Origin of the sequence: uncultured Flavobacterium sp. (assembly GCF_963974175.1) — a bacterium.
GTDB lineage: Bacteria > Bacteroidota > Bacteroidia > Flavobacteriales > Flavobacteriaceae > Flavobacterium.
Genome location: NZ_CAXBBR010000017.1, coordinates 1 through 57671, shown reverse-complemented (window position 1 = coordinate 57671; position 57671 = coordinate 1). Strand labels below are relative to the sequence as shown.

Below are 57671 nucleotides of genomic sequence, written 5' to 3'. Positions count from 1 at the left end.
GAGCACTTAAGAATATAAACATAGGATTGTTTCATGTTACGAATATAATAATATTCCGCCAGTTCGAGTTGAGCAGTGATTTGCGACAGAAAATCATTGCGAAGTATCGTGAACAGTTATGGAATTAAATCTTCTCGATACAGTTTTACGTCATTAATACTCGCGTTTTAACAACGTAAAATCACTAAAAGCGACGGCAGTTGCTATAAATCATCAACAATTTTACTCAATTTCAAATACCCAATATGCAAAACGTCTTCTTGCAGAGTTTTCTCTGATTTACTGATTTTTAAAGTATATCTTTCTTTGAACTGGCTATCGAGTATATCGGTTACTCTATAAAGTTCGTCTACGTCGATTCCGTATTTGTCGTCGATATGGGAGGCGCCGGCTCCCTTGAAACCGCAATGTTTGAAGAAAGTGCTCTTTTTAGCTTTTTTGGATGCCAATCCCATACTTTGGGCAACGGTTAGGATTTTATAATGGTACTCTTCAAACTCATTTTCCTTATAACCGCCCAAGTTGATGAAAAACAAATGGTCTAAATTGGTGTTTTCAACCGCTTCTTTGGCTATAATCTCGATTGCAAAATTATCGACGACGGAAACTTCGCGCCAGGCATCAATATGTATTCTTCCTTTCGCTTCAGGCCAAAAAGCCTTCATCTGTGGAATCAATTCCTTTAAGGAATTACCAATTCCAAAAAAAATATCGTGTTGTTCTGTAATTCGGCCAGCTGGTGTACAGCCTAGCATGATCATGTATAATTTGAGTTTTTTATCCATACTTCAAAGCTACATAATTTTCACAAAATAAACTTTGGCACAGTTCGTGGATATACGCAATCAAAGAAACCAATAAAATTAAAAACATGAAAAAGATAATTACACTTTTAGCCATTGCAGGGTTGTTGACTTTGCAAAGTTGCACAACATCAGGTAGTTTTGAAATTGCACCTATTGCGACAACAGAAGTTTTTGAAGTAACGACTTCGTTCAATTCGACAAATAATTTCAGTCGATTAGTAACCTTTAATCCACCAATTTATTCTTCAGATGTTGTTCTGACGTATCGATTATCGGGTTCTAATTATCAAGGAGACGTGTGGGAATTATTACCAGAAACCTACTATTTTAATAATGGAGCATTGGATTTTGGTTATAAATTTGATTATACTAATCGCGATGTAAGAATATATATGATTGGTAACGATTTACAATCCGTGTCTACGAGCTTTAGGCTTAATCAGGTAATTCGAATTGTTATTGTGCCTGCGAGCTACGCCAAATCAATAAATAAAAATAGTTATTCTGATGTGATTACTGCTTTAAACGTAAAGGATAGCCAAATTCAGAAAATTGATCTTTAATAAACAAATAGTGAAAGAGGGAGCCGAGAGGTTTCCTTTTTTTACATCAAAATGAAAGGGTAAAGGTGTTTTTTCTCTCGTTAGAAAATATATCTTTTATTTAAATACCTGATTAGCTGAGAAATAATGATAAAAATTGTGACTTTGGTATAATTAATGCATAATAAACAGTAGTGAAATAACCATTTAAAAGAAATAAATATGAAAAAGATAAGTACAATTTTGGCAATTATTGGAATGATTGTCCTTTCAAGTTGTTCAGGGCCAGAAGGGCCTCCAGGATATGACGGACTTGATGGACAAGATGGGTTAGTGGGCGAAGTTTTCGAACTTAAAAATGTTAACTTCAGCTATAACGCAACAGATGGTTATACTATTTATAGAGCATTGAATCCAAAGATTTTTGCTTCTGATGTGGTACTGATTTACAGAATGAGGGGAACTATAAATGCAAGCACTCCAATTTGGCAACTTATTCCCAGAACTCTTTTTCTACCGCAAGGTGAGCTAGATTATGATTTTGATTTTAGCAGGGAAGATTTTACGATTTATGCAGGAGGTAATTATGACTTAAGTACAACACCATCATACTTAAATAATCAAACCTTTCGTATTGTAATTGTTCCTGGTAGTTTTTCTACTTCAATTAATAAAAATAATTATGCAGATGTAATTACTGCTCTAAATATAAATGAAAGCCAAATTCAGAATATTAATTTTTAATATTTTGGGTATTGCACAAAAAAAGGAAATCCCCCGATTTCCTTTTTTTTATGCTTTAATTTTAAATGTTTGCCTTCGAACGCAATGAGTCATAGATAAGCTAAGCGGTATTGTTTAGTTTTCTTCTGGGGGCTTCTGCTTACTCATTCGTAAGGAAACTACAATTCCCGCTAAAAGCGAAAAGGCAATAAAAACCAAGGAAGCCCACTCTGGAATTTCAATAAATTCATGGAGTAACATTTTAAGACCTACGAAACTTAATATCGCAATAAGGCTAAATTCTAAATAACTAAATTTTTCAAGCATATTAGCTAGAAAGAAATACATGGATCGCAATCCTAATATGGCAAATATGTTAGAGCTAAAAACTAAAAATGGATCGCTTGTGATTGCTAGAATTGCAGGAACACTGTCAATAGCAAATACCACATCCATAACTTCAATGACTACTAAAGCCACAAATAAAGGAGTAGCGGCGGTGATATGTCGTCTTTTTACAAAAAAATGTTCTTTATCGATATGATTTGAAATAGGAACTATCCTTTTTAGACTTTTATATACAAATGATTTTTTAGGTTCAAATTTTTCTTCTCCGTTTGAGAATAGCATTTTCATTGCCGTAAAAATAAGGAAGAAGCCAAAAAGATAAGTAGCCCAAAAGAATTTATGTATTAATAAAACACCAAAAAAGATCATTAAACCCCTAAAAACGATGGCGCCTAATATACCCCAGAATAAAACTCTGTGTTGGTATTTTTGCGGAATCTTAAAAGATGAAAAAATGATGGCAATGACAAATATATTATCGACACTAAGCGATAATTCGATTAAATATCCGGTAATGAATTTTATCGATGCGGCAAGAGGTTTAAGTCCGTCCGGGTTAGCAATATACTCGTTAGCATATATCCAATAGATAACTCCTGAGAAGAGAAAAGAAAGTGTCACCCAGATTATGGTCCACTTAGTAGCTTCTTTTGTGCTAATAATGTGGGGTGTTTTATTAAATACACCTAGATCTAATGCAAGAATGATAATAACGATAACAAAGAAAGAAATCCAGACAATCATAAATCGAGTTATTTATTGATTGACAAAGATACTTTTTGATTTCTAACTTCGAAAGTTATTCATATAAAGTTGAATTTTAAGACAAAAGGAGTCTTGTAGTTTAATTGAAATGTCAATTTGGAAATATATGGGCTGAAAATTAATAGGTTGTCATTATATGAGGATATTTTTACGAAAACCGCAATTTAATTGGATTTACCCTAAATAAACAGAGGTAAAATTTCATAAAAACATTATTTGAGTTATATTTGCACCTCAATAATAGGGGTTTAATTTTTTAAATATAATTTTTATGTCAACAATACGTTTCCAAGCTTTGAGAGAAGCATCAACAAGAAAGCCAATTAAATTTGAAGAATCTGGTAGAAAATCAATTCTTTTCGGTTCAAATGTTTTTAATGATAAAGCAATGAAGCAATATTTAACTTCAGACGCTTTTAAAGGAGTTCAAGGTGCTGTACAGCATGGAACTAAAATAGACAGAAAATTAGCTGACTATATTGCAATGGGTATGAAAGAATGGGCCTTGGCTAAAGGAGTTACTCATTACACGCACTGGTTTCAACCATTGACTGGAGCTACTGCTGAAAAACATGATGCTTTCTTTGAAACTTCTTATGATGGTAGTGATCCAGTAGAAAAATTTGGAGGAGCACAATTAGTGCAACAAGAACCAGATGCATCTAGTTTTCCTAATGGAGGAATTAGAAATACTTTTGAAGCAAGAGGATATACAGCTTGGGATCCTACATCTCCAGCATTCATTTTTGGTACTACATTATGTATTCCAACGGTTTTTATCTCATACACAGGAGAAGCTTTAGATTATAAAACACCTTTGTTGCGTGCTTTGCAAGTTATGGATGAAGCAGCTACAGATGTTTGTAAATATTTTGATAAAAATGTAAAGAAAGTTACTGCAACCCTAGGATGGGAGCAAGAATATTTCTTGATAGATAGAGCATTAGCACTTTCTCGCCCAGACCTTATGATGACTGGAAGAACTTTGTTAGGACATACCTCTGCAAAAGGACAACAATTAGACGATCATTATTTTGGTTCAATTCCTACTCGTGCGCTTACTTATATGAGAGATCTTGAGCAAGAATGTATGTTACTTGGAATACCAGTAAAAACACGTCACAATGAAGTAGCTCCAAATCAATTTGAGTTGGCACCTATTTTCGAAGAAACAAACCTTGCTGTAGATCACAACTGTTTGTTGATGGATGTAATGGAAAAAGTGGCTGAACGTCATGATTTGAAAGTATTATTTCATGAAAAACCATTTAAAGGAGTAAACGGTTCAGGAAAACATAATAACTGGTCATTAGCAACAGACACAGGTGTAAACTTGTTGAGTCCAAGTAAAACGCCAATGAGCAATTTACAGTTTTTGACTTTCTTTATCAATACTATAAAAGCAGTACACGACAATGAATCTTTGTTAAGAGGAGCTATTGCAACTGCAGGAAACGATCATAGATTAGGTGCAAATGAGGCGCCACCGGCAATTATCTCTGTATTTATTGGAGAACAATTGACTAAGGTGTTAGCTGAATTAGAAGGAGTAACAGCTGGTAAATTATCACCAGAAGAAAAAACAGATTTAAAATTAAATGTTGTAGGTAAAATTCCAGACGTTCTTTTGGATAATACAGACAGAAATAGAACTTCACCATTTGCTTTTACAGGAAATAAATTTGAGTTTAGAGCAGTAGGTTCTAATTCTAACTGTTCTAATTCAATGACTACATTGAATGCGATTGTTGCAAAACAATTGAAAGATTTCAAGAAAGAAGTTGACGCTTTGATTGAGACAAAAGACATGAAGAAAGACGATGCTATTTTCAATGTTTTGAGAGAATACATTAAACATTCTAAAAAGATCCTTTTTGAAGGAGATGGATATAGTGAAGCATGGGAAATAGAAGCTGAAAAAAGAGGATTGAGTAACTTCAAAACGACTCCTTTAGCATTGAAAGCAAGAGCGTCTAAACAAGCATTAGATTTGTTTTCTGATCTAGGAATCATGAATCACGTAGAGGTTGAAGCGCGTTACGAAATTGAATTGGAAGAGTATACTAAGAAAATTCAAATTGAAGGTAGAGTATTAGGTGATATTGCAACAAACCACGTAATTCCAACCGCGATTCGTTACCAGAACACTTTAATTGAAAATGTAAGCGGGTTGAAAAACATCTTTGGAGCTGATTTTGAAAATGTTGCCAAAGAGCAAATTATTTTAATCAAAGACATTTCTAAGCATATCGAAGGAATCAATTCTAAAGTAGTAGAGATGACTAACGAAAGAAAGAAAGCGAATGTATTGACTGATGGTCAAGAAATGGCAGAAGCTTACTGTGATAAAGTAAAACCTTATTTTGAGGTGATACGTGAGCATTGTGATAAATTAGAGCTTTTAGTTGATAATGAACTATGGACTTTAACTAAATACAGAGAATTGTTGTTTACGAAATAGTAATCAAGTAATCTTATATATTAGAAATGCCTATCCAGTTTTGGATAGGCATTTTTTATTGTTCTGATTTTAATATTTGGATAGACAATTTTTTACTTCATAATTGAAAATTTAAGAGCCATTTTTAGAATAAAGATTGTGTTATTTTAAAATGTATTAAGGTAATTATTGGATGGTTTTATAGCCAATAAATAAGAAAAATAACTTCATGTTATCAAAATAGATAGTATTTTAAATTCTAATTCATGAATGTTTCCTTAACCATGGTTGTCACTACCGTGACCTAAATAATTAATTATTAATGTCTTACTATTTAATGAATCTAAGAATTTAGATTTTAAGTAGAAAATTCTTTAGACTTAGTTTTTTTTTTCGATTTTTCATTCAATTTATTTTTTATTTGCGATTTATTTGAAGGAAATTTCCGAGGTGGTAATTCAAAAAAGATGTGTTTTACCGAGAAATTGTTTCTCTTTATCGAAAAAAGAAGAAATGTTAATAGTTATGTTGTAGATAGTTAGCGTTTTAGACTTTTATCTATAACTTTGATTTAAGATAATTGATAAGACATATTCTATATAAATACTTGTTTTTTTAAAGTTTATATATCCAAAAATTCTTACACTGTAGAGTAGTTCTAAATACCTCGTTTTACTCTAAATACCACCTTTTTTTTATCTTATATCCTGCCCTGGATCATATGTTATAATTGCCTACATCTGAATATGTATTAATAACCAATTAAATATATTTATTATGAAAAAAGTGATTTTAAGCATCTCCGCGATGCTATTCGGAACAGCAATGTGCTTGGCACAATCAACAGCGCCTCATGGAGCTTCAGCTTCAACATATGTAGCGCATTACAGTTCTGTTATGTCAACAGGTAACGGTAATGACGCTACTATTTCACAAGTAGGTACACAGCACCAGTCAAATGTCATTCAAGACGGAAAAAATGGTTTAGTTCTTGGGGATGGATGGAAAAACGAAGCATGGGTTACTCAAACTGGTTTAAATCAAGTAGCAGTAATAGGATCGCATGGTGATAAAAACGATGCTAGAATCGTACAAAAGAATCAATTTAACATCGCTACAATTGATCAAGGAGTGGGGTATGCAGAAAAAAATAGTGCTACTGCTAGACAAGACGGAGTTAAAAATGAGTCTATGCAAACTCAACGTTTTGATAAAAACACTGCACTTGTTGTACAAGACGGGAATAGAAATGAGGCTGTACAGGATCAAAGAACTATGACTAACATGGCGAAAGGAAGTAACGCTGTTATTCGTCAAGATGGTAAAAGAAATCGCGCTGAACAAACTCAAAAAGGAGAAAAGAATGATGCGAGAACTGTCCAAACAGGTGATTTTAACGACTCAGAAACGACTCAGACCGGTAATGGGAATGATGATATAACTAATCAGACAGGTGATTACAATATGTCATGGACTATACAAACTGGTGATAAGAATGAGGCTATTACTCGTCAAAATGGTGACTTTAATATGTCTGATATTACTCAAACTGGTAATAAAAACTTCGCGAGAGTTAGACAATTCAATGATTATCAAATCAGTACTGTAACTCAAATGGGGAACAATAATGGTGCTAACGTTTATCAATTCTAATAACTTATAAAAAAGAGGTAGTTTAAAAAGAACTACCTCTTTTTTTTTAATAAAAAACATCATGAAAACTAAAATATATATTCTTTTTATTATGTTTTCATTTTCAGAGATTGCTTTCTGTCAAAATGATAATGAGGAAAAGGAAAGTAAAGCTTTTAATTCATTAACTGATTTTTCTAAAGATTTGCGATATCATTTAATAAGCCAAATTGATTATGCGAATAAAAAGAGTAGTTCAGAAAGGAATTTTCAACAAAACAGTAGTTTAAATATCAATCAAATTGGGAACTTTAATACAGTTGCAGTGAATATAAAAGCACAATCAGTAGATCTTGATATTTTACAATATGGAGATGAAAATACATTTCAATTAGACAACCAAGTTGATACCTTCAAACATAAGGTAGTTCAGGTAGGACAAAAAAATACTATTATAGATGTTTCTCGTCATACTAACAGCGGTATTGATGTAAATATGGAGTTTGTTCAAAAAGGGAATAATCAAAATATTCGCAACTATGGAACTAATTCTATGTCAAAAGATATGAAAGTTATTCAAAAAGGCAACGGAGCTTCAGTCTTTATTATTAATCATAAATAAGCGACTAATGAAAATCAGTAATCAATTTAAAGTGTTTTTTGTTTTTTTATTATTTACTGTAGGATGTTATTCGCAAACAACAAATACAAAAGTTAAGGCTAGAATTGTATATGAAGAAAATGATAGAATCATTAAAATTACTGGTACAGCCGAAAATTTAACAGACATACTGCAAAGCATGTCTTATAGCTTGTCAGTCATAAAAAAAAACAGTTCTAATGATAATACATCTAATAATGTGCAAGAAGGCTTTTTTAACTTAGGTCCTAATGAAAATAAAAATTTATCTACTACTCAAATTAACCTTGGTAATGAAGATGAAGTGATTGTTCTGCTACTTTTTTATGATGAAAGCAAAAAACTCATAGGGAAGGACAGAGTCGTATTTGGTGAAGAAAAAAAAAAGTAGAAACAATACCAGTTGATGGTTTTGAATTAAGAGGAATAGTTTCAGATGAGACGAAAACTAAAATGGGAAGAGACTTCTATGATTTATATTATTATTTATATAATGAGTATAAAATTAACTCCAATAAACTTGTGGTGATTAATGAAGAATTCAGCTTTTCAAGAAACACAAAAATATCGATTAACATAAATAATGAAGTTGTTAATGAGTTTTTATCTCGGCCAGATGAAGAATATATAGAGGCAATGGCTCAGCAATCGATTTACCAAACCTATCTATATTTAAAGAATTTGGAAAAGGAAAGTAAATATTTTACACAGTATTAATTTAATATATGATTTATGAAACTTTTATTTTCTCTTGCTATACTTTTATTTTCACTATCAGTCTTTGCACAAGAATTAGTGTATAAGCCACGTAATCCTGCTTTTGGAGGAGATACTTTTAATTATCAATGGATGATTGGTTCTGCAGAGTCTCAAAATAAATTTAAAGATCAAGAACTGCAAAGAGATGAGCTGACTGAATTACAACAATTCACAGCGGATTTGAACTCGCAATTACTGAGTTCAGTTTCAAGATCCTTATTTACACAACAGTTTGGAACAGAGGGAATATCTGTTGGGAGTTATGTTTTTGGGAGTTTGTCTGTTGAGGTATATCCTTCTTCAGGAGGTTTAACAGTTGATATTCTAGATACAAAAACAGGTGAACAAACACAAGTAATTATCCCAAATTAATACTATGCAATTTAAATCCTACTTAGTTTTTCCAATTATTTTTTTATTCTTAAGTTGCGGTGCTTTTTATAACCAACCCACTGGTGTAGAGAAAGCAGTGATAGGAGAAAGTACTCCAGCCACATCCCTATTAAAAGAGCTTCCGAAAGCAAAAGAACCTATTGTCGTGGGAATCTATAAATTTAGAGACCAAACGGGGCAATATAAAGCCTCCGAAAACGGAAGTACATTTAGCACTGCGGTAACCCAAGGAGCGACTTCAATATTAATTAAAGCGCTTGAAGATTCAAAATGGTTTGTGCCTATTGAGCGTGAAAATATTGGAAATTTACTTCAAGAAAGAAATCTTATTCGTTCCACTAGACAAGAATACACTGCAAACGTTGATCCTAAGGCACCACAAATTACGCCTTTATTATATGCAGGAGTTTTACTTGAAGGCGGAATAATCTCTTATGATTCTAATATTATTACAGGTGGTTTTGGAGCTCGATATTTTGGTACAGGGGCATCTGTAAAATACAGACAGGATCGAGTTACTATATACTTACGTATGGTTTCTACTGCAAATGGAAAAATACTGAAATCAGTTTATATTTCAAAAACAATTCTTTCTCAAGCCATTGATCAAAGTCTTTTTAAATATGTGAATTTCAAAAGGCTATTAGAGGTAGAGACGGGATACACTACAAATGAACCCATACAAATGGCAGTTACAGAAGCAATCGAGAAAGCGGTAGCTTCGCTAGTTATGGAAGGAATCAAAGATGGGATATGGGAGTCAGCGGCGGCTAAAGAAGAAATAGATTCCGTAATGTTAAAATATAAAAACGAGAATGAAGAAGCTGACGTAACAGCGATATACGGTAGAAAATTAACAGACAGAAGGTCAAAATTCGGGATTGAATTTTCTGGCGGTCTGACTTTAATGGATGGAGACCGTGTAGATCCGCTACTGCGCCCAATGGTACGTGGAGCTTTGAAATATTTTTTAACACCAAGTATTAACCTAAGCGCTTCGACAAATGTTATAAAGCTTGCAAATAAAGGCTATTCTGACAAAGGCTATGCAACATTTGATCTTAATGCAGAATACATTTTATTGCCAAAAGATAAATTGACTCCCTATATTTTTGCCGGAGGAGGCTATGGTTTTAATAAAGAGTTTGAAAATATTCATGCAAAAGTTCAGTATGGAGCTGGTCTTGAATATATGGCTTCAGACAATTTTGGGATAAAAATGTATGGAGAACACAACTTGAATTTTAGTGATAATATTGATTACTTAGAAAGAGGCGTTCGAGACGATTACTATTATCGATTTGGCTTAGGACTGACATATTATTTTGGAAATAAAAAAATAAAAACGCAAAAATAAATGATGATAGTATTGTTCGTAAATAATTGTCTATCACTTAAATTTTAATATTAAAATAATGAAAAATATATATCTAATACTAAGTTTGTCCCTACTATTTCTTTTCAGCTCTTGTAGCGAGGAAAAAATTTCAGGAGAAGACTTTGGAACTGTTGAAGGAAGAGTAGTAAGTGCGATCACTTTTAAACCTTTGGAGAATGTAAAGGTTTTTTCAAACCCAAGTTCAAGTATTGTTTTTACAGATAGTGACGGTCGGTTTTCTATTCCAAAAATTAAAGTTGGTCAATATTCATTTGAAGCGCAAAAAGACGGTTATCTTGCTAAATTTGAATCGGGAACGATAAATATAAATAGCAGCACTAGCCTGGTTTTCGAACTAAAATTATCAACTTCAAATAATAAACCGCCAACCGCAGCTGTATTAGTTTCTCCAGCTGATAATGCGGTAAACCAAAGCTTAGAATTAAATATAAGTTGGACTGCCACCGATCCAGAAACGGATGTGTTGACCTACGAAGTTACTTTGAGGAATGATGCTACTAGTGATGTTATCGTTTATTCAAATTTGACGGAACCTAATTACATTCTGAAAAATCTGAAATACAACACCAAATATTATTGGCAAGTATCCGTTTCAGATGGAATAAACTCAAAAGTTTTAAGTGCGGTCAATACATTTACCACATCAACTTTCCCGAATGCTCGATTTTTATTTGTCAAAAAAATAAATGACAATAATGTGATTTATGCTGGGAATGATGCAGGAGAACAATTGCAAATTACGACTTCGGCTACAAATAGTTGGAGACCAAGAAAGAATACACAATCCACAAAAATTGCTTTTATTAGATCAAGTGGATCGCAAAACCATATATACACCATGAATCCGGATGGTTCAGGAGTTTTTAAAGTAACAAATGCAGTTCCTGTTGCTGGTTTTAATCCAGATTTCATTAATTTTTCTTGGAATGCTTCAGGCAGTGAGATTATCTATCCCTATTTTGATAAATTATATAAGATAAATAAAGACGGAAGTGGTTTGACTAAAATCTATCAAACTACTGATGGAAGATTTATATCTGAGTGTGACTGGAGTAATGATGGTTCAAAAATCGCTTTGAAAATTAATAATGCAAATGGCTATAATGCGGAGATATTAGTAATTAATACGTCGGGAACAGTAATTAATCAAGTTTTATCAGGAATTGATGGTGCGTTAGGTGGTTTGAATTTTTCAGTAACGGGACAAAAACTAATCTTTACCAGAGATATATCAGGATATGAAAATACTAATTACAGACAACTTGATACAAGAATTTATCAGTATGCATTTAGCTCTTCTGCAATTACAGAAATAGGATATGATAAACCTTCAGGTAGTGTAGATTTGGACGTCAGATATTCTCCAAGCGAATCTGAATTGATTTTTGTCAACACATCAAATGACGGTTTATCTGTAAAAAATATTGTAAAACTGGTTCCTTCTACAAATAGCACAAGTTCTGTAAGATCAATACTGTTTTCAAATGCCAGTATGCCAGATTGGGAATAGTAGTAAACACTATATATAAAAAATGCCTATCCGTTTTGGATAGGCATTTTTTATATATTTAAAAGGCAAGTGATTGAACTCACTTTTAACTATAGTAGAAAACGGGGTGTTGTGAATTTCATTCGCTTTGATTTTAAAGCGACTACTCGGCAGTTATTGGATCTATAACTGCGGCAACTTTACTGATTGCGTTTACAGGAAAACCACCTAGTTTAGCGTGTTCTCGTACCATTTCTTCGTTTGGCGCATTGTATATGCAGTAAATTTTGTCATTAGTGACATAACTATTAACCCACTGTATTTGTGGTCCCAGTTTATCTAAAACTCCCATAGAAGTTTGTGAAATGGCTTTTAACTGTTCAGCATTCATTTTTCCGGCTTCGGGGATTTCTCTTTCAATTACGTACTTAGGCATGATGTTTAGTTTTGTTTTCCTACTCATTTACATTTTTGGAAAAACTCGTTTTTTATAGTGGTATCTGAATTCCACTTTATAACTTTATTTAGAGACAATAGTTCAAATAGGATGTAGTGAAATAAGTCGATAATACTATTAATCTCAAATAAAAAAGAGGTGGTTCAAGTCTTGATGTGGAAAGGTTATAAGATTTTAAAACGCCTTTTTTAAATGTATAAAAAACTGATATGTAGTCTGTTAGTATAAATTTAATGAATTAATTTTACATTCTGCAGATAAAGATAATATTTAACGAAACACTTAACGACCCAATAGGCATTACCCAAAAAAATATTTATCTTTGCCGCACAACCCAGTTGCCTAAAAACAACATACACAACTACACTACATGAGTTCAGATACTTCAAAAAGATATGCGCAACGCGGTGTTTCTGCATCCAAAGAAGATGTGCATAACGCCATAAAAAATATTGACAAAGGTTTGTATCCACAGGCATTTTGTAAAATTGTTCCGGATTACCTTACCCAAGACGAGGACTATTGTTTGATTATGCATGCAGATGGAGCAGGAACTAAATCTTCTTTGGCATATATGTACTGGAAAGAAACAGGAGATATATCAGTATGGAAAGGGATTGCTCAAGATGCATTAATAATGAATATTGATGATTTATTGTGTGTGGGAGCAACTGATAATATTCTGCTTTCTTCTACTATTGGTAGGAACAAAAATTTGATTACGGGAGAAGTGCTTTCGGCTATTATCAATGGAACAGAAGAACTGATTAAGGAGTTGGCTTCTTTTGGGGTAACCATACATTCTACAGGTGGAGAAACTGCTGATGTGGGTGATATCGTTCGTACCATTATCGTAGATTCTACCGTTACAGCTAGAATGAAACGTTCTAAAGTCATTGACAATGCTAATATCAAAGCAGGGGATGTGATTGTAGGTTTGGCCTCTTTTGGTCAGGCTACTTATGAAAAAAGCTACAATGGCGGAATGGGGAGTAATGGATTAACTTCTGCGCGTCATGATGTATTCGGGAAATATTTGGCTACTAAGTACCCAGAAAGTTTTGATGCGGCGGTACCCGAAGACTTAATTTACTCAGGACAAGTCAAATTAACTGACGCGGTGGAGAATTCTCCTATCGATGCAGGTCAATTAGTACTTTCACCAACGAGAACTTATGCACCTATTATCAAGAAGATTTTAGATAAATACGACGCTGCTGCCATTCATGGTATGGTACATTGTAGTGGAGGAGCACAGACAAAAATTTTGCATTTCGTAGAAAACCTTCACATCATAAAAGATAATTTATTCCCGGTTCCTCCTTTATTTAAGTTGATACAGGAACAGTCTAAAACAGATTGGAAGGAAATGTACCAAGTATTTAACTGTGGTCACCGTATGGAAATATATGTTCCTGAAGCAGTTGCCCAGGATATTATCGCTATTTCAAAATCATTCAATGTCGATGCACAAATCGTAGGAAGGGTAGAAGCAGCCGATACTAAAAAATTGACAATCACCAGCGAATACGGGACTTTCGAATATTAATATAATTAGAAGCTAATCCCGCTGTTCACTATATCTGTTGTGGCAAACACTGCCACAACAGGATGCCGTTTCCATCGGGGCTAAAAACACAATGATATGTACGAATTAATTTTTTGGAAATATTTAGAGGAGGTTTACTTAAATCATCAAGAAGTGTATGAAGCACTTGATGACGAAACTACAATTGAAGGCCTAGAAGAACTTCCTGTTCAAGTAATTTTGAATAGAATAGCTTCTGTATTTTCAAAATGGGAAAAAGTAGATGAAAACAGCTGGAAAAACAATAGTGGACCAGGAGCTTTTCAAGTATTGACAACACCACAAAGCATACAGATTGATTGCTATGGTACCGAAGGGAAAACAATGGATCAATTAGTGAACATTATGGAAGAATATAAATGTCCATTATATGACCCTCAAGTTCCTATGCGCTATGATGAAATGTATGCGCCGGAATAGTTCTACTTTATAAATAGAAATCAAAATATACAATAGAAGTAAAAAAGTACTATAATAATTGATAATTAGCCAATGAATTTTGATTCTTTTCCTAACTTAATTCTAGAAGACGAAACGGTTTTACTTCGACCACTTCTAGAAACTGATTTCGATAATTTATTAGATTTTTCAATTAACGAGCCTGATACTTGGAAATATTCTTTAGTACGTGCAAACGGAAAAGAGAATTTAGAAAAGTACATTCAAATAGCATTAGCTGCCAAAGAAAGAAAAATAGAGTTTCCGTTTATTGTTTTCGATAAAAAATCAGGCAAGTACGCTGGTAGTACTCGTTTCTATGATATCAATTTTGCTCATAAAACGCTGCAGCTCGGTTATACTTGGTACGGTCAAGCTTTTCGAGGAACAGGATTAAACAAACACTGTAAGCTTTTATTGTTACAATTTGCGTTTGAAATACTTGAGGTAGAACGTGTTGAGTTTAGAGCTGATAACGATAATAAAAGAAGTATTGCCGCGATGAAAAGTATCGGTTGTAAGGAAGAAGGCGTATTGCGAAATCATATGCCAACTTATAATAGTGATGTACGACGTGATACTATTGTTTTAAGCATTCTTAGAGACGAGTGGTTTGAGAATGTTAAGCACCGCCTAGTTGAGAATGTAAAGAAATTGAACTAATCTCCAAGCTTAGATTCTTTTTCTTTGCCGTCTTCTTCTTTAGTACCGTCTTCTTTTTTATCCTCTGTTTTTCTAAAGCCTATTAGTTGTCGGTATTTGGTTTCCGTTTTTTTTAATTCTTCCTCTAGGTGCTTGTATTTACTGATGTCTTTTATTGTAACTACAGCAGCAACTACGTTATTATCCTGATCTATTAGAGGCCTACCGCTAATAAGAACTCGTTTTTTTTCACGTTTGGCAGAGTCCCAAAGCACAATATCAATATCATTAGTAACTTCTCCGTTTAACGCGCGTTCCATAGGCAAATTTTGAGAAGGGAAAATGGTCTTTTCGTCAGGGAAATATAGCTCAAAATGATCTGAGATATTGGGAGATATAAGATCATCTTCTTCAATTCCAAACATTTCATTAGCATTGTAATTTGCCATGATTACTTTTTTATCTGAATTCGCAACGATGATGCCTTCACTTATATTCTCTAGAATTAGGCGTAATTTCTGTTCGTTTTCGTAGAGTTCGTCAATTGCCTGCTGTTGCTCTTTTTCTAATTGTACAAGTGCAGTAATATCTCTTGCAACGGCATACATTAATCCCGTTTTTGAATCAGCGATGGCAGACCAAACAAGCCATTTAATGGAGCCGTCTTTACAAATCCACCTGTTTTTAAACTCAAGTATTAGTGAGGAGCCATTTTTAATCTTCTCAATTTCCTTTTGGGTACTTTCTTTATCATCTGGATGAACAAAATGGAGAAAGGGATGTTTTAATAATTCGGCTTCTGAGTATCCTAATGTTTTAACCATTGTAGGATTTATTTTTTCAAATTTTTCCTTAGAAGCGATCGCCATTATGTCTAATGAAATATTGAAAAAATTATCAGCTGCATTCAGTGACTTTTCATTTTCAACTGATTGGGTTACATCAGTGGCAACGGCATATAATAAGCCTGTTTTTATATCGGGGAAGGTAGACCACTGAATCCATTTCATAGATCCATCTTTACCAATATATCTGTTTTTAAACTGTGTCGTAGTAGCTCCAGTTTCCAGTTTTACAACTTCTCCCTGCGTATTAGTTTTGTCTTCATCATAGACAAAGTTGAGAAAGGGTTGGCTTAATAATTCTTCTTCAGAGTACCCTAATATTTTGACTGTAGCCGGATTTACTTTAATGAAGTGTGTTGATGACGCAATAATCATCATTTCTGCCGACATAGTGAAGAATTTATCAGATGCAACTAATGATTCTTCCATTTCCTTTCTTTCAGTAATATCAGTAGATATCCCGCCGATGGCATAGATTCTTCCTGTTGAATCATACAATGGAAATTTTACGGCGATGTACGTATGTTTACCGTCCTTTTGCTGTATCGTTTCTTCAGTTTTTAATTCACGTAATTTTTTTACAACCTCAATGTCAGAATTTCTGTAGACATCAGCAACACTTTCTGGTAAAAAGTCAAAATCTGTTTTCCCTATTATTTCGTCGTTCGATATTTTAAATAAATCCCCAAATTGTTTGTTGATCAATATATATTCCCCGTTGATTTTTTTTATAAAAATGGGATTGGACGTATTGTCAATAATAGACTGAAGCAATTGTTTGTTGTCGAATAGTAATTTTTGAGATATTTTTTTTGCTTTTAATTGGGAATGAATAATAAAATAGACAACAATTAATAAAATTATAGATAGCCCAAATAAAGCAACTTCTATCCAATCTAATTTCGAATCCATTGTTTTGTCTCTTTGCTTATCAAGACGCGAAATGAAAATCCATCCCGAAGCAACGACAACCAGTACATTTATGACAAATCCTATAAATACTTTTTTTTCAAATGATATTTTCATGGACTAACATTTTAATTTGATTTGGAAAAAGTGCGACAATTAGCAAGGCACTTGCTTATTAGTATGAAAGTTAGTGAATTATATCCAATTCAGTATTGTGAACTTATTTTTTTTAGAGTGAAATACCATACAAAAAAAGGAGACGGGAAATAAGTAGTGGATGTTTAGTGTTGAAAATTAGTTAATAATTTTTATCAAGCTTTCGTTGATTTTCATCACCAAAAGGAGCAAGTCATTAGACAAATATAATTTCGTAAAATAAGAGATGCATTAGTCTTTATTTATTTTCAAATTTCATCAAGCTTAGACTCAGTAAAATTACAACCAAAGTAACACCTACATCTGCAGCAATCGCGAAAACTAAATTGCTGTATCCCAGAAAGGCTAATGCGATAAAAAGCACTTTTACAGCAATGGCTCCTATGGTATTGGTTTTTATCCTTAACAGTGTCTTTTTACTGAGACGAATTAGAAAGGGGATAAGGGAAAGTTTATCGTTCATTAAGGCAATATTGGCAGTTTCAATTGCGGTATCGCTTCCGGCGGCTCCCATTGCAATTCCCACAGTACTCAATGCCAGAGCTGGCGCATCGTTTATCCCGTCACCTACCATGGCGACGTTACCATACTCTTTTAAAAGTGCGCTCATTTTTTCCGATTTATTTTCTGGTAGTAATCCTCCAAATACTTTTTTAATGCCAACGGTATTAGCCACATAATGAGCTGCTTTTTCACTATCTCCTGTTAGCATTATTAGCTCGATATTAAGCGCTTGCAATTCTTTTATGGCGGCAATACTATCTGGTTTTATGGCGTCGGTCAAGCCAATGATACCAGCTACGCCTTTCCCAAAACTAACTACTACACTTGTTTTACCCTGAGAAGCTAATTGTTCGACAATTTTTTCAGCCTCTTCGGTTACTTCGTGATATTCTCGAATGAATTCAAGTTTACCCACATAAACAGTTTCGTTCTCACAAACCAGACATTTTGCAATGGCTCCTTTTCCCATGATGCTTTTAAAACCTTCGGCTTTATGCGGTTCAAAACCCTCAGCTTTGCTTGCCGTAACAATGGCTTGCGCCAATGGATGTTCAGAGAAAAGTTCTGTTCCGGCAGTACACGCTAACAGCTCTTCACGACTAGTTCCGTTTAACGGAAAAATATCTGAAACGATAGGAGTTCCATAAGTGATAGTTCTGGTTTTGTCTAAGGCAATCGCTTTGACTTGAGCCATGGCCTCGATGTATTTCCCTCCCTTTACCAGAGCTCCTTTTGCGGAAGCATTCCCTATCGCTGCATAGATGGCAACCGGAGTAGAGATTACAAGCGCACACGGGCACGCAATCACTAAGAGCGTAATGGCTTGTTTCAACCAAAGGTCAAAATCCAGGTCTAGTATAAAAACGGGTATTGCAAACACCAAAACTGCCATGGCAATAATAGTTGGTGTATAGAATTTAGAAAAACGTTGAATGAATTTTTGTGTGTCACTTCTGGATGCCGCTGCTTCAAATGTCAGCCGAATTATTTTTGCAAAGGTGGTATCTATAGAAAGGGTCGTCGTTTCCATTTCGACAAAACCATTTTTATTGAGCGTTCCCGCAAATAAAATATCGCCAGGACGTTTGTCTTTTGGAATAGGTTCTCCGGTAATGGCCGCTTCATCAACCGTCGTTTCTCCTGATACTATTCTTCCGTCTAATGGAATCATTTCGCCAGGTTTCACTTGAATAATGGAGCCTACAGCAACTTTATTTACTGGTATGGATTTGTTTTCTGATTTTACAAAAGCGGTTTTTGGGGCTAGATTAACTAATTGGTCTAATGCCGATTTTGAATTTTCAAGACCGATATCCTCCAGACGCTCACCCAAAACATAGAGAACAATAACAACTGCCGCTTCAGGGTATTCTCCCAAGTAAAAGGCCGCAACAACTGCGATGGTCATCAGTAAATTGATACTGCTGAATTTAAGTTTGAAGATTGCTTTTATTCCATTTATCAAAACCTCGTGACCAATTCCTATGATAAATGCGGCGAAAATAAAAGGTCCGTAGGGCATAGGAATGTGAATGCCAATAATCGATAAAATTTCTAAAATGATAACAATCGTAACGGAGGAAAGTAGAAAAAGAAATTTTTTATCGTCTATTGGCAATCTCATAAGCTTAATTTTATTCTGTTTATTTTAATTGTTATTCTCTGTTTTGTTTAAAAGAACAGGGACTCCAAAACCAATTTGCTCTAACTTCTGCAATTGTGTCTCCGCATCGCCCACAATTAAATAAATCATCTTGTTAGAGTTTAGATACTTATCAGATAGAGCTTTTATATCGTCGATAGCAATATTTTTAACTGTATTTTCCCTTTGTTTGGCGTAGTCAACAGGGAAGTTATAATTACTTATTTCATAAAGCATGTTCAATTTAGAAGCCATTGTTTCAAATTCTCTAGCGTTGCTTTTAATCAAATATCCTTTTGTTACATTGAGGTCGTTTTCATTGAAATTTATACCATATTGTTCTACAATTTCTTTTATTAAACGCACTGACTCATAAGTTACATTTGATCGTACCCCGCTATAAATCGTAAAAGGACCTTTGTTGTTGGAACCGATAAATGAAGAACCTATTCCATAGGTATATCCTTTGCCTTCACGTAATTCTTGTGTAAGCTGCGATGCAAAACTACCTCCTCCTAAACGATAATTCATGATGTCAGCAGGGTAGAAATCTGCATCTGTGGCAGCTAGTGCTGGATACCCAATTCTTATTACCGATTGTTTTGCGCCGGGAACATCGTAGAAATAAATTTTAGAATTTGCAGGTGCATCTGCAATTTTTGTTGTTGGGATTGTCACTTCTTTAGGCTTCCAGTTTTTATTTAAAGTAGCTAGTGAGCTGTTCACTTGCGCTTTTGAAATAGCACCTACAATTTGGAAATTAGTAACAGAAGGTGAAATGTTTTGGCTGTAATAAGTTTTTAAATCATCAATACTAATGCTATTGATTGAATTTTCGGTACCAATTCGATTATTCATTAAAATAGATTCTTTTCCATAAACTAATTTCTTGAATTCATTTCTCGCAATACTGTTTGGATCCGCTTTTTGCTGTATCACTTGACTCAATGTACTTTGTTTTATCAAATCAAATTCTTTGGTATCCCAACGCGGTTCTAATACAATTTCCTGAACTAATTTCATTGTTTCATTGTAATTCTTTGCCAGTGTATTTCCTGTAATTAAAATGGATTCATCGGTTGCAAATGCGTTAATTGTGGCTCCTAGGCTTTCAATAGCATTTTCTAATTGCTCCGGTGTTCTATTTTTAGTTCCTTTTGTCAGTAACTGAGCTAGCATATTTGAAACACCTATTTTAGTAGGGTTTTCTAGTAACATCCCTCCTTTTATTTGCATTTGAAACTGTACCAGTGGCACTTCATGGTTTTCAATTCCCAAAAGAGTTAATTTAGAGGGCGATTTTTCTTTCCATACTAATGGCAATATTACTTCCGGGCTTGCACCATAGATAGGCTCTATACTGCGGTCAAAGCTTGAATGTGTTTTTTCATAAGTTGCAGCAATACTTGCATCGAATGACTCTTCTTTACCTTCAATTATTTTTTCTTCAACAACCTTCGCTAAGGTTGATCCTTCTAATGCCAAATTAGCTTCGCCTTTTGGTACAAAACTAGTTGCAATGAAATGTTTGTCTTTTATATATTTTTTATAAACTCGCATTACATCTTCTTTCGTTACAGCAAGGATGTTTTTTACATCTTGATTAATGAAATCAGGAGTTCCTGCAAAGATTTCATATTGGGCTAACTGAAATCCTTTTCCTAAAACACTCGATAGTCCGTTGTAAAAAGCAGTTTCCTGCCCCGCTTTAATTCGGTCTAAATCCTGTTGCGAAATACCTTGGCTTTCAAAGTTTTTAAAGGCTTCATTTATACCAGTCATCACGGCATTCAATTCTGTTTTATCAAAAGCAACAACATTGAGGATGTATTGTCCGGCTATTTCAGAGTTGTATTGCGATAATTCAACTTCATCGGTTAGTTTTTTATCTTCTACTAGTGTTTTGTATAAGGGCGCTTTCTTACCTTTAGAAAGATAACTAGCCAAAACCTCTAGCGCATAACTATCAGGATGGTATTCATATACAGACGGCCAGGTTAGTGTAAGCTGTGGCAAACGCGCAAAATTATCCTCAAAATAGAATTTTTTAGTTTCAGTGAGGGTTACAGGCTGTTTTTCCATTTTAGGAATAGCCTCACCACGTTTTATTTCGCCAAAATATTTTTGTACCCATGCTTTGGCTTGTTTGACATCGAAATCACCAGCAATGGTTAGCGTTACATTATTAGGAATATACCAGCGGTTGTAGAAATCTTTTACGTCTTGAAGAGATGCGTTTTGTAAATCTTCTAAAGAACCAATTACTTCCCAATGGTACGGGTGGTTTTCAGGATATAAATTTTTATTGATTACGGCAAAATTATTTCCATAAGGTCTGTTGTCGTAACTCTGTCTTTTCTCATTTTTAACGACTTGCTTCTCTTTGGCAAGGACTGGGTCTGTAACCGTATTGATAAAATAGCCTAGTTTATCGGCTTCAGCCCATATCATTTTTCCTAAGGCATCTTTTGGAACGGTTTGAAAATAATTTGTACGGTCTCTGCTGGTAGAACCATTAGCTCCTGAGCCTCCAATGCGGGCACTCATTTTATCCAAACCACCTTTTCCTAGATTCTCTGACTCTAAAAATAATAGATGTTCAAATAAATGGGCAAAACCAGTACGACCGATTTTCTCTCGTGCTGATCCCACATGGCTAGTTAAGGCAACAGCAACAACGGGGTCAGATCGATCAATATGCATAATGACATGCAGGCCATTGTCTAAGGAGAATTGTTCAAATTCTACTTTGAACTCTTTGGATTTTGTAGTTTTGGTTTCGTTTTGTGAATAAGAAACTAATACCGTGAATAGGAAAATTGGGAGTGTTAAAAACTGGAATGATTTCATTTCGAAATTTTAAATTATTGTTTTTTACTAAGCGGAGCTATGAAAGTTAGACTCCATGTTTTACTGGAATAGTCTCCCGTTTCTTTGACAAAAAAAGGGTGCTATCTACTTTTTTAATAACGGGAACTAAGTTAATGAAAAATAATGTTTCCTTCTGTTAATGTAGGATTTTTTCTAATAGCGTGAAGACTGTTATAAGTAATAGAGTACATCAAGTGGCAGTAGCTTATTTATAAGGCGTGAAACAGCTTTATTAAAAGAAATTTTTTAGAGTAGCACTTTCATCTGAGGCTATATATTCATATCCGGATTTTCAATATCTGCAGAAAAAGAATCTTGTTGATGAGGTTTAGGTGCGATTATTTTGACGGTGTTCATGTTTTTTATTTGGGATAAAGTTTCAACACAGTTGTCTACCATTTCTTCGGTGGTGCGCTTTATATAGTCACTCTTTTTAAATTGCAATACATTCTTGTCCATGTCTTCGGCCGTCCATCCTCTGCTCCATCCTACAAAGCTGAAAGGGGGAAAGACAAAACCCAAATCAGTAAAAAACCACATTAATTGACCTGCAACGGATTGGATGTTGTCCTGACCACCAGTAATAATGAAAGCCGCTACCTTATTTTTAATTAAAATATTATTGTTTAATGTAATTTGATTTTGCACCGTATTAAGGCGTTCCGCCATTTTATAATACAAGGATGATGCATTTCCCCATCGGATAGGAGTGGCCAGTAGAACGATATCAGCCCACAATACCATTTCCCGATAGACTTGTGTCATGCCGTCTTTTCCGTCCATTTCGGTAATGCTACACGGCCAAGTGCAAGCATTCATATGTTGAGAATAATAGCCTTCACAATGCCGAAATTTCAATTGCCGTAGCTTAAGTATTTTTGTTTTTGCGTCATATTTTTTAGAAGCATAAGCCAAGGCTTTTTCAAGCGCGTCTTCGGATGTGCTGAACCGCGCTAAATTATCATTCATATTGGTTGTTGAGATTCCCAGTATGTTTAAAGAAGTTCCTGTAGTTTGGTATTTTAGTTGAATCAAATCCTCCAATGCACTTAGATCATGTTTCGCTGTTTTAGATTTAACAATAGGTTCTTCGCTTATTAGAATACTATCATCTTCTATCTTTATTTCATAAACAGACTGTTGGTCCTCGTAACCCGGTGGTGCTTTCCCCGTTTCGATATTGTATTCCCAGCCATGCCAGGGACATGTTACATACATGGCACCGTATTTCTTTTCAATACAACCTAATCCTAGTGGTCCTCCTTTATGTAAACAAGCGTTACCAATAGCGGTAATTTTTCCGTTGAAATGAAACAGAGCCACTTTTGAGTTGTTTACTTTCACTATTTTACTACAGCCTTCCGGTAGTTCAGAAAGCGAGGCTACTTTTATGAAATCCATTTTCGAATAATTTAATGTTTGAAACAAAAAATCGTGTTATCATGTGAGTACTTTTTTCCAAATGTACTTTTAGAAATTGGTTGATGATAGCGGTATTTCCTGCAGCGATTAAGCTACCGTGAATTAGATATTTAGGTAATGATTTAGAGCTTAGCGTGTTCGGCTACATAAAGATAAGGAAAAAGCAATGAATTGCAAAATGGTTACAAGAATGTAGCCCTCGCAAGAATTACTACTATTAAGAAGACATCTAAAATGATAAAAAAATAAAACATAGCGTACATTGCCAAAAACTTTGCGAACTTTGCATTAAAATAGAATCAGATGAAAATAAACTTAAAGAACGGAATTGATCAACTCATTTTCGGGATGAAACAAAAGGATGTTACTGCTATATACGGTAAACCAGATAGAAATTACAAAGACGAAGATGACAACGTTATTTTTGCTTATAACACACTCAAAATTCGTTTGACATTCTACAAAGAGGAGGACTTTAAACTAGGATATATGGTGGCTTCTAATCCAAATTTGGAGTTGTTCGGACAAAAAGTGATCAATAGAAAAATCAGTGAAGTCAAAAAAGAATTGACTGCAAAAGGAGTGGCTAAATTTACTCAAGAAGAATTTGATACTTTCGAGAACTATTTTAACGAAGACAATTGGATTATCTTTCAAACAGAATTTGATGAGGTTGTAAAAGTGGAAGTAGGCGCAATCATCAACCAGAAAGATGAATTTGACTGGAAGTTTAAAAGCAAATAATAGCTATAGAACTCTATAAATAACAAAACCCGATACATTTTAATGTATCGGGTTTCTGTTTTTAAAGGCTCTTTAAAAGGCTTTGTATTATTGTTTTGGTGTTGTTGGTTTTTCAAACATTTCTAATTCAAAAATAAGAGTTGCATTTGGCGGTATAACATTACCTGCACCTTGTTCTCCGTAAGCTAATTTAGCAGGGATAAATGCCGTTACCTTGTCTCCATAAGACATTAAAGATAATACTTCTAAAAAGCCAGGAATCATACCGTCTTTTTTTCCTGCTTGAAAAGGAAAAGCCTGGTATCCGTTTTGTGCGGCTCTATACTGATCGTATTTACCGTACGATTTATTTACGTCTTCATAGCTACTGTCAAATAAGCTTCCATCTTCAAAATAACCGGCATAGTGAAAATAGAAAGTACTACCGTCAATCGGTTTTACATCTGTACCTTTTTGAACTATTTTGTAAGTCAATCCGGAAGGTGTTGTAGTAGCGGTTGCTTTTACAGTGGCGAAATAAGCCTTTTTTGCAGCGATTACTGGTGCATATTTTTCCATATAGACTTTTTTACTTTCTGCTTCAGCCGCTGCTTGCTTCGCTTTGTTTTCTGCTTCAGCTGCTACTTGTTTCGCTTTATTTTCGGCATCGATTAATGCTTGTTTTTTATCATCTACCGTTTTATTTAGAAAATAATCTGAGAATACTTTCGGAGCATCAAACTTTTTTGCCAAAGCACCTTTTCTTGTAATAGTTATCTTTGTAATCGCATCACCCTGAGCAATCGCATTTACGACGTTCATACCCTCAGTTACATGGCCAAAAATAGTGTGCTTTCCGTTTAACCATGGCGTATCTTTATGAGTTATAAAAAATTGAGTGGAATTGCTCGCTGGACCAGAGTTGGCCATAGCCAAAACACCACTTTTGTCAAACTTAAGGTCAGTGACTTCATCTTTAAAAGCGTAGCCAGCAGTACCACCACCACTTCCTGTAGGATCTCCTCCCTGAATCATAAAGTCTTTGATGACTCTGTGAAATTTTAAACCATCATAAAAAGGTTTTCCCTTCAGATTATCATTGGTAACAAAAGTGTTTTTTCCTTCAACAAGCGAAATAAAATTAGCAACCGTAATAGGTGTTTTTTCAAACTCTAACTGAGTGGTTATATCGCCTTTAGTTGTTGAAATAGTGGCAAAGATACCTTCGACAACTGGAGCTTTTACTACAGCCTTAACTGCTGAGACAGGTTTCTTAGTAGGAACTATTTTTTTTGTGGTTTGAGCCTGTGCACTTAACATTCCGATGCACATTAAAAATAAAAGTTTAAGTTTCATTTTATATTTATTTAAGGAATAATTTATAAAGATCTATTCGGCTATTGAGGCATTACTTCCATTAATTCGATTTCGAAAACGATATTTGCATTAGGAGGAATTACATCTCCCGCGCCACCAGCACCGTAGGCTAAGTGAGAGGGGATGAACAAAATTGCTTTATCACCAAAAGATAATTTTTCTAACCCTTCAATGAAACCAGGAATCATGCCATCTTTTTTTCCAGCCTGAAAAGGGATTGGTTGATATCCATTTTGAGCGGCTCTGTCTGGATCAAACTTTCCATAAGTTTGAGCTACATTTTCTATACTCGTATCAAAAAGATGACCATCTTCTAGAAATCCTGCATAATGAATATATAGAGGTGCTCCCTTTGCCGGCTTTTTACCGCCTGCTTTGTGAGTAATCACATATTTAAGTCCAGTAGATGTTTTTATTGCTTTATTTTTTAGAGCATTAAAATATTTTACCTTGTCTTCACGGACATCTTTATATTTCTCGTCGTATTTTTTTTTGCTTTGCTCTTCTAAAGCCAGTTTTTGTTTTTGCTTTTCAGATTCAACAGAGAAGTAATCGTAGAATGTTTTTACCGCGTTAAACTTTTTTGCAGCTTCTCCTTTTCGAATAATTGTAACTTTATTCATGTAGTCGTTTTGCTCAATCAAGTTTACCACATCCATTCCTTTATCGACTACATGTCCAAAAATCGTGTGTTTGCCGTCTAACCATGGGGTTGCAACATGCGTAATGAAAAATTGACTGCTGTTAGTTGCAGGACCATTATTTGCCATTGCCAAGACGCCAGCACCATCAAAACGCAAATCGGTGATTTCATCTTTAAATTTATATCCGGCATCTCCTGAACCTGTACCTAAGGGATCTCCAGTTTGTATCATGAAATCTTTGATAACTCTGTGGAAACGCAATCCATCATAGAAGGGTTTTGCTTTCAGGTTGTCATTTGTAACAAAGTCATTTTTGCCTTCAGCCAAAGTAACAAAGTTAGCGACAGTAATAGGTGCTTTTTGATAATCTAAAGCTACTATAATGGGACCTTTGCTAGTTTCAATTTTAGCATATAAACCATCTGGAAGATTGCTGTTTTCCTCATTGCAGGAAGACAAAGTAACAATTGCGAGTAATACAAATAAGATGCTTTTTTTCATAACGATAGGGGTTAACTTACTATTTTAAAGTGTCTTTTGGTTTTATTGGGGTTGGGATTGTTTTTTTTATTGTAATAGGTACCTGCGGGGTACTGTCTGTTATTACTTTTTTTAGAGCTGGAACAGTAGAAATTGACTTTGTTTCCTTTTTATAAACGTCTTCCGGTTTGAAATCGTGCAATGTAACAGTGCAAATCAGAGGCTGGTTTGGCCCGATTCTTTTATTGTCACCATGGTAACCAAATCCCATATGCGAAGGAAAAAGAAAATTCACTTTTTCATTTTTATGCATTAGCTTGATACCATCTCTTAATCCCATCATGATGTCTTGTTTGTCGACATAATAGATTTGAGGTCTTAGTTCTAATTCGGAGTATATGATGGCTCCGCTAAGGTCTTTTATCTCATAGTCAAAGAAAACAACATCGCCTTTTTTAGGGGTTAAAGTGTCTACTTCATTTTCAGTGTCATAGGAATACCAATAGCCTTTTGAAGAAGCAATGTAATCCACTTCTGGTTTGCTTTTCATCAGTTTTTTTATCTGATCTTCTTCGCCAGCCACTAATTTTTTATTTCTTGCTACAGATTTTTTCATGAAACTCCCCGAAGTTTGAGAAATAGGTCTTCGGGCGTCCTGATGCTGTTTGCAACTGGAAACCATGACTGATAAAAATAAGGCAATTAAGATAATAGAACTAAATTTCATGATGTATTATACCGTTAGTTTTGTTATTAAATCCTCAAATTTGCTTACAGTTTCTTCCATCGATACTTCTGACTTTCCTCCTGCCGCATTGCGATGTCCTCCGCCTTGAAAATGGTCTCTTGCAAATTGATTGACATCAAAATCCCCTTGTGAGCGAAAGGATATTTTGATTATTTTTTCATCTTTATTTTCGATAAAAATAGCTGTAAAAACAATTCCTTTTATACTCAAACCGTAGTTTACGATTCCTTCAGTATCACCTTTTACGTAACCAAAGGTATTCAATTCATCTTGAGTTAACGTAGTGTAAGAGGTGTGATGTTCTGAAATTACTTTCAAGTTTTGTAGTGCTCTACCCAGAAGCTGTAATCTACTGTACGAACTGTTTTCAAAAAGTAAAGTAGGTATTTTAGTATTCTCGACACCTAAATCAATTAAATCGGCAACAATTCTATGTGTGTTTCCTGTAGTCCCTGGGAATCGGAAGGAACCGGAATCAGTTAGAATTCCAGTATAAATACAGGTTCCAATAGTCTTATCGATATCCTCTTTTTTACCAAGAAAAGAAATGAAGTTGTAGAGCATTTCACAAGTGGAACCAAAAGAAGTATCTGAATAGGTGTAAGCAGCATAATCATCAGGTTTTTGATGATGGTCAATCATTATAAATGGTGATTTCATCGAGGCTAAAGCAGCTTCCATATCGCCACCCACACGGTGTAAAGCATTGAAATCTAACGTAAAAATAAGATCGGCTGCCTCCAGTATTTTAGTGCAGTTTTCTTTGTCTTTTTCGAATATTTTAACGGTCTCTGAGCCTGGAAGCCAAGCAAGGAAATCCGGAAATTCATTTGGTGCAATCACGATAGGTTCATGATTGTTTTTTAATAAAAAGTGATATAATCCTAATGTAGAACCCATAGCATCTCCGTCAGGTCCTCTATGTGGAATGATTGCAATTTTTTTTGGTGTTGCCAATAACAACTGTATCGCTTGAATGTCTTGTATTTTCATAGTGTGCGAAATTACATTTTTTTAATGTAAAGTTGAAAACATTTAGAAATTAACGTTGCTTTTAAGATCAAAAATTATCTAATCTCCTTCTTTTAAATTTTTGATACAAAAGATGCTTAGGTCCTTTTACAATTTGGGAATGGTAAATTCCTACTGGTCCCGATGCTAAATAAGCTATAAAACAGCCAAGTCCGATAAATAGTCCGCTTTCTATTCCAAAGAGTTCTATTCCCATTATAGTGCAGGCAATTGGTGTATGAGTAGCGCCAGAAAAAACGGCCACAAATCCCATTCCCGCCAAAAGAGCAATAGGTAACGGAACAAAAATGGATAAGGCACTTCCTAATGTGGCGCCAATAAAAAACAACGGGGTAACTTCGCCTCCTTTGAATCCGGCACCTAAAGTAAATCCGGTAAACAATATTTTGAGTAGAAAGTCATAGTATTCACTTGGATTCGAGAAGGATTCAACAATAATAGGAACTCCTAGTCCTAGGTATTTTGTAGTACCGATGAAATACATGACAGATGCAAATAGAATTCCTCCTATGAAGGGACGTAGGGGGGGGTATTTGATTGTTTTCGAAAATAGCGTGCTCCAAAAATGAGTGCTTCTGGAAAAAAGCATCGCCGCCAAACCAAACAAAATACTAATAGGAATAATCCAAAGTAATATTGTTAAAGTAAAAGGAGGAATGATAGGAATAGAATAATGGGTGTGTTTTACTGCCCAGAACTCGACGGTGTAGTAAGCTATAAAGGCTACTAAAAAGGATAAAACAATGCTTTTGTAATTGATTTTACTGAAATAAAGCACCTCTAAAGCAAATAAAGCCCCTGCTAGTGGTGTGCCAAAAACAGAAGCAAATCCAGCACTGATTCCTAGAATGATAAGTGTTTTTCTTTCTGAATTATCGAGCTTGAAAAGTCCTGTAAATTGATCGGCTATTGCTCCTCCCATTTGTACAGCAGTTCCTTCACGACCAGCTGATCCACCAAATAAATGCGTTATTATCGTACCGATAAGCACTAACGGTGCCATTATTAAAGGAATCCTTTTTTTAGGAGTTTCATATTCTTCCAGTAATAAATTGTTGCCTTTTACGGCTTCCTTTCCGTAATAATGATATCCTAATCCAATTAATAATCCACCTATTGGCAAGAGCCAAATGATCCAGTTGTTCTGTCCTCGGTATTGTGCCGCCCACTCTAATGCTACTAATAAAATGGCAGAGGCTGAGCCAGACAAAAAGCCTATCAAAACACAAATGAAAATCCATTTGAGAGAGCCTTGTATAATTGTTTTTGTTTTTTCTGAATTCATTCGTTTCAACAGTGGGATTCCCCAAGCAATTTTTGGCTAAAGTATTACAATCCTGCCGAAATATTTTGTTTTTCAGGAAGTACCGCCGTAAATTCAATTTCCACAAGGTATTCAGGAGCTACTAATTTACTGATTTCATAGAAACCGGTCGTAGGTTTTACATCTTTAAAAAATTCAGCATGTGCTTTAGCCACGGCCTCAAAGGAAGTGATATCTGTAGTAAAAATTCGGGTTCGAATTACATCTTTCATACTCGCATCTAAATCTTCAAGGACTTTTTCTACTCTTTCAAGAATATTAAATGTTTGAGAGTAAGCATCATCAGCTTTTACTCTTTCCCCATCGACAATAGCTACCGTTCCAGAAACTTCAATAATATTTCCAATGCGTACAGCACGACAATAGCCCATTTTATCTTCCCAAGGCGAACCTGTTAATACGTTTTCTCTTTTCATTTTGATTATTTTTTTTGATTGTTATTTAAGGAATGTTGTTTGGTTATATAGTTTGGTATATTTTTTGCAATTTATAAAAAATAATAAAATAAAAAATACTGATTTTATATAAAAAAGTTCGATTTTGATAGGGTCGCTTTAGCATATTTCATATACTGAAACATACTATTTATGAAAATTTGAAGTTATAAAAAGAAGTTAAAGTATGCCATTTTTATGTTTTTATAATTTTGGTTTTTTATTTTTAAAAAAATTGAACAAATGATCAATAGATATACAAGAAGTATGAAGCAAATTTTCTTTTTTATTTTTTTATTAGGGATGATTTCCAATAGTTATTCTCAGGAAGAATTTAAAGACAAGTTTAAAGTGGTTCCTCCGAAAAACAAGAAATTGAAAATTGAACCAATAACTCCACATGATCCAGGGCCACCCCAAGTTAAACCTTATGTTGCTGCTGTCATACCAGAAAACACTTTTAAAGTACCCACTAATGATGTTATAATTGCTTCTGAAGCTTATAGAAGAAACCAAGATTTAGGAGTTTTTAAAACCGATTCTAATACTGCGAAGATAAGATATCGTGATGGAGCTTATGTTGACGGGGATAGAATTAGAATTTATGTAAACTATAAGGTGGTAGATTATGAAGTTTTATTGGAAGGAGATTTTAAAGGATTTGAAATTAAACTGGAAAAAGGGATAAATAGAATCGATTTCGAAGCATTAAATGAAGGTTTTGCCTCACCAAATACTGCAGAATTTGAAGTTTATGACGATAAGGGAACGATGATCTCTTCAAGCCAATGGAATATAGGCGAAGGATACAAGGCTACAATAATTGTAGACAAAAAATAATTTGAAAGCTATTTATTGGTTTTTAAAAAATTAGGAAGGGATATGATTCTATAATTAGAGTTTGTTTCAGTCCTATTTGGTTAAATTTTATTTAATGTTAGTTTAAGGTTTTGTTTTCTAAATAGAAAGCACGGTATATTTGTCGCAACTTGATATTTAGAGGATATAAAAACAAAGGGGTATAATATGAAACAGGGATTATTGTTTATTATGATGTGTTTTGCAATCAATGGATATTCTCAAACTGAGTTTAGTTCTAAGTTTAAGGCAATTCCCCCGATGGATACAAGCATTAAAACTAAAAAAGTAATTCCTGCAACGGTTGCGCCACCAGATATTGTCGCTCCTAATATTTTAAAAAAGCCCGAAGTCAAATTTCAGAGTACTAATTTTAAAATTGGTGGTCCTGATCCTATTTCTATGATTCAAACCAATGATTTTATTAATCCAGGCGATGAAGTAAGGGATAAAATGAATAAGAGTATTGAAAAATCATTAGTCAATAATGGATTAAAAGAGGACACATCGTATTTAAATGTAAAAGACTTAGATTTTGGAATCATTCGTACAAAGTCAAAATCTTTAATGATTCGCGTAAGAGACTATGGTGCAATTGATGGAGATTTAATAAAAGCTACCGTTATACACAATTATAAGGGTACTGTTTTGGCAAATAATTTATACTTAGAATCAAGTTTCAAAGATATCAAAATAGACCTTCAAGAAGGACTTAATTATTTAGAATTAGAGGCACTAAACCGTGGTGCTTTGGGAGGAAACACAGGCGCTTTTTACGTTTACGATAAAGAAGGGAACTTACTGCTGTCTGACTTGTGGAATAATTTTGATACAGGAGTCAAATCTAAATTTACATTTATTAAAGAATAAACGTTGCCTTTTTCGAACTAAAACGGATCTGCAGTAACTTTGAATTTCATATCTGCTTTTACTGTAATGTCTTGGGCTATAGTTTCTTTTATTACGGCTTTAGTTCGCAATTTATAGGAAGAGGCTTTGATGTATTTATCCAGTTTTTCAGTAGTCGTCGTAAGCGTTAAAGTGTTAGAAGTGGAGCTTATGTCATCTTTATAAGCCAATTCAATTTCGTCGTTTGCATCTGTTGAAATAAAAAGATGAATCGATTTTAAAAAGCTGAAAGATTTGTTAGCAGGATCAGTTATTGTCAACGTCAGCTCTTTTAGCTTCACGTCCTTTACTAAGTTAGCCTTAGTATTGTTATTCTCAAATTCGGCACTGGAGTTGGTCGTAACCTCCGGTGTTATTATACTCATAGCTGTTCCAATAGGAAACCCTGTTCCAATAGTAATGCTTGTTTGATTAGAAATTGTAAATGTCAGTAACTGATCTACAATACTACAAGAAACAATAAAAAGGCTTAAAGTGGCTAAGGCTGTATAAATATATTTTTTCAAAATGTTTTTTTATATTAATTCGATGCAAAAGTAATACTTATAAAATCAGTAATAGTTTATTAAACAAGTTTCTGTCACTTGTTTCGGTTTCCGCATGTTATTTTATTTATAAGCAACTAGCTGTAAGTGATTTATGATTTAAGGTACACTTGTCTGCCATGTGTAGTCCTTTCTTACGCTATCTAAAAATGATGAAGCATGCATTAGTAGAGTTGCATCGCTTTACTTTCTTCGTTTTTCGCACTTTTTTAAGCTTAAAAGTTGTAGCGGAAAAATAATTTACACTTTTTCAAAATTCAATTTTTCAATCCCGAATATAAAAAGTATTTTTGCGCATGCAACACAACGTACTTATTTTAGATTTCGGATCGCAATATACACAGCTTATTGCGCGTAGAGTTCGCGAATTAAATATATTCTGCGAAATTTTCCCATACAATCATTTTCCGAGTGATTTATCAAGTTATAAAGCCGTAATTCTTGGAGGAAGCCCTTTTTCTGTTAGAGGAGAAGATGCGCCACATCCAGATTTATCTCAAATCAGAGGTAAATTACCTATGCTTGCCGTATGTTACGGAGCGCAATATTTAGCTCACTTTAGTGGTGGGGAAGTAGCAGCTTCAAATACGAGAGAATATGGTAGAGCTAATTTATCTTATATTAAAGAGGATGAAGTTTTCTTTGAAGGAGTTGACCTTAACAGTCAAGTTTGGATGAGTCATAGCGATAGTATTAAAGCTTTGCCTACAAATGGTGTGAAGTTAGCAAGTACACATGATGTGGAATTTGCTGCTTACAAAATTGAGGGCGAAACAGCCTATGCTATACAATATCACCCAGAAGTTTTTCACTCGACAGACGGGTCAAAAATGCTGGAAAATTTCTTGGTAAAAATTGCTGAGGTTCCTCAAAATTTTACTCCAAATGCTTTTGTTGAAGAAATGGTTGCGGAGTTGAAAGAAAAAGTTGGAAACGATAAAGTGGTTTTAGGACTTTCTGGTGGAGTAGATTCTACTGTAGCAGCGGTTTTATTACACCAAGCTATTGGTGAAAATCTATACTGTGTTTTTGTTAATAATGGTTTGCTTCGTAAAAACGAATACCAAAGCGTATTAGATCAATACAAAGGAATGGGTTTAAACGTAAAAGGAGTAGATGCAGGAGATCGTTTCTTGTCAGAATTGGCAGGAGTAAGTGATCCGGAAACCAAACGTAAAATTATCGGTCGAGTATTTATAGAAGTTTTTGATGATGAATCTCATTTAATTGAAGATGTAAAATGGTTAGCACAAGGAACCATATATCCTGATGTAATTGAGTCAGTTTCTGTAAAAGGACCTTCAGCTACAATAAAATCACATCATAATGTAGGTGGTTTGCCTGATTATATGAAATTGAAAATTGTAGAACCGCTTCGTATGCTTTTTAAAGATGAAGTACGAAGAGTTGGGGCTTCATTAGGAATAGATCCTGAGTTATTGGGAAGACATCCTTTTCCTGGGCCTGGATTGTCTATTAGAATCTTAGGAGATATCACACCAGAAAAAGTACAAATTTTACAAGACGTAGATAAAGTCTTTATTGATGGATTAAAATCTTGGGGATTGTATGATAAAGTATGGCAAGCTGGAGCAATCCTTCTTCCTGTGAATAGTGTAGGAGTAATGGGTGACGAGCGTACTTATGAAAAAGTAGTTGCGCTTCGTGCTGTTGAATCTACAGATGGAATGACGGCTGACTGGGTACATTTACCTTATGATTTCCTAATGAAAGTATCGAATGATATTATCAATAAAGTTAAAGGTGTTAACAGAGTGGTATATGATATTAGTTCAAAACCGCCTGCAACGATTGAATGGGAATAGGACACATAGATTGTCTACATTAAGAATTTAAATTTTAATGATCTTTATATAAACGGTACCAATTTTTTAATTAAAATTTGGTACCGTTTTTGTTATCTTTGAACCAATAATATATACACCTACTATGATGAAGTATTTTTTTGCAATCTACATAACTGTTTTCTTATTTACCACAAACACTTTTTCACAAGAAAAAGTCATAACACATAAAGTGGAGAAAGGAGAAACGATCAATCAAATAGCACAAAAGTATCACGTTACTCCTTTTGATATTTACCAATTAAACCCAGATGCACAAAGTAGTTTGAGACCGAACAGTGTTTTGCTGATTCCAAATAAATCAGGGGCGCAAACTGTAAGTGTAAAGCCTAAAACAAATGCGCAGGGTCAATCTCATGTGGTAATCGCAAAAGAAACATTATACGGAATCGAAAAAAAATATGAGGTTTCTGATGAAGACTTGAAACGAGCGAATCCATTTCTTGAAAATGAAGGGTTGCAAATTGGACAAATCCTTACTATTCCTTCAAAAAACGCCCCGAAAAAAGCCGTTATTAATCAAGATAAATTCATTTATCATGATGTGCTTGCAAAGGAAACGAAATATTCTATTGCTAAAAAATATGAAATTACGGTTGAGGAATTGGAGAAACGCAATCCTGAAGTGGTTACTAATTTACCTATTGGATACAGACTGATAATTAAGGGTGCAGCTCCAAAAGCAGAAAAAGTTGTAGAAAAAATAGCTGATAAAGTAGAGTCAAAAGATGAGAAAGAGAAACAAGACTTAAAAAAGGCTTTAACAATAGTTGATTATGTTGCTTACGAAGTAAAACCTAAAGAAACGTTATACAGTTTGTCAAAGATGTTTGAGATGACTCAAGAAGAACTTATTGCGCTTAACCCAGAACTTAACAACGGAGTTGAAATAGGGATGCTTTTGAGAATTCCTTCTAAAGCGCCAGTCGCAATCGGCGATAAAAAGGAGTACAAGTCTTTGTCTAAAAAGATCACCTACGATAACCGTAAAAGAATGGTTCTACTTTTACCATTTAATATTGCTAATATAGAAAGTGATACCATTAACTCTACATATAGCCGTTTGAAAAAAGATAAGTTTTTAAATATGACTTTAGATTTTTATGCTGGAGCTCTAATAGCAATAGATTCGGCTAAAACTTTGGGGCTTCCCATCGATGTCGAAATTTATGATTCTCGTGAAACTAAAAACAGTTCAGATGTGGCTACTCTAATCCAAAGTAAAAACCTTGTAAATGCAAATGCTATAATCGGGCCATTTTATCAAAGTAATGCGGAAACAGCTGCGCAGTTAGTGGGCATGAATAACGTACCTGTTGTTTCTCCTTTGTCAAAAGATATTGGAAATCCTTATGCTAATTTGTACCAAACAATACCTACAAATGAAGCTATTAAGGGCGCAATGTTTGATTATATGCGTTCAAAGAACGGTAATATTATAGCTGTAGTTGACAAGAAAAAAGAATCTATTGTACAATACTTTAAACAATACCAAAAAGAAGTTCCCTTTGTTGCTTTTAAGGAGAATGGAAGTTTGTCAGCGGAAAGTCTAAAAAGCATGTTGGTGAAAGATAGAATGAATTACGTAGTGATGGAAACAGGGAATACCTGGATGATAAAAACTACTATAGCATCTATGTTGAGTTCTATGCCTACTTATCAAGTACAGTTAGTGATTTTAGAGCCTAATGAGACATTAGATACTGATGAAATTAAATTTGCGAATCTTACGAAACTGAAATTGATGTATCCTTCGGTTACTAGTGATTATGTTTCTCCTGAAGTGGCAATTTTCGAAAAAAAATATAGAAAAGCAAATAATATTTTTCCAAGTGATTATGCTACTCGTGGTTTTGATATGACTTTTGATACTATGATTCGATTGGTTCAAAATAAAAGTTTTGAAGAAACTGTAAATTCAGCAGCGACAAAACGAGGCGAGAATAAGTTCGAATATTATAAAAAAGAAGACGGCGGGTACACAAACAAAGGTGTTTTTATTTTGTATTATGATACGGATATGACCATTAAAGAAGCAAACTAATGACCTCAAAAGTTACCTACCTAGGGGATTTACGAACATCGTCAATACATGTACAATCAGGGAGTGAAATTGTTTCAGATGCTCCATTAGATAATAATGGAAAAGGAGAAGCTTTTTCGCCTACCGATACGGTTGCGAATGCTTTAGCGAGCTGCATGATGACCGTTATGGGGATAAAAGCCCGTGATGTAGATGTTGATTTTACAGGGGCTACAGCTTCAGTTACAAAAATCATGAACGCAGAGCCAAGACGAATTGGGGCGATAGAAATTGTTTTTGATATGAACATCAGTGCAGATCAAAAAAGTAAAACTATTCTGGAAAAAACAGCGATGACTTGTCCTGTTTTTTTAAGTTTAAATCCTGAAATAGAAAAACGAATCACTTTTAACTGGAAATAGTTTAGAGAAGTTAGAGCAAAAAGTAGAGGAATGAATGCTTTTTGTAAGATGTTATATCATCTGGTCTCTATCTTTTGTTTTCTATTTTCTAAGCTCTTACTTAATGGATAAAAATCAACAACAACTTGTAAAATTGGCGCATACTAAAATGCCTTTTGGGAAGTACGAAGGAAAGTTCTTAATCGATTTGCCTGAGTACTACGTAGTATGGTATAATAACAAAGGGTTTCCAAAGGGAGAATTAGGCGAGCAATTAAAACTTATATATGAGCTAAAGCTTAATGGACTAGAAGAATTAATAAGAAATATTAAAAAAAGATATCCAAAACCTCACTAATTTAAGAAATTAGCGAGGTTTTTTGCTTAAAAAGGGTTGTATTAAGCAATTGTCAATTTTCCGAATTATCTCATTTTCAAATTAGCATATTCTCAATTTATAATCGTATTTTTGCCAAGTTTTTGACACAACTACAATACAAACAACAACAGCATGAATCAAACGAAATATATTTTTGTTACTGGCGGTGTGACTTCTTCTTTAGGGAAAGGTATAATCGCAGCATCTTTGGCAAAATTGTTACAAGCACGAGGGTATAGAACTACTATCCAGAAGTTCGACCCCTATTTAAATGTTGATCCGGGGACTTTAAACCCATACGAACATGGAGAATGTTATGTTACGGATGATGGAGCTGAAACGGATTTAGATTTAGGACATTACGAGCGTTTCTTGAATGTTACTACTTCTCAAGCTAATAATGTTACTACAGGAAGAATTTATCTTTCAGTTATTGAAAAGGAAAGAAGAGGAGAATTTCTTGGGAAAACAGTACAAGTAGTTCCTCATATCACCAACGAAATTAAAGACAGAATGCAATTGCTTGGTAATTCAGGTGATTTTGATATTGTTATAACCGAAATTGGAGGAACAGTTGGGGATATTGAATCTTTACCCTATATAGAATCAGTTCGTCAGTTAGTTTGGGATCTAGGGGAGCATAATGCGATTGTTATTCACTTAACTCTAGTGCCTTATTTAGCGGCAGCAGGAGAGTTGAAAACAAAACCTACACAGCATTCAGTAAAAACTCTAATGGAGAGCGGAATTAAAGCTGACATTTTAGTATGTAGAACGGAGCATGAAATTTCAGATGAAATTCGAAATAAACTAGCCTTGTTTTGCAACGTAAAAAGAGAAGCAGTTATTCAATCTATTGATGCAGCTACTATTTATGAAGTTCCTAATTTAATGTTAGAAGAAGGTCTTGATGTTGTTGCTTTAAAGAAATTAGACTTGCCTAAAAAAGCGGCTCCAGATTTGAAAATTTGGAATACTTTTTTACGCAGAATAAAAAATCCAAAGCATACTATAAACATAGGCTTGATTGGTAAATATGTAGAAATGCAGGATTGTTACAAATCAATTTTGGAATCATTTATTCATGCAGGAGCTTCAAATGAGACTAAAGTAAATATAATTTCAATTCATTCTGAGTATATTGATGCCTCAAATATTGAAGATAAATTAAAAGATCTTGATGGTATACTAGTGGCGCCAGGTTTTGGAGAAAGAGGGATTGAAGGAAAGATAGAAGCAGTTCGTTATGCACGTGAAAATAAAGTTCCGTTTTTCGGAATTTGTTTGGGAATGCAAATGGCAGTTATTGAATACTCAAGAAATGTTTTAGGTTACGCTGATGCTAATTCGACAGAAATGAACGAGGATACTAAGCATCCTGTAGTAAATTTAATGGAAGAGCAAAAAAATGTGACTGACAAAGGAGGGACAATGCGTCTAGGAGCTTGGAAATGTGATATCAAACCAGACTCATTAGCTTATAAAATTTACGGAGAATCGACAATTTCTGAACGTCACCGTCATCGTTATGAGTACAACAGTGCCTATGTTGATGTTTTACAAAATGCAGGATTGAAAGCGTCAGGAGTGAATCCAGATACAGGATTAGTTGAGATCGTGGAATTGGAGGATCATCCATTTTTCATTGGGGTACAATACCATCCAGAATATAAAAGTACCGTTGCAAACCCACATCCTATTTTTGTGAATTTTGTAGCCGCTGCTGTAAAGGCAAAAAAGAAATAATTTCAGTATTTCAGTAAGATAATAGAATATAACTTTTGTTTATTGGCAAACAATAAACAATGAAACATAAATAATTTTTATAATAATGGAACAAAAGAAATTTGACCCGAATTCGATAATTGGTTTTGTATTGATTTTTGGGATATTACTTTGGATAATGTATCAAAATCAACCAGATCCTAAAGTAATTGCAGCTGAAAAAGCGCAAAAGGAGTTGGTGATTAAGGAAGCTAAAGCTAAAGAATTAAACGATAAAGTGGTTGCTGAAGCTACAGTTGCTGTTGCTGCTACCGGAGATTCTACACAATTAGCAAGTTTGGAGAAAAAGCTTGGAAATTTTGCTTATTCTGCTGCATTACCGTCAGCTAAAGGAGGTGTTACTACTATTGAAAATGAATTAGTTACGCTGAAAATCGCTAATAAAGGGGGGTATATTGTAGAAGCTACTTTAAAAAACTTTGAAAGATTTAAAAAAGGATCTGGAGAATTAGTAAAATTAGTAAAAGATAATAACGCTAGTTTAAACATTCAGTTGTTTACAAGTGATAATCATACCTTAAATACTAAAGACCTATATTTTGAGCCTACATTGACAAAAAATGGTGAAGACCAAATTTTATCTATGCGTTTAAAAGCGGGTGCTAATGAATATTTAGAGTATAAATATGTACTAAAGGCAGATGATTATATGTTAGACTTCGATATTCAGTCACAAGGATTGAATAAAGTATTGAACACATCTAAGCCATTAAGCCTAGAATGGGATTTAAAAACCTATACTAATGAAAAAAGTATTAGTTATGAAAACCGTTATTCGGAGTTGTATTACGAGCATGAAGAAGGAAAGAGTAACTACTTAGGATTAGGTAGCCAAGAAGATGATGTTGTTGAAGATGTTTCCTATGTAGCATACAAACAACACTTTTTTACTTCCATTTTGTTATCAAGTACTCCTTTTGAAAAAGCAGAATTACATTCTACTAATTTAGTTAAAGATGATAAAGTAGATACAACTTTTACAAAACAATTTAAGGCAGTTCTTCCATTAGCATTTAAAAATGGAGAAATTGATCAAAAAATGAATTGGTACTACGGGCCAACTGATTATACCTTGTTGAAAAGTTATGACAGAAATTTAGAAGATATAGTTGCTTTGGGTTGGGGGATTTTTGGTTGGATTAACCGTCACGCCTTCATTCCAATGTATGGTTTCTTAAGTTTGTTTATTCAACACGGTTGGGCTATTATATTGTTTACAGTGTTAGTTAAATTAGCGATGTCACCTATCACATACAAATCATTTTTGTCACAGGCAAAAATGAAAGTATTGAGACCTGAAATCAATGAGCTAGGGGAAAAATTCAAAAAAGACCCAATGAAAAAGCAACAGGAAACAATGAAGCTTTATAATAAAGCAGGTGTGAATCCTATGGCTGGTTGTATTCCAGGACTGATGCAAGCGCCTATATTTTATGCTTTGTTTCAATTCTTTCCTTCGGCAATAAGTTTGAGACAAAAAGGATTTCTTTGGGCAGATGATTTATCCTCTTTTGACTCTATTTATGAGTTACCATTTCATATTCCAGCATATGGAAGTCATATTAGTTTGTTTCCAATTTTAGCCTCTATAGCTATCTTCTTTTATATGAAAATGACTACTGGAGATCAACAAATGGCTGCTCCTACACAGGAAGGGATGCCCGATATGGCGAAAATGATGAAAATCATGATTTATGTTTCGCCATTAATGATGTTATTTTTCTTTAATAGCTATGCTTCGGGATTGAGTTTGTATTATTTTGTTTCGAATACAATTACAATAGGAATCATGCTAGTGATAAAGAATTATATTATTGATAGTGATAAGATTCATGCTCAAATTCAAGAGAACAAGAAAAAAGAGCCTAAGAAACAAGGTAAGTTCCAACGTAAACTTCAAGAAGTTATGGAACAAGCTGAGGCTCAAAAAGCAAAAGACCAAAAGAAATAGTAATTTCTACTGCATAAAAAAAGCTCCCAATTTTGGGAGCTTTTTTGTTTTAGGATTATTTTGGTTTTTATAAAGTCGGTAATAGAACTTTGTTTAGTACGTGAATTACACCATTAGAACATTGTACATCCGTTGCAACAACAGTTGATATTCTGTTATTAGAATCTTTAATTTTTGCGCCTCCTGTCAATTGCACTGTAAAAGTTTGTGGTGTTTGTGATGTAGGAACAATTTGACCTTCGGTTAAACTAGCCGCAAGAATATTTCCTGATACAACATGGTATTGTAATACTTTTGTCAGATTAGCAGCAGAAACACTTGCTATTCCTCCAGGAGCTAACTCCGTATTTAGAGCTGTAAAAGCATCGTTAGTAGGAGCGAATACTGTAAATGGACCTGTTCCAGACAAAATGGTCACGAAATCCGGTTGTCCTGCTCCCGTTAAAGCACCAACTAAGGAGGTAAAATTAGGATTGGCTGTAGCGTGAGTTACAATTGTAGGTAAACCTATTACTTTATCAACGACATGTATAACACCATTAGAAGCGATAATATCAGCAGTTGTCACGGTGGCAACACCATTTAGTTTTACTTTACCAGAGGCAGTATTAACAAACATACTTAAGTTGTTTGTGCTAGAAGCAGTTCCTTTGGCCAAAGTTTTAATATAAGTGGTTGTTAAATCTGTTGATTTCACCGCACCGCTAACAACGTGATTCAGTAAAATTTGGGTTAGAGCAGCTTTTGGAACATCATTTACACTTGCGTATCCTCCCGTTGCAAGAAACGCCGTAAATGCTGCATTAGTAGGAGCGAATACCGTAAAAGGTCCTGTTCCTTGCAATGTAGTTGCTAATTCAGCTTTTGTCAATGCTTGCACCAGAATACTGAAGTCAGCCGTTTTTGATGCAATCCCTGTTATCGTATTATCGACTACAGGGGTGTCATTATTGTCATCATTACTACAAGAGGTTGCAAAGATTGAAAGACAAATAATGAAAGTGTAAGCTGTCGTTTTAAATAGATTTTTCATGGTTTTTGTTTTTATAAGTTTAGACTAAATTAGGAATTGTTTTTTGTATTTTGTTTAATTTTTAAAAAAAAAGACTAAACAATATAAAAATTTATGCTTTTTTTTAAATTTGTTTATCTTAATTAATTTCAACTTGAATGTAAATTATATCACTAGTAATCAATATTTTATGGGTTTTTCGAAAAAAAACAACGCTTTTTACCGATTTATAGAGGCTAAACAAAAACCAAGTATATTTTAGTAGGTTTTTTTGTAGTCTTACGTATTCTTTCTGTGTTTTTTATTCGAAAAGAAGAGCTAATATTAAAGGAATTTGTGACAAAGAAGTAAAGCGTGGCATAAAGATTGAGTTGTTCTGAAGTTATAATTGGCACTGATAAATTGTGGGATAATAAAATAAAAAGTAAAAACGTTTAAATATAAAAGCAGTAATTTTGTGTTATAATAATACCCTTAAATCATACGATACAATGAAAGATTATAAATTTTGTCTTCTTCTATTTTTAATGTTCTCTAGCCATATCATAATCGCTCAGTCAGATTATAATAAGGTTGATGAAAAAGGGAAAAAAAATGGAGTTTGGAAGGGGTTTTATGTAGATTCTAAAAGACCTAGATATGAAGGGACTTTCGATCATGGAAAAGAAGTAGGAGTGTTTAGTTTTTTCGATGATACAAAAGCAAAATCGATAATTGCTACAAGAGAATTTAATATCAAGGACAATTCAGCTTATACTATATTTTATGATCAGGCAAAAAATAAGGTAAGTGAGGGTGTTGTAATCAATAAGCTGTTTGAGGGAGAGTGGAAGTACTATCATCAGGCTGCTAAGACTGTTATGTCTATCGAAAATTACAAGAATGGGAAGCTGGAAGGTTTGCGGTCGGTATATTACCCGAGCGGTAAAATTGCGGAAGAAATCAATTATAAAAATAATGTAAAAGACGGTGTTTACAAAAGTTTTTCAGAGAATGGAATGGTACTTGAAGAGTCAGTTTATAAGAATAATGAATATAATGGATTAGCTATTTTTAAAGATACGCAAGGTAACGTAGTTTCAAAAGGTAAATTTTTGAATGGTAAGAAAGCAGGGATTTGGCAATTTTTTGCAAACGGAAAACTAGTCAAAGAAACTGACATGAGTGCTACCGGGAGTGTCTCGAAGTCCAAGAGTAATTAAGTCTATCCTTGAACAGTTGTTGTAATAAAAACATTGTAACTTTGCAGTCTTGTAAAAATTAATAAAGCATATAAAATGAAGCGAGTTGTAGTAGGACTTTCTGGAGGTGTGGATTCAAGTGTTGCCGCGTATTTGTTGCAACAACAAGGATATGAAGTGATAGGTCTTTTTATGAAAAATTGGCATGATGATTCAGTTACAATTTCCAATGAATGTCCGTGGTTAGAGGATAGTAATGACGCATTGCTAGTAGCCGAGAAACTGGGGATTCCTTTTCAAACAGTAGATTTGAGTGAGCAATACCAAGAAAAAATCGTCGATTACATGTTCAGCGAATATGAAAAAGGGAGGACTCCAAACCCTGACGTGCTTTGTAACCGCGAAATAAAATTTGACGTTTTCATGAAAATTGCTTTAAGCTTGGGTGCAGATTATGTAGCTACAGGTCATTATTGCAAAAAAAGTGAAATCGAAGTTAATGGTGAAACGATGTACCAATTACTTGCAGGTGCTGATAATAATAAAGACCAATCTTATTTTCTTTGTCAATTATCACAAGAACAATTGGCTAAATCATTATTTCCTATTGGAGAATTGACCAAACCAGAAGTACGTGAAATTGCTGCTGAAATGGAATTGGTAACTGCCGAAAAGAAAGATTCTCAAGGTTTGTGTTTTATAGGTAAAGTGCGTTTGCCTGAATTTTTGCAACAAAAATTGCAGCCAAAAGAAGGATCAATTATTCAAATTGAAAAAGACGATGCGGTATATACCAACGAAGAGTATGAAGGGGTGTCTACCGAAAAAGCATTGGCATTGGCTTCGAATAAAATAGCATACACTCCAGATATGGGGAAGATAGTTGGGAAACATCAAGGCGCTCATTATTTCACGATTGGTCAACGAAAAGGACTGAATGTGGGAGGAAATAAAGATCCATTATTTATTATCGCCACTAATGTAGAGACTAATACAATTTATACGGGTTTGAGCAGTCAACATCCAGGATTGTTTAGAAAAGGCTTATTTATAGAAAAATCAGAAGTACACTGGATTCGTACGGATATGACTTTGGCTAATGGCGAAGAAATGGAGGTTATGGCAAGAATACGCTACAGACAACCTTTGCAAGCAGCCACTTTACATCAATTTGAAAACGGAATGTACGTTTCTTTCCGCGAGCCACAATCAGCTATTACAGAAGGGCAGTTTGTTGCCTGGTATATAGAAGATGAATTAGTTGGTTCGGGAGTTATTTCTTAGATTAGTACTTTATTTATAAAATAAATTGCAATATACCTTTTCATTCGACTCATTCATTTTGATTTATGAGTTGATTATTGGATAGTATCGTTTTATCGAATGTAAAAGTTGACTATGAAAAAGTTTTTTCTATTCTTATTATTATCCCTTAGTACAGTAGCTTTTTCTCAGGAAGATGCATGGGTTTATTTCAAAGCCAAATCCAATTCACAGTCGTATTTTGATTCGCCTTTAAAGATGCTGTCTGAACGAGCTATGGAAAGAAGAGTTAATCAGAATATAGCAATTGACCTTAAAGATGTCCCTATCGATGCCGCTTATATAAGTCAGGTGAAATCTGTATCTGGGATCACTGTTATGGCAAAATCAAAATGGATGAATGCGATTCATGTTCGAGGGACTCAAGCCTTGATAAGTTCTTTGAAAGGATTCGCTTTTGTCGATAAAGTAGATTTCGCTAATAAAACCTTGAATCAAGCAGGGAAAACGGCTAAGGTATTTAAGCAAAAAGAACAAGGTAGGACAAGAAAGACTAAAATAGACTATTCTTACGGTTCTTCAGATAATCAAATTAAGATGCTTAACGGCGACGTGCTGCATAAACAGAATTATACCGGTGGAGGAAAGATTATCGCTATAATGGATGCGGGTTTCTTAGGTGTAAATACAACTCAGCCTTTTCAGAGATTGAGAGATAATAATCAAATTTTGGGAGGTTATAATTTTGTACTTAGAGACTCAGATGTATACAATTCAGACTCTCACGGGACATCAGTTCTTTCAACAATGGGAGGTTATACCGAAACTAAATTGGTAGGAACTGCTCCAGATGCTTCTTACTATTTGTTTATTACGGAAGATGTTGGGAGCGAGAACCCTGTTGAGGAATCGCTTTGGGTTGAGGCTGCTGAAAAAGCAGATAGTTTAGGAGTAGATATTATTAATACGTCTTTAGGTTATTTCGAGTTCGATAATTCCGCTTACAATCATACGTATAATGATATGAATGGAATTACAACTTTTATATCTAGAGGCGCTGAAATTGCATGTAGTAGAGGAATGATCGTTGTTGCATCTGCAGGAAATGAAGGTGGTACTTCTAATCCTCATATTGGAGCGCCGGCCGATGCGGTATCTGTACTTGCAATTGGCGCTGTTAATTCATCAGAAACAAAAGCTTCTTTCAGTTCAATTGGGCCATCTTATGACGGAAGAATAAAACCGGATGTAATGGCGCAAGGCGTATCCGCAGTTTTATCAAATCAATTTGGTAATATTGTAACGGCCAATGGAACTTCTTTTTCTGGTCCTATCATGGCTGGTATGGTTGCTTCTTTTTGGCAGGCATTCCCCACGAAAACAAATAAAGAAATCAGAGCGTTAATTATTCAATCTGCCGATAGGTATACTATGCCGACAGCTCAATATGGCTATGGTATCCCTGATTTTAGTGCGGCTTTAGCATCAACGCTTTCAGTAAAGAATCTCAATAAAAATTATTTTGTGGCTTATCCAAATCCTACTTCGGATTATATTTCCGTTCAATTTCCGGAAAGTTTTAATAAAGGAACAGTTGGTTTTTATACCATTTTAGGACAGAAAGTTTTAGAACGTCAAGTAACCAGTCCAGTAGATACTTTTTCATTACAATCATTAAGCAACGGAATTTATATTTATAAAATTGAATCAGAGGCTTTTTCGAAAAGCGGAAAAATAATAAAACAGTAATACCCAACCTACTAAATGAATAGAATTACAAAACTTTTTAATATCAAATATCCAATTATCCAAGCAGGAATGATATGGGTAAGTGGGCATAAACTCGCAAGTGCAGTAAGTAATGCAGGTGGATTAGGATTGATAGGTGCGGGATCGATGTATCCGGAAGTATTGCGTGAGCACATTCAGAAATGTAAAAAAGAGACCTCGAAACCTTTTGGAGTGAATGTTCCTATGTTGTATCCCAACATTGAAGAAATCATGAAAATTATTGTCGAAGAAGGAGTGAAGATTGTTTTTACATCGGCAGGAAATCCAAAAACATGGACTCCGTATTTAAAAGAAAACGGTATCACAGTAGTGCATGTAGTAAGTAGTACTGTATTTGCATTAAAAGCGCAAAATGCTGGTGTTGACGCTATAGTTGCTGAGGGTTTTGAGGCTGGTGGTCATAACGGAAGAGATGAAACTACTACTTTTACACTCATTCCGATGGTAAAAGAGCAAATAGAAATTCCTGTTATTGCAGCAGGAGGAATCGCAAACGGACGAGGTATGCTTGCCGCAATGGTATTGGGTGCAGATGCTGTTCAGGTAGGTAGTAGGTTTGCGGCATCAATGGAATCATCGGCTCATGAAAATTTTAAGAAAACGATTATAGAGACTAAAGAAGGAGATACCCAACTTACATTAAAAGAGCTGGCTCCTGTTCGATTAATAAAAAACAAATTCTTTCAGGATGTTCAAAATTTATATGAGAAATGTCCAACAAAGGATGAATTAGTAACATTATTAGGTAGGGCGAGGGCTAAACGAGGGATGTTTGAAGGAGATTTAATTGAAGGAGAGTTGGAGATTGGTCAAATTGCAGGTTTGATACATGAAGTGAAATCGGCAGAAGGAATCATTTTAGAAATGATGGCAGACTATAATACGGCAAGGAAAGAAGTAGTAGATCTTGATTTTTAATTATTGAAATAATGACCAAAATTAAATTATATATAGTGTTGTTATTCTTAGGAATAGGATTGCAGCAGACCTATAGTCAGAATTACAAATTCAAAACTTCTGGCGTTAGTGTTTTAGAAAAAAACGAAAGAGGGAAGTGGGGAAAATGGTCTGACTTACAATTGGTAAACGTTGTAGTATCATTGGATACCAATAAAAGCAGAATTGTTATTTACTCCGAAGTTATTCAGTTGTTTGAAATAGTAGAGTATCAGCCAACGGAGGAAAATGATACAGATGTTGTCTACTCCTTTACTTGTAAGGATAATAATGGAGATGATTGTACTCTTTCTATAATAACCAGGAAGCACCAGGATAATAGAAAGCAATTGTATATTAATTATGGAAACAGGATTATTGTTTATAATATTTTTAATTTATAGTGTCAAAGAGATCATAATTGTGCTGTAGTCTAGTATTTTTTAAATAAAGTACAACTGCAGAAGCAAAATTTATAAGATAAGCGATTGATGAATAGAGGAAACTCTATTCTCAGTCGCTTTTTTAGTTCGTAGTATTTTTTTACATTAATATGGACTTAGCGTTTTCTTCAGAATGTTGACAGTCCTATTAGTTAAATAGTATTTTCGGAATTCGAAAAATCAAAATACAGGTTCTGTTTTAAAACGAGCATTATGGATTTTTCGATATTGAGCTGTATTTATTACGATCCCTAAACTGAATTCAGCTATAATATGTAAATCTTGAAAAAGAAACCACTTCAATTTTATTGTGCTTATATAAGCATAGAAAGTCATGGAAGAATTGGTCATGATAATGCCCTTGATGGTTGTTTTATTTTAAGAGTCTAACTGAGATTCTTCCACTCTAGCACGTTTCAGTTTTTCTTCGGTTTTAGCGTTGAAGAATGAAATTTTCAAGTCTTCCGTTTTAGGAGTATTGCTAAATACGATTATTTTTACCGTGATTTTAAATCGAGTAATTTTATTTTAACCTATAATTTTAAAGGGGCATGTGGTGTATAATTGTTTTAATTTCGGCATTAATTGTAAAGAAAACATGGTTTTTACTTTGCGAACATTAAAAAAAAAGGGGTATGTTGTAAAAAGTCAATTATGAATATAATATTTTTATAATAGCAAAAATATGTATTTCTTGTTTTTAGGAAGTGATTTTTTGTAATCGATAATTCTTTCGAAATCAAATCAAAAAGTCATTATATATTTATTTAAGTAGAATAAAAGTTAATAAATTCGTCCCAAGAGAATGCGAAAAACTAGCAATAAACGAGTAATAAATAACCAAAACAAATTGATGATGAAAAAAGTAATTTTAATTTTAGCTTTAGCGCTGACAGGGAACATAGCATTGGCTCAGGATACTCCACTAGAAATTTCAGGTTCTGGAGATGTGTACTATAAATATGATTTCGCTAAGAAAGAAAACATAGGAACTAGTTTTGCAACTGATCAAAATTCAGTTTCTTTAGGGATGCTTGATATTACTTTGAAAAAAACAACAGGTAAAGCATCGTTCGTAGGTGAGGTTTCTTTTGGTCCAAGAGGTCAATATCAGTCAATATTAAATGGAGATGGAGTTGATGAGAATTCATTCCACATTCAAAATTTATATGCAACTTATGCTGCTACAGAAAAATTGAGCTTTACTGCTGGTTTCATGGGTACATTTATAGGATATGAAGTAATTTCTCCAGTAGCTAACTTTCACTACTCTACGTCATATTTATTTACTAATGGACCATTCCAAAATGCAGGAATTAAAGCGAATTATGCGATTTCTGATAAAGTAGGTTTGATGGTAGGTGCTTTTAATGACACTTGGAACATGTATAAAGCAGATCCAATTAAAGGTTTAAATGCATTTGGAGCTCAGTTATCTTTTGCCCCAACTGAAGGAGTAAGTGCTTATCTTAACTTTATGGATGGTTCTGTTAGTGGAACTATAGTTGACTTAACTGCTTCTTTCCAGCTTACTGATAAATTCAAACTAGGTTTAAACGCTGCTGATTTCTCAAATGAAGGTAAAGTGGGTTATACAGGTGTAGCTTTGTATCCTGCAGTGGATGTAACGGAGAAATTTAGTTTAGGTTTACGTGGTGAGTATTTTAAATATAAAGAAGGTTCTGGTGATGATGAAGTAACTGCATTAACATTTTCAGCTAATTTAAAAGCAGGTGGACTGACTTTTATTCCGGAGTTTAGATTAGATAGTGGTTCTGAAGAGATTTTTGAAAAGTCTAGCGGAGCTGCTACGAAGTCTGCATCACAATTTGCTGTAGCAATGGTATACGGATTCTAGATTTATAATTTTTTTTTTTGACTGCCAATATACTTTAATATGTATGTTGGCAGTTTTTTATCGTAGCAACTTAATTAATATAGGGATAGTTGAGATCTTGGTATAAAAAAAACAGTTCTTTGAGTGGTCAAAGAACTGTTTTAAGATGTTTTTAGAATATCGTTTTACTGTTTCTTATAGATTGAGTAAATTGTATTGATAGTATTTTGATTTAAAATTGAATCTACTTCCGTTTGGATAAAATGAAGCTTAAATGCTTTGGTTGCCGCGGGAAGATTTTTAGTGTCATATCCTATGATTCGGAGTCCTTGTTCCGGATTGAAATCAAGTGGAGCCGTTTCTAAGATGTCATCTTTCCATACGCCAAATCCATTTTCTGCCAATATGTTCCAGGGGAATAGAGCGCTAGGATCATTTTTACGAGTAGGGGCAATGTCTGAATGGCCTATGATATTTTGAGTTGGAATATTATACTCTTTTTTTAATTTACTCAAAAGAGCCATCAAGGTGGTAATTTGTGCTTCAGAAAAAGCCTCTGTTCCATTATTGTCAAGTTCAATCCCTATAGAGGATGAGTTGATGTCCGTGTCTTTACCCCAAGAACCTCTTCCTGCATGCCACGCACGCAAATAGTCATTCAACATTTGCACTACGCTACCATCATCTGCAATCACATAATGTGCACTTACTTGAGTTCTGGTTACAGTAAACGTTTTTATCGTTTGTTGAATAGAATCTTGTGCCGTGTGATGAATGATAATATAATTTGGTTTTCGTAAATTGAAATTTACGGTCCCAATCCATTCAGTGCGTATTCCGTTGTCTAAAGCGGTTGATCCCATTTTGGATATAGTATCCTTAAAAGTATACAATTGTTTTGTATAGACATTGTCTATGCTAATTGTCGTTTTTGAAACAACTGGTAACGGCTCAGGCTCTTTATTCGAAATCGTTTCTTTAAAGGTTTTGAGTTTAGTGTCATATTCTTTTTCACTCGCCTTGTAAGGATTAGTAGAACATGACGCAATAGCGACAACAACGATTAGAGAGTAAAAATATTTTTGCATACTATAAAAGGGTAAAAGTGCTTTTTGTATTCGAAGAATAATTATCTATTTCTTCTTGATTTTTTTTTGGTATTACTTTCTTCGTTTAATGCTTTGTATTTTACCTTTTGATCCTCATTTAAAAAATCATTGATTTTTCTGTCTGTGGTTTCAGAAAGGGCTTGAATTTCTTTTATTTTTTGATCTTGAGCTGTCTCCGCTTTTAATAAAATACCCTGTGATCTGATACTTTCTATCAAAACATTTGATATTGCTATTTCTTGCAGTACATCAAGATTAAGTTCAGGTTTTAATTTTTCCATTATCTTCCCAACAGTTACTTCGACAGGGATTTCTTTAGGTTTGTCTTGGCTTGGGCCCTGTGGCATTTGGTTCATTCGGTTATTTCTACCGTATCCACCTCCGCCGTACCCTCCGTTACTATAACCGTTGTTTCCATATTGTGCCGAAGCAGTATCTATGGATAATAACATAAGTGCCAAAACGAATAAGATTTGAATTGTTTTCATGGTTATTTTTAAAAAAATGGTTGTCAAATAATAGTAGTTGATGATTGGAAAAAAAATCTAAGCAGGTTCTCCGTACAAATCAAATTCAGTGGCTTCAATGATTTTTATCATTGCAAAGTCTCCTGTTTTTAAATAATGTTTTGATGCGTCAATCAGTACTTCGTTATCTACATCTGGGCTATCAAATTCAGTTCTTCCTACAAAATGGCTACCTTCTTTTCTATCGATAATACATTTGAATGTTTTGCCTAGTTTTAATTGGTTTAAGTCCCATGAAATTTGAGATTGTAATTCCATTATTTCATTGGCACGGTCTTGTTTTACATCAGCAGGAACATCGTCTTCTAATAAGTAAGCATGCGTGTTCTCTTCATGTGAGTAGGCAAAACAACCCATTCTGTCAAATTTCATTTCTTGAACCCAGTCTTTTAAGATATTGAAATCTTCCTGTGTTTCTCCTGGATATCCTACTATTAAAGTCGTACGAATAGCCATTTCTGGAACTGCTGCACGGAAATCTTTTAATAGTTTCGTTGTTTTCTCTTGAGTTGTTCCGCGACGCATTGATTTCAAGATAGAATCTGAAATATGTTGCAACGGAATGTCAATGTAATTACAAATCTTAGGCTCGCGTTTCATGATTTCCAAAACATCCATAGGGAAGCCAGTAGGGAAGGCATAGTGTAAACGAATCCATTCGATTCCTTCAACCTTTACTAATGCTTCTAGTAATTCTCCAAGGTTACGTTTTTTGTAAATATCAAGACCATAGTAAGTTAAATCTTGTGCAATTAAGATTAACTCTTTTACGCCATCTCTCGCTAATCCTTCGGCTTCTTTGACTAGTTTCTCAATAGTTTGCGATACGTGTTTTCCTCGCATAATTGGAATAGCACAAAAACTACATGGTCTGTCGCAACCTTCGGCAATTTTTAGATAAGCATAATTTTTTGGGGTAGTTGTTAACCGTTCTCCCAATAGCTCATGTTTATAATCAGCTCCTAAAGCTTTCAATAATGCAGGCAATTCAGTTGTCCCAAAATATTGGTCTACATTAGGTATTTCTTTTTCTAAATCCGGTCTGTAACGTTCTGATAAACATCCAGTAACAAAAACCTTGTCAACTAATCCTTTTTCTTTTTTGTCTGCATATTCTAAAATCATGTTTACTGATTCTGCTTTTGCATTGTCAATAAATCCACAGGTATTAATAACAATAATGTTTCCTTCTTCGGCAGCAGGAGCTTCGTGCGCAACATCTTTTCCGTTTGCACGTAGTTGACCCATCAGCACTTCACTGTCGTATATGTTTTTAGAGCACCCTAGAGTGATCACGTTGATTTTATTCTTTTTTAATGACTTGGTTCTCATAGATTTGTAAATTGGAGTGCAAAATTACGGTTTTTTATTCAAACAGAACTTTGTTTGACTTTCTTTTAGTGTTTATTTATGGAGCTATTCCTGCTATACGCTATATCCACTCTGATTGCTTCGTCCCTCGCAATGTCAGCGTGGGATGCCGCTTCTATCAGGGCTAAAAAAAAACCGTCTTCCTAAAATAAGAGTAAGACGGTTTTAAGCGCTTTTTTGAGCGTGAATTACAGTTCGAATAATAATGTTAATGCTACATTATTTGTAATGGTATTGATAGTCGCTCCATCCGTTAATCCTTGAAAGAAAAAACCTTGTTGCGTATCTCTTTTTGCATATGCATAAGATAAATCAACTTTAGTTGAACCAAAGTTGTAACCTAAACCTCCAGAATATCCAGTTAAGTCGCCTACAGTTGTTTTGTTTTTATAAGGACTTTGCTCAAATCGGTACCCTGCTCTTAAACTCAATTTTTCAATTTTATACTCGGCACCTATTCTCAGTTCTCCAGTATTGTCAAGTGTATTGCTCATGTAATTGTTCAAACCATTGTAGTAAGAGTCACTCTCAGGTTTGAATTTAGTTTTACTGTAGTCTTTTATTGCATAATCAATGCTTATTAAGCCTGTTGTTCCAAAAACATAGGCAAAACTCCCTGTAAGCTTACTAGGTGTCTGTAACTTGTATGGTGCATAAGTATTAGTGATTCTTGGATCTACTATATCATTGATGTCGTCTCCAGTTGAGCTACTGCTTACAGAAACTAGTTTTTGAGATAATTCATCACTTAAGTGATACCATGTCGAAGATTCATATGCTAAACCTAAACGCATTTCATTTGTAACTTTGGCAATCGCGCCTAGTTGAAAAGAAAATCCTGTCCCGTAAGTGTATAAGTCATTATCAAAACGCAATTTTGAGATGGTATAATCTGGTGTTAAGGGAGCGTTATTGTCTTCGTAAAAGCTACTGTATTTTCTAAAATCAGTAAAATGAGAATTCAAGTTTATACCTATATATAGTTTGTCGTTATAAGAAGTTGCAGCATTAAAAGTAAGTTTTCCATTATATCCTTCACTATTAATGGTGTTTTCTTGGTAGTAGTTTCCGCTTCCGGGTACGTTTGATTTGTAGACGGTATTGTTTGAATCATTATTTACCGGATCAATAATATAAGCGTTGTAGGCTAAAAAGGCTTGTTGTGCACCATTATTTAAACTGCCGTAGCTTGAATTTTCAAGAGTATTTAACGGAACGCCATTAGCAAAACTCAAAAAATATCTATCAATAGAATTGTTTGGATTTGTACCTGCTGAGAAAATTGAATTACTGAAATTATTGGTATTTTCATAATTCACACCCACTGAGAACTTTTTCCAGTCGCTGCTTGGATTCTGATTTTTGAAAACAAATACGCCTCCGGCCTGATTTAAGTCAAAGGAATTGCTGTTGTCAGTAGTTGTTGTTCCAAAATAGTTGGAGTTATTTTTAATGTCATTATTACTTAAGGTGACAGTGACTTGGTTATTGATAAAAACTGCCGATCCAGCGGGGTTAACATTTAAAGAAGATAGGTCGCCGCCAAGAGCGCCAAATGCACCTCCCATAGCTCTAAATCGAGCTGTTCCGATTAGGTTATCTTGAGAGTAACGCAATGCGTCAGTAATCTCTTGTGATTGTGCTGCACTAAATGTAAAACCTGCGATTAATACAAATAAATATTTTTTCATTTTTTTTGGAAATAAATTTTTTAATATAAAATTCTAAGGATTATTATGTTTTAACGCCCACCTCGTCTTGAGCTTCCTCCAGATGATCTACCACTACTAGAACTTGACGAACTAGATCTGTTAGGAGAGTAGCTTTCGTTTCTTGAGCTATTTGATGCAGGAGCATATGTTCTGGTTGGAGCCGTGCTTTCGCTTCTAGAACTATTTGTGTTTGTTCTGCTTCTGCTAGGAGTGCTGTAATTATTGTTTTGGTTTGTATTACGTCTATTAAAGTTGCCGTTTGTTCTGTCAGTATTTGAGTTTCTTCTAAAATCTATATTATTAGAACTTCTATTAGTATTAATCCTATCCTGTGAATAAGTTCTTGAAGTTGTATTGTAACTTCTGTTTGTGTTTACAGAATTTGAATAGGACGAACCTCTTCTGCTTGGATTATTAGAGTAGTTACGGCTGTTGTAATAATTGCCAGAATAGTTCCCGTAACCATAATTGAAAAAGGGAGAATTCCAACCATAGTAATTAGAATATCCCCATCCATAATAAGGGTAGTTCCATCCAAAATTTGAAAAACCATAATTTGGATAATTCCAGCCAAAATTAGAATAACCGTAATAGGGATAATTCCATCCATAATTAGGATACCCCCACCCGAAAGAGGAATAGCCATACCCTAAACCAAATGAAAACCCAGAATTATAAGAGTTTAAATTTATAGAAGTTTGTGTTGCGTTATTTCCCCAGCCTGCATAAGAAATATCATCTGATTGATTATTATCGTTATAACTGTTGTTGTAATTATCTATATCAGTGAAAATTTCATTAGACTGATTGTCGTCTTGAAGTGAAGAGAAATAATCTTGATAGTAGTTGTTTGGGTTCGCATTCGATTCTCTTTCTACATTTCGAACCTCATTATTCCCATAAATACCGTCTCTTTCGTAGTATGAGCTATTTTGATAAGAGCCACACGAAACCATCAAGAGAATAATGAAAATTGAGATGGAGAGTAGTAGTGATTTGGATGTATAAATATTAGTTTTCATATCTGTATGGTTTTTTATTGTTGCACATTGCAAAAATAGTTAGTTTTGCGGAACTATTTAGTTAAATAAAATAACGCAAAATTTGTGCCAAACTATTCAATATGAGTAAGAACCTTACTACAAGATCAGAAGATTATTCAAAATGGTATAACGAACTGGTTGTCAAAGCTGATTTAGCTGAAAATTCGGGAGTTAGAGGCTGTATGGTGATCAAACCATACGGGTATGCCATTTGGGAAAAAATGCAAGCAGAGTTGGATCAAATGTTTAAAGAAACAGGTCATCAAAACGCCTATTTTCCTTTATTTGTTCCTAAAAGCATGTTTGAGGCAGAAGAGAAGAATGCAGAAGGATTTGCAAAAGAGTGTGCAATCGTCACGCATTACAGATTAAAGAACGATCCTGACAAACCAGGTAAGCTAATGGTAGATCCTAATGCTAAACTAGAAGAAGAGCTTATTGTTCGACCTACAAGTGAAGCTATTATTTGGTCTACTTATAAAGGATGGGTGCAATCGTATAGAGATTTACCTTTGTTAATCAATCAATGGGCTAATGTTGTTCGATGGGAAATGAGAACTCGATTGTTCTTGAGAACTGCTGAGTTTTTGTGGCAAGAAGGGCATACGGCACATGCTACAAGAAGTGAGGCTATTGAAGAATCAGAGAAAATGATGAACGTATATGCTGAGTTTGCTGAAAATTTCATGGCTATACCTGTTATAAAAGGATTAAAAACAGAAACAGAGCGTTTTGCTGGAGCAGAAGAGACCTATTGTATTGAAGCATTAATGCAAGACGGAAAAGCATTACAAGCAGGTACTTCGCATTTCTTGGGTCAAAATTTCGCAAAAGCCTTTGATGTTAAGTTTGCAAATGCCGAAGGGAAACAAGAATATGTATGGGGAACTTCATGGGGGGTTTCAACGCGATTGATGGGAGCATTGGTAATGACTCACTCTGATGATAAAGGATTGGTTTTGCCTCCTAATTTAGCGCCTATACAAGTTGTGATTGTGCCAATACATAAAAGTGATGAGCAGTTAGCAGAAATTACTGCTGAAGTCAATGTTTTAGTCTCGGAGTTGAAGAAACTTCATGTTTCGGTGAAATATGATGATAGAACTACTCAGAAACCTGGATTTAAATTTGCAGAATGGGAACTGAAAGGAGTGCCAATCCGAATTGCTGTCGGACCGAAAGATTTAGAAAATGGAACTTTTGAAGTGGCGCGAAGAGATACTTTAACAAAAGAAGTGAAGCCTAAAAACGGAATTGCGACTTATATTAGCGATTTGTTAGAAGAAATTCAGGCAGATTTATTTAATAAAGCATTAAATTATAGAGATACGCACATAACGGAAGTGAACAGTTTTGACGAGTTTAAAGCGGTTTTAAATGACAAAGGTGGTTTTGTATCAGCACATTGGGATGGGACAGCAGCGACTGAAGAGAAAATCAAGGATCTAACGAAAGCTACTATAAGATGTATTCCTTTGGATGGTGTAGAAGAGGCGGGAAGCTGTATTCTCACTGGTAATCCTTCTGTTAGGAGGGTGCTGTTTGCGAAGGCGTATTAAAAAAAATGAAATTTTTTTGCCTCCGCTATTGTGCGTCTAAAAAATAGTTGTATTTTTGCATCCGCAATACAGAAGCACGGTCCGTTCATCTATCGGTTAGGATCTCTGGTTTTCATCCAGGAAAGGGGGGTTCGATTCCCCCACGGACTACAATTTTTGTTTTGCTCAAAGTATTCCTGAACTTTAAAAGGAAATGGTCCGTTCATCTATCGGTTAGGATCTCTGGTTTTCATCCAGGAAAGGGGGGTTCGATTCCCCCACGGACTACAATTTCAATTTAGATTGAAAAAAAACTTAGGAGGATAATGGTCCGTTCGTCTAGGGGTTAGGACGCCAAGATTTCGTCTTGGTAACAGGGGTTCGATTCCCTTACGGACTACAAAAAAATAGAATAGTAAAAGAAAAAAAATAATAAAATGGCAAATCATAAGTCAGCTCTAAAGAGAATCAGAAGTAACGAAAAGAGAAGAGTATTAAATAGATACCAACATAAAACTACTCGTAATGCAATCAAAGCATTAAGAATAGCAACTGATAAGGTAGATGCTACTTCTAAGTTGTCAAATGTAATCTCTATGATCGATAAATTAGCTAAAAAGAATATCATTCATGATAATAAAGCGTCTAATTTAAAATCTAAATTAACGAAACACGTAGCTAAATTGTAATTATTACATTTTATATATCATAAAAAAGCTCCTCCTTGAGGGGTTTTTTTTATGCGTTTTTTTTATAGTTAAGATTAAGGAATTGAGAGATCAAGTTCAAAAGTTGGAAATTAGGTAGGTAATGGGTTAATCTAAATAGGAGGAATGTATTTTTCTAACTACACCATGTTTATTTGTGAATGCTTTTATTTTTGCATTTAAGAATTGATTGGACTCAAAACCTTTGAATTGGTGAAAACACTCAAAAGCGGCTGGAAAGCTTTTTGGTCTAACACCGCAGCCAGCATGTTTGATATTAATTTAAAAACAGAATATGCGCCCTACGTATCTA

51 protein-coding genes, 3 tRNA genes and 1 pseudogene (1 of these 55 running past the window's edge) are annotated in these 57671 nt (G+C 34.4%); 34 read left to right on the top strand and 21 right to left on the bottom strand.

Translation table 11 applies throughout. The features are described from left to right. Nucleotides 1-35, bottom strand: partial view of a GIY-YIG nuclease family protein gene (locus AAC069_RS17020; RefSeq protein ID WP_339921632.1) — the beginning only. Its footprint begins 256 nt before the window's first position; the window shows 35 of its 291 coding nt (coding positions 1-35); its start codon is at nucleotides 33-35; its stop codon lies beyond the left edge, outside the window. A 168-nt stretch (nucleotides 36-203) separates the two neighbouring features. Next, nucleotides 204-785: a DUF1543 domain-containing protein gene (locus AAC069_RS17015; RefSeq protein WP_339921631.1), complete on the bottom strand. Its 582-nt coding sequence runs from the start codon at nucleotides 783-785 to the stop codon at nucleotides 204-206. A gap of 86 nt (nucleotides 786-871) precedes the next feature. Between AAC069_RS17015 and AAC069_RS17010 the strand changes: the two genes are divergently transcribed. Together AAC069_RS17010 and AAC069_RS17005 are read left to right on the top strand one after the other, a co-directional pair. After that, nucleotides 872-1369 carry a hypothetical protein gene (locus tag AAC069_RS17010; protein WP_339921630.1) on the top strand — a complete coding sequence of 166 codons (498 nt, stop codon included), beginning with the start codon at nucleotides 872-874 and terminating at the stop codon, nucleotides 1367-1369. A 201-nt stretch (nucleotides 1370-1570) separates the two neighbouring features. Continuing rightward, entirely contained in the window at nucleotides 1571-2092 is a 522-nt protein-coding gene (locus AAC069_RS17005; protein ID WP_339921629.1) for a hypothetical protein, read from the top strand. 114 nt (nucleotides 2093-2206) lie between these two features. Here AAC069_RS17005 and AAC069_RS17000 read toward each other — a convergent pair whose 3' ends face one another. Next, complete coding sequence (locus AAC069_RS17000) at nucleotides 2207-3163, bottom strand: TerC family protein (protein ID WP_339921628.1); 957 nt, start codon at nucleotides 3161-3163, stop codon at nucleotides 2207-2209. Between the two features lie 292 nt (nucleotides 3164-3455). Here AAC069_RS17000 and AAC069_RS16995 point away from each other — a divergent pair, with 292 nt between their 5' ends. From AAC069_RS16995 to AAC069_RS16960, 8 genes are all read left to right on the top strand, one after another. Next, on the top strand, nucleotides 3456-5645 hold the full coding sequence (locus AAC069_RS16995) for a glutamine synthetase III (RefSeq protein WP_339921627.1): 2190 nt from the start codon (nucleotides 3456-3458) through the stop codon (nucleotides 5643-5645). Nucleotides 5646-6401: 756 nt separating this feature from the next. Beyond that, a complete protein-coding gene (locus AAC069_RS16990; protein WP_339921626.1) occupies nucleotides 6402-7277 on the top strand; it encodes a hypothetical protein in 876 nt (291 codons plus the stop codon). Nucleotides 7278-7338: 61 nt separating this feature from the next. Further along, nucleotides 7339-7878: a hypothetical protein gene (locus AAC069_RS16985; RefSeq protein WP_339921625.1), complete on the top strand. Its 540-nt coding sequence runs from the start codon at nucleotides 7339-7341 to the stop codon at nucleotides 7876-7878. 7 nt (nucleotides 7879-7885) lie between these two features. Continuing rightward, the gene (gene csgH, locus AAC069_RS16980) at nucleotides 7886-8287 is read left to right on the top strand and encodes a curli-like amyloid fiber formation chaperone CsgH (RefSeq protein WP_339921624.1); all 402 of its coding nucleotides are present in this window, start codon (nucleotides 7886-7888) and stop codon (nucleotides 8285-8287) included. A 5-nt stretch (nucleotides 8288-8292) separates the two neighbouring features. Beyond that, nucleotides 8293-8613, top strand: coding sequence for a CsgE family curli-type amyloid fiber assembly protein (locus AAC069_RS16975; protein ID WP_339921634.1), 321 nt, complete (start codon nucleotides 8293-8295; stop codon nucleotides 8611-8613). Nucleotides 8614-8628: 15 nt separating this feature from the next. Then, nucleotides 8629-9027, top strand: a complete 399-nt coding sequence (locus AAC069_RS16970; protein WP_339921623.1) for a curli production assembly/transport component CsgF — start codon at nucleotides 8629-8631, stop codon at nucleotides 9025-9027. 4 nt (nucleotides 9028-9031) lie between these two features. Next, complete coding sequence (locus tag AAC069_RS16965; RefSeq protein ID WP_339921622.1) at nucleotides 9032-10405, top strand: CsgG/HfaB family protein; 1374 nt, start codon at nucleotides 9032-9034, stop codon at nucleotides 10403-10405. 58 nt (nucleotides 10406-10463) lie between these two features. Continuing rightward, on the top strand, nucleotides 10464-11957 hold the full coding sequence (locus tag AAC069_RS16960; protein WP_339921621.1) for a carboxypeptidase regulatory-like domain-containing protein: 1494 nt from the start codon (nucleotides 10464-10466) through the stop codon (nucleotides 11955-11957). A 142-nt stretch (nucleotides 11958-12099) separates the two neighbouring features. On the opposite strand, the gene AAC069_RS16955 is transcribed toward AAC069_RS16960, so the two are convergent. Continuing rightward, nucleotides 12100-12372: a DUF4242 domain-containing protein gene (locus AAC069_RS16955; RefSeq protein ID WP_339921619.1), complete on the bottom strand. Its 273-nt coding sequence runs from the start codon at nucleotides 12370-12372 to the stop codon at nucleotides 12100-12102. Between the two features lie 391 nt (nucleotides 12373-12763). On the opposite strand from AAC069_RS16955, the gene AAC069_RS16950 reads away from it, so the two are divergent. From AAC069_RS16950 to AAC069_RS16940, 3 genes are all read left to right on the top strand, one after another. Then, nucleotides 12764-13942, top strand: a complete 1179-nt coding sequence (locus AAC069_RS16950) for an AIR synthase related protein (RefSeq protein ID WP_339921618.1) — start codon at nucleotides 12764-12766, stop codon at nucleotides 13940-13942. Between the two features lie 96 nt (nucleotides 13943-14038). After that, on the top strand, nucleotides 14039-14401 hold the full coding sequence (locus tag AAC069_RS16945) for a hypothetical protein (protein WP_339921617.1): 363 nt from the start codon (nucleotides 14039-14041) through the stop codon (nucleotides 14399-14401). A 72-nt stretch (nucleotides 14402-14473) separates the two neighbouring features. Continuing rightward, nucleotides 14474-15082 (top strand): GNAT family protein, encoded by a 609-nt coding sequence (locus tag AAC069_RS16940; RefSeq protein WP_339921616.1) that lies wholly within the window; start codon nucleotides 14474-14476, stop codon nucleotides 15080-15082. On the opposite strand, the gene AAC069_RS16935 is transcribed toward AAC069_RS16940, so the two are convergent. The 4 genes from AAC069_RS16935 to AAC069_RS16920 form a co-directional block, all read right to left on the bottom strand. Beyond that, nucleotides 15079-16932 (bottom strand): PAS domain-containing protein, encoded by a 1854-nt coding sequence (locus AAC069_RS16935; protein ID WP_339921615.1) that lies wholly within the window; start codon nucleotides 16930-16932, stop codon nucleotides 15079-15081. The genes AAC069_RS16940 and AAC069_RS16935 overlap by 4 nt on opposite strands. Nucleotides 16933-17209: 277 nt before the next feature. Further along, nucleotides 17210-19099 (bottom strand): cation-translocating P-type ATPase, encoded by a 1890-nt coding sequence (locus AAC069_RS16930; RefSeq protein WP_339921614.1) that lies wholly within the window; start codon nucleotides 19097-19099, stop codon nucleotides 17210-17212. Nucleotides 19100-19123: 24 nt separating this feature from the next. Continuing rightward, nucleotides 19124-21967 carry a pitrilysin family protein gene (locus AAC069_RS16925; protein ID WP_339921613.1) on the bottom strand — a complete coding sequence of 948 codons (2844 nt, stop codon included), beginning with the start codon at nucleotides 21965-21967 and terminating at the stop codon, nucleotides 19124-19126. Between the two features lie 291 nt (nucleotides 21968-22258). Beyond that, nucleotides 22259-23389, bottom strand: coding sequence for a Rieske 2Fe-2S domain-containing protein (locus tag AAC069_RS16920; protein WP_339921612.1), 1131 nt, complete (start codon nucleotides 23387-23389; stop codon nucleotides 22259-22261). A gap of 324 nt (nucleotides 23390-23713) precedes the next feature. On the opposite strand from AAC069_RS16920, the gene AAC069_RS16915 reads away from it, so the two are divergent. Beyond that, nucleotides 23714-24154, top strand: a complete 441-nt coding sequence (locus tag AAC069_RS16915; RefSeq protein WP_339921610.1) for a hypothetical protein — start codon at nucleotides 23714-23716, stop codon at nucleotides 24152-24154. Nucleotides 24155-24241: 87 nt separating this feature from the next. Here AAC069_RS16915 and AAC069_RS16910 read toward each other — a convergent pair whose 3' ends face one another. The 6 genes from AAC069_RS16910 to AAC069_RS16885 form a co-directional block, all read right to left on the bottom strand. Further along, entirely contained in the window at nucleotides 24242-25489 is a 1248-nt protein-coding gene (locus AAC069_RS16910; protein WP_339921609.1) for a peptidylprolyl isomerase, read from the bottom strand. A gap of 41 nt (nucleotides 25490-25530) precedes the next feature. Further along, the gene (locus AAC069_RS16905; protein WP_339921608.1) at nucleotides 25531-26655 is read right to left on the bottom strand and encodes a peptidylprolyl isomerase; all 1125 of its coding nucleotides are present in this window, start codon (nucleotides 26653-26655) and stop codon (nucleotides 25531-25533) included. A 19-nt stretch (nucleotides 26656-26674) separates the two neighbouring features. Next, the gene (gldI, locus tag AAC069_RS16900; protein ID WP_339921607.1) at nucleotides 26675-27361 is read right to left on the bottom strand and encodes a gliding motility-associated peptidyl-prolyl isomerase GldI; all 687 of its coding nucleotides are present in this window, start codon (nucleotides 27359-27361) and stop codon (nucleotides 26675-26677) included. A gap of 6 nt (nucleotides 27362-27367) precedes the next feature. Beyond that, the gene (locus AAC069_RS16895; protein ID WP_339921606.1) at nucleotides 27368-28375 is read right to left on the bottom strand and encodes a bifunctional oligoribonuclease/PAP phosphatase NrnA; all 1008 of its coding nucleotides are present in this window, start codon (nucleotides 28373-28375) and stop codon (nucleotides 27368-27370) included. A 67-nt stretch (nucleotides 28376-28442) separates the two neighbouring features. Beyond that, nucleotides 28443-29699 carry a voltage-gated chloride channel family protein gene (locus AAC069_RS16890; protein ID WP_339921605.1) on the bottom strand — a complete coding sequence of 419 codons (1257 nt, stop codon included), beginning with the start codon at nucleotides 29697-29699 and terminating at the stop codon, nucleotides 28443-28445. A 44-nt stretch (nucleotides 29700-29743) separates the two neighbouring features. Beyond that, nucleotides 29744-30154 carry a RidA family protein gene (locus tag AAC069_RS16885; protein WP_339921604.1) on the bottom strand — a complete coding sequence of 137 codons (411 nt, stop codon included), beginning with the start codon at nucleotides 30152-30154 and terminating at the stop codon, nucleotides 29744-29746. Nucleotides 30155-30415: 261 nt separating this feature from the next. On the opposite strand from AAC069_RS16885, the gene AAC069_RS16880 reads away from it, so the two are divergent. Further along, a complete protein-coding gene (locus AAC069_RS16880; protein ID WP_339921603.1) occupies nucleotides 30416-31012 on the top strand; it encodes a hypothetical protein in 597 nt (198 codons plus the stop codon). A 186-nt stretch (nucleotides 31013-31198) separates the two neighbouring features. Further along, the gene (locus AAC069_RS16875) at nucleotides 31199-31900 is read left to right on the top strand and encodes a hypothetical protein (RefSeq protein WP_339921602.1); all 702 of its coding nucleotides are present in this window, start codon (nucleotides 31199-31201) and stop codon (nucleotides 31898-31900) included. Nucleotides 31901-31917: 17 nt separating this feature from the next. Here the strand turns inward: AAC069_RS16875 and AAC069_RS16870 are convergent, their stop codons facing one another. After that, the gene (locus AAC069_RS16870; RefSeq protein WP_339921600.1) at nucleotides 31918-32445 is read right to left on the bottom strand and encodes a hypothetical protein; all 528 of its coding nucleotides are present in this window, start codon (nucleotides 32443-32445) and stop codon (nucleotides 31918-31920) included. A 335-nt stretch (nucleotides 32446-32780) separates the two neighbouring features. On the opposite strand from AAC069_RS16870, the gene guaA reads away from it, so the two are divergent. The 6 genes from guaA (at nucleotide 32781) to yidC (ending at nucleotide 40888) form a co-directional block, all read left to right on the top strand. After that, nucleotides 32781-34310 carry a glutamine-hydrolyzing GMP synthase gene (gene guaA / locus AAC069_RS16865; protein WP_339921599.1) on the top strand — a complete coding sequence of 510 codons (1530 nt, stop codon included), beginning with the start codon at nucleotides 32781-32783 and terminating at the stop codon, nucleotides 34308-34310. Nucleotides 34311-34434: 124 nt separating this feature from the next. After that, the gene (locus AAC069_RS16860; RefSeq protein ID WP_339921598.1) at nucleotides 34435-36393 is read left to right on the top strand and encodes a LysM peptidoglycan-binding domain-containing protein; all 1959 of its coding nucleotides are present in this window, start codon (nucleotides 34435-34437) and stop codon (nucleotides 36391-36393) included. Next, the gene (locus tag AAC069_RS16855; protein ID WP_339921597.1) at nucleotides 36393-36794 is read left to right on the top strand and encodes an OsmC family protein; all 402 of its coding nucleotides are present in this window, start codon (nucleotides 36393-36395) and stop codon (nucleotides 36792-36794) included. The genes AAC069_RS16860 and AAC069_RS16855 overlap by 1 nt, the downstream gene beginning before the upstream one ends. 103 nt (nucleotides 36795-36897) lie before the next feature. Then, a complete protein-coding gene (locus AAC069_RS16850) occupies nucleotides 36898-37131 on the top strand; it encodes a DUF3820 family protein (protein ID WP_091084738.1) in 234 nt (77 codons plus the stop codon). Between the two features lie 153 nt (nucleotides 37132-37284). Further along, nucleotides 37285-38898 (top strand): CTP synthase, encoded by a 1614-nt coding sequence (locus AAC069_RS16845; protein WP_339921596.1) that lies wholly within the window; start codon nucleotides 37285-37287, stop codon nucleotides 38896-38898. A gap of 85 nt (nucleotides 38899-38983) precedes the next feature. After that, nucleotides 38984-40888 carry a membrane protein insertase YidC gene (yidC, locus tag AAC069_RS16840; RefSeq protein WP_339921595.1) on the top strand — a complete coding sequence of 635 codons (1905 nt, stop codon included), beginning with the start codon at nucleotides 38984-38986 and terminating at the stop codon, nucleotides 40886-40888. A 67-nt stretch (nucleotides 40889-40955) separates the two neighbouring features. Here the strand turns inward: yidC and AAC069_RS16835 are convergent, their stop codons facing one another. Then, the gene (locus tag AAC069_RS16835; RefSeq protein WP_339921594.1) at nucleotides 40956-41921 is read right to left on the bottom strand and encodes a fasciclin domain-containing protein; all 966 of its coding nucleotides are present in this window, start codon (nucleotides 41919-41921) and stop codon (nucleotides 40956-40958) included. A 470-nt stretch (nucleotides 41922-42391) separates the two neighbouring features. Between AAC069_RS16835 and AAC069_RS16830 the strand changes: the two genes are divergently transcribed. The 6 genes from AAC069_RS16830 to AAC069_RS16805 all read left to right on the top strand — a co-directional run bounded on the left by AAC069_RS16830 (nucleotide 42392) and on the right by AAC069_RS16805 (nucleotide 49372). Beyond that, nucleotides 42392-43102, top strand: a complete 711-nt coding sequence (locus AAC069_RS16830) for a hypothetical protein (RefSeq protein WP_339921593.1) — start codon at nucleotides 42392-42394, stop codon at nucleotides 43100-43102. A 75-nt stretch (nucleotides 43103-43177) separates the two neighbouring features. Next, on the top strand, nucleotides 43178-44365 hold the full coding sequence (gene mnmA / locus AAC069_RS16825) for a tRNA 2-thiouridine(34) synthase MnmA (protein ID WP_339921592.1): 1188 nt from the start codon (nucleotides 43178-43180) through the stop codon (nucleotides 44363-44365). Between the two features lie 114 nt (nucleotides 44366-44479). Further along, entirely contained in the window at nucleotides 44480-46093 is a 1614-nt protein-coding gene (locus AAC069_RS16820; protein ID WP_339921591.1) for a S8 family serine peptidase, read from the top strand. A gap of 15 nt (nucleotides 46094-46108) precedes the next feature. Further along, nucleotides 46109-47053 (top strand): nitronate monooxygenase, encoded by a 945-nt coding sequence (locus AAC069_RS16815; RefSeq protein WP_339921590.1) that lies wholly within the window; start codon nucleotides 46109-46111, stop codon nucleotides 47051-47053. Between the two features lie 11 nt (nucleotides 47054-47064). Next, nucleotides 47065-47475, top strand: a complete 411-nt coding sequence (locus AAC069_RS16810) for a hypothetical protein (protein ID WP_339921589.1) — start codon at nucleotides 47065-47067, stop codon at nucleotides 47473-47475. 892 nt (nucleotides 47476-48367) lie between these two features. Beyond that, nucleotides 48368-49372, top strand: a complete 1005-nt coding sequence (locus AAC069_RS16805; RefSeq protein WP_339921588.1) for an outer membrane beta-barrel protein — start codon at nucleotides 48368-48370, stop codon at nucleotides 49370-49372. Nucleotides 49373-49536: 164 nt separating this feature from the next. Here AAC069_RS16805 and AAC069_RS16800 read toward each other — a convergent pair whose 3' ends face one another. The 5 genes from AAC069_RS16800 to AAC069_RS16780 all read right to left on the bottom strand — a co-directional run bounded on the left by AAC069_RS16800 (nucleotide 49537) and on the right by AAC069_RS16780 (nucleotide 55092). Next, nucleotides 49537-50439, bottom strand: a complete 903-nt coding sequence (locus tag AAC069_RS16800; protein WP_339921586.1) for an N-acetylmuramoyl-L-alanine amidase — start codon at nucleotides 50437-50439, stop codon at nucleotides 49537-49539. 41 nt (nucleotides 50440-50480) lie between these two features. Continuing rightward, a complete protein-coding gene (locus AAC069_RS16795) occupies nucleotides 50481-50948 on the bottom strand; it encodes a hypothetical protein (RefSeq protein ID WP_339921585.1) in 468 nt (155 codons plus the stop codon). A 57-nt stretch (nucleotides 50949-51005) separates the two neighbouring features. After that, nucleotides 51006-52319, bottom strand: a complete 1314-nt coding sequence (gene rimO, locus AAC069_RS16790; RefSeq protein ID WP_091084760.1) for a 30S ribosomal protein S12 methylthiotransferase RimO — start codon at nucleotides 52317-52319, stop codon at nucleotides 51006-51008. 227 nt (nucleotides 52320-52546) lie between these two features. After that, the gene (locus tag AAC069_RS16785) at nucleotides 52547-54049 is read right to left on the bottom strand and encodes an outer membrane protein transport protein (protein WP_339921584.1); all 1503 of its coding nucleotides are present in this window, start codon (nucleotides 54047-54049) and stop codon (nucleotides 52547-52549) included. A 50-nt stretch (nucleotides 54050-54099) separates the two neighbouring features. Further along, nucleotides 54100-55092: a hypothetical protein gene (locus tag AAC069_RS16780; RefSeq protein ID WP_339921583.1), complete on the bottom strand. Its 993-nt coding sequence runs from the start codon at nucleotides 55090-55092 to the stop codon at nucleotides 54100-54102. Between the two features lie 101 nt (nucleotides 55093-55193). Between AAC069_RS16780 and proS the strand changes: the two genes are divergently transcribed. The 6 genes and pseudogenes from proS to AAC069_RS16750 all read left to right on the top strand — a co-directional run. Then, nucleotides 55194-56672, top strand: a complete 1479-nt coding sequence (gene proS / locus AAC069_RS16775) for a proline--tRNA ligase (RefSeq protein WP_339921582.1) — start codon at nucleotides 55194-55196, stop codon at nucleotides 56670-56672. A gap of 78 nt (nucleotides 56673-56750) precedes the next feature. After that, nucleotides 56751-56822, top strand: a tRNA-Glu gene (locus AAC069_RS16770). Between the two features lie 45 nt (nucleotides 56823-56867). After that, a tRNA-Glu gene (locus AAC069_RS16765) sits at nucleotides 56868-56939 on the top strand. 40 nt (nucleotides 56940-56979) lie between these two features. After that, nucleotides 56980-57051: transfer RNA gene (locus AAC069_RS16760), tRNA-Glu, on the top strand. Nucleotides 57052-57088: 37 nt separating this feature from the next. Further along, a complete protein-coding gene (gene rpsT / locus AAC069_RS16755) occupies nucleotides 57089-57340 on the top strand; it encodes a 30S ribosomal protein S20 (protein ID WP_073207384.1) in 252 nt (83 codons plus the stop codon). Between the two features lie 219 nt (nucleotides 57341-57559). Next, nucleotides 57560-57671: pseudogene (locus AAC069_RS16750) on the top strand (DUF4294 domain-containing protein); the annotation flags it as partial.

Coding starts and splice junctions, on each gene's coding strand:
- AAC069_RS17015 (WP_339921631.1), bottom strand. CDS start 785: ATGGATAAAAAACTCAAATTATACATGATCATGCTAGGCTGTACACCA.
- AAC069_RS17010 (WP_339921630.1), top strand. CDS start 872: ATGAAAAAGATAATTACACTTTTAGCCATTGCAGGGTTGTTGACTTTG.
- AAC069_RS17005 (WP_339921629.1), top strand. CDS start 1,571: ATGAAAAAGATAAGTACAATTTTGGCAATTATTGGAATGATTGTCCTT.
- AAC069_RS17000 (WP_339921628.1), bottom strand. CDS start 3,163: ATGATTGTCTGGATTTCTTTCTTTGTTATCGTTATTATCATTCTTGCA.
- AAC069_RS16995 (WP_339921627.1), top strand. CDS start 3,456: ATGTCAACAATACGTTTCCAAGCTTTGAGAGAAGCATCAACAAGAAAG.
- AAC069_RS16990 (WP_339921626.1), top strand. CDS start 6,402: ATGAAAAAAGTGATTTTAAGCATCTCCGCGATGCTATTCGGAACAGCA.
- AAC069_RS16985 (WP_339921625.1), top strand. CDS start 7,339: ATGAAAACTAAAATATATATTCTTTTTATTATGTTTTCATTTTCAGAG.
- csgH (WP_339921624.1), top strand. CDS start 7,886: ATGAAAATCAGTAATCAATTTAAAGTGTTTTTTGTTTTTTTATTATTT.
- AAC069_RS16970 (WP_339921623.1), top strand. CDS start 8,629: ATGAAACTTTTATTTTCTCTTGCTATACTTTTATTTTCACTATCAGTC.
- AAC069_RS16965 (WP_339921622.1), top strand. CDS start 9,032: ATGCAATTTAAATCCTACTTAGTTTTTCCAATTATTTTTTTATTCTTA.
- AAC069_RS16960 (WP_339921621.1), top strand. CDS start 10,464: ATGAAAAATATATATCTAATACTAAGTTTGTCCCTACTATTTCTTTTC.
- AAC069_RS16955 (WP_339921619.1), bottom strand. CDS start 12,372: ATGCCTAAGTACGTAATTGAAAGAGAAATCCCCGAAGCCGGAAAAATG.
- AAC069_RS16950 (WP_339921618.1), top strand. CDS start 12,764: ATGAGTTCAGATACTTCAAAAAGATATGCGCAACGCGGTGTTTCTGCA.
- AAC069_RS16945 (WP_339921617.1), top strand. CDS start 14,039: ATGTACGAATTAATTTTTTGGAAATATTTAGAGGAGGTTTACTTAAAT.
- AAC069_RS16940 (WP_339921616.1), top strand. CDS start 14,474: ATGAATTTTGATTCTTTTCCTAACTTAATTCTAGAAGACGAAACGGTT.
- AAC069_RS16935 (WP_339921615.1), bottom strand. CDS start 16,932: ATGAAAATATCATTTGAAAAAAAAGTATTTATAGGATTTGTCATAAAT.
- AAC069_RS16930 (WP_339921614.1), bottom strand. CDS start 19,099: ATGAGATTGCCAATAGACGATAAAAAATTTCTTTTTCTACTTTCCTCC.
- AAC069_RS16925 (WP_339921613.1), bottom strand. CDS start 21,967: ATGAAATCATTCCAGTTTTTAACACTCCCAATTTTCCTATTCACGGTA.
- AAC069_RS16920 (WP_339921612.1), bottom strand. CDS start 23,389: ATGGATTTCATAAAAGTAGCCTCGCTTTCTGAACTACCGGAAGGCTGT.
- AAC069_RS16915 (WP_339921610.1), top strand. CDS start 23,714: ATGAAAATAAACTTAAAGAACGGAATTGATCAACTCATTTTCGGGATG.
- AAC069_RS16910 (WP_339921609.1), bottom strand. CDS start 25,489: ATGAAACTTAAACTTTTATTTTTAATGTGCATCGGAATGTTAAGTGCA.
- AAC069_RS16905 (WP_339921608.1), bottom strand. CDS start 26,655: ATGAAAAAAAGCATCTTATTTGTATTACTCGCAATTGTTACTTTGTCT.
- gldI (WP_339921607.1), bottom strand. CDS start 27,361: ATGAAATTTAGTTCTATTATCTTAATTGCCTTATTTTTATCAGTCATG.
- AAC069_RS16895 (WP_339921606.1), bottom strand. CDS start 28,375: ATGAAAATACAAGACATTCAAGCGATACAGTTGTTATTGGCAACACCA.
- AAC069_RS16890 (WP_339921605.1), bottom strand. CDS start 29,699: ATGAATTCAGAAAAAACAAAAACAATTATACAAGGCTCTCTCAAATGG.
- AAC069_RS16885 (WP_339921604.1), bottom strand. CDS start 30,154: ATGAAAAGAGAAAACGTATTAACAGGTTCGCCTTGGGAAGATAAAATG.
- AAC069_RS16880 (WP_339921603.1), top strand. CDS start 30,416: ATGATCAATAGATATACAAGAAGTATGAAGCAAATTTTCTTTTTTATT.
- AAC069_RS16875 (WP_339921602.1), top strand. CDS start 31,199: ATGAAACAGGGATTATTGTTTATTATGATGTGTTTTGCAATCAATGGA.
- guaA (WP_339921599.1), top strand. CDS start 32,781: ATGCAACACAACGTACTTATTTTAGATTTCGGATCGCAATATACACAG.
- AAC069_RS16860 (WP_339921598.1), top strand. CDS start 34,435: ATGATGAAGTATTTTTTTGCAATCTACATAACTGTTTTCTTATTTACC.
- AAC069_RS16855 (WP_339921597.1), top strand. CDS start 36,393: ATGACCTCAAAAGTTACCTACCTAGGGGATTTACGAACATCGTCAATA.
- AAC069_RS16850 (WP_091084738.1), top strand. CDS start 36,898: ATGGATAAAAATCAACAACAACTTGTAAAATTGGCGCATACTAAAATG.
- AAC069_RS16845 (WP_339921596.1), top strand. CDS start 37,285: ATGAATCAAACGAAATATATTTTTGTTACTGGCGGTGTGACTTCTTCT.
- yidC (WP_339921595.1), top strand. CDS start 38,984: ATGGAACAAAAGAAATTTGACCCGAATTCGATAATTGGTTTTGTATTG.
- AAC069_RS16835 (WP_339921594.1), bottom strand. CDS start 41,921: ATGAAAAATCTATTTAAAACGACAGCTTACACTTTCATTATTTGTCTT.
- AAC069_RS16830 (WP_339921593.1), top strand. CDS start 42,392: ATGAAAGATTATAAATTTTGTCTTCTTCTATTTTTAATGTTCTCTAGC.
- mnmA (WP_339921592.1), top strand. CDS start 43,178: ATGAAGCGAGTTGTAGTAGGACTTTCTGGAGGTGTGGATTCAAGTGTT.
- AAC069_RS16820 (WP_339921591.1), top strand. CDS start 44,480: ATGAAAAAGTTTTTTCTATTCTTATTATTATCCCTTAGTACAGTAGCT.
- AAC069_RS16815 (WP_339921590.1), top strand. CDS start 46,109: ATGAATAGAATTACAAAACTTTTTAATATCAAATATCCAATTATCCAA.
- AAC069_RS16810 (WP_339921589.1), top strand. CDS start 47,065: ATGACCAAAATTAAATTATATATAGTGTTGTTATTCTTAGGAATAGGA.
- AAC069_RS16805 (WP_339921588.1), top strand. CDS start 48,368: ATGATGAAAAAAGTAATTTTAATTTTAGCTTTAGCGCTGACAGGGAAC.
- AAC069_RS16800 (WP_339921586.1), bottom strand. CDS start 50,439: ATGCAAAAATATTTTTACTCTCTAATCGTTGTTGTCGCTATTGCGTCA.
- AAC069_RS16795 (WP_339921585.1), bottom strand. CDS start 50,948: ATGAAAACAATTCAAATCTTATTCGTTTTGGCACTTATGTTATTATCC.
- rimO (WP_091084760.1), bottom strand. CDS start 52,319: ATGAGAACCAAGTCATTAAAAAAGAATAAAATCAACGTGATCACTCTA.
- AAC069_RS16785 (WP_339921584.1), bottom strand. CDS start 54,049: ATGAAAAAATATTTATTTGTATTAATCGCAGGTTTTACATTTAGTGCA.
- AAC069_RS16780 (WP_339921583.1), bottom strand. CDS start 55,092: ATGAAAACTAATATTTATACATCCAAATCACTACTACTCTCCATCTCA.
- proS (WP_339921582.1), top strand. CDS start 55,194: ATGAGTAAGAACCTTACTACAAGATCAGAAGATTATTCAAAATGGTAT.
- rpsT (WP_073207384.1), top strand. CDS start 57,089: ATGGCAAATCATAAGTCAGCTCTAAAGAGAATCAGAAGTAACGAAAAG.